This window comes from Streptomyces sp. NRRL S-244 (genome assembly GCF_000717915.1).
Classification (GTDB): domain Bacteria; phylum Actinomycetota; class Actinomycetes; order Streptomycetales; family Streptomycetaceae; genus Streptomyces.
Map to the genome: position 1 here is coordinate 1 of NZ_JOCX01000013.1, position 56852 is coordinate 56852.

Annotated in this window: 49 protein-coding genes; 20 read left to right on the forward strand and 29 right to left on the reverse strand. The window is 72.4% G+C overall.

The features are described from left to right. Window positions 1-133 precede the first annotated feature (133 nt). A complete protein-coding gene (locus tag IF02_RS0117795) occupies window positions 134-1270 on the forward strand; it encodes an FAD-dependent oxidoreductase (protein WP_078622153.1) in 1137 nt (378 codons plus the stop codon). Here IF02_RS0117795 and mltG read toward each other — a convergent pair. Both mltG and IF02_RS0117805 read right to left on the reverse strand, forming a co-directional pair. Then, a complete protein-coding gene (mltG, locus tag IF02_RS0117800; RefSeq protein ID WP_078622154.1) occupies window positions 1267-2175 on the reverse strand; it encodes an endolytic transglycosylase MltG in 909 nt (302 codons plus the stop codon). The two genes, IF02_RS0117795 and mltG, sit on opposite strands and share 4 nt — an antisense overlap. A 63-nt stretch (window positions 2176-2238) precedes the next feature. After that, window positions 2239-4095, reverse strand: coding sequence for an ABC transporter ATP-binding protein (locus IF02_RS0117805; RefSeq protein ID WP_030158046.1), 1857 nt, complete (start codon window positions 4093-4095; stop codon window positions 2239-2241). A 112-nt stretch (window positions 4096-4207) separates the two neighbouring features. Here IF02_RS0117805 and IF02_RS0117810 point away from each other — a divergent pair, with 112 nt between their 5' ends. The 4 genes from IF02_RS0117810 to IF02_RS0117825 all read left to right on the forward strand — a co-directional run bounded on the left by IF02_RS0117810 (window position 4208) and on the right by IF02_RS0117825 (window position 11438). Further along, window positions 4208-4669, forward strand: a complete 462-nt coding sequence (locus IF02_RS0117810) for a MarR family winged helix-turn-helix transcriptional regulator (protein WP_030158048.1) — start codon at window positions 4208-4210, stop codon at window positions 4667-4669. A 66-nt stretch (window positions 4670-4735) separates the two neighbouring features. Beyond that, window positions 4736-7672 carry an FAD-binding and (Fe-S)-binding domain-containing protein gene (locus IF02_RS0117815; protein WP_030158050.1) on the forward strand — a complete coding sequence of 979 codons (2937 nt, stop codon included), beginning with the start codon at window positions 4736-4738 and terminating at the stop codon, window positions 7670-7672. Between the two features lie 134 nt (window positions 7673-7806). Then, on the forward strand, window positions 7807-9660 hold the full coding sequence (locus IF02_RS0117820) for an ABC transporter ATP-binding protein (protein WP_030158052.1): 1854 nt from the start codon (window positions 7807-7809) through the stop codon (window positions 9658-9660). After that, window positions 9657-11438, forward strand: coding sequence for an ABC transporter ATP-binding protein (locus tag IF02_RS0117825; protein ID WP_030158054.1), 1782 nt, complete (start codon window positions 9657-9659; stop codon window positions 11436-11438). The genes IF02_RS0117820 and IF02_RS0117825 overlap by 4 nt, the downstream gene beginning before the upstream one ends. A 93-nt stretch (window positions 11439-11531) precedes the next feature. On the opposite strand, the gene IF02_RS0117830 is transcribed toward IF02_RS0117825, so the two are convergent. Then, on the reverse strand, window positions 11532-12323 hold the full coding sequence (locus tag IF02_RS0117830; RefSeq protein ID WP_030158056.1) for a metal-dependent hydrolase: 792 nt from the start codon (window positions 12321-12323) through the stop codon (window positions 11532-11534). 145 nt (window positions 12324-12468) lie between these two features. On the opposite strand from IF02_RS0117830, the gene IF02_RS0117835 reads away from it, so the two are divergent. From IF02_RS0117835 to IF02_RS0117845, 3 genes are all read left to right on the forward strand, one after another. Then, a complete protein-coding gene (locus IF02_RS0117835; RefSeq protein ID WP_030158058.1) occupies window positions 12469-14991 on the forward strand; it encodes a DEAD/DEAH box helicase in 2523 nt (840 codons plus the stop codon). 79 nt (window positions 14992-15070) lie between these two features. After that, window positions 15071-15973 carry an acyl-CoA thioesterase gene (locus IF02_RS0117840; RefSeq protein ID WP_030158060.1) on the forward strand — a complete coding sequence of 301 codons (903 nt, stop codon included), beginning with the start codon at window positions 15071-15073 and terminating at the stop codon, window positions 15971-15973. A gap of 76 nt (window positions 15974-16049) precedes the next feature. After that, window positions 16050-16451 (forward strand): YchJ family protein, encoded by a 402-nt coding sequence (locus IF02_RS0117845; protein ID WP_030158062.1) that lies wholly within the window; start codon window positions 16050-16052, stop codon window positions 16449-16451. Here the strand turns inward: IF02_RS0117845 and IF02_RS0117850 are convergent. Both IF02_RS0117850 and IF02_RS0117855 read right to left on the reverse strand, forming a co-directional pair. Then, window positions 16415-17278 carry a DUF6397 family protein gene (locus tag IF02_RS0117850; RefSeq protein ID WP_051696315.1) on the reverse strand — a complete coding sequence of 288 codons (864 nt, stop codon included), beginning with the start codon at window positions 17276-17278 and terminating at the stop codon, window positions 16415-16417. The two genes, IF02_RS0117845 and IF02_RS0117850, sit on opposite strands and share 37 nt — an antisense overlap. A 103-nt stretch (window positions 17279-17381) precedes the next feature. Then, complete coding sequence (locus tag IF02_RS0117855; RefSeq protein ID WP_030158066.1) at window positions 17382-17780, reverse strand: roadblock/LC7 domain-containing protein; 399 nt, start codon at window positions 17778-17780, stop codon at window positions 17382-17384. 107 nt (window positions 17781-17887) lie between these two features. Here IF02_RS0117855 and IF02_RS0117860 point away from each other — a divergent pair, with 107 nt between their 5' ends. Further along, window positions 17888-18316, forward strand: a complete 429-nt coding sequence (locus IF02_RS0117860; RefSeq protein WP_030158068.1) for a PPOX class F420-dependent oxidoreductase — start codon at window positions 17888-17890, stop codon at window positions 18314-18316. Window positions 18317-18357: 41 nt separating this feature from the next. On the opposite strand, the gene IF02_RS0117865 is transcribed toward IF02_RS0117860, so the two are convergent. The 5 genes from IF02_RS0117865 to IF02_RS0117885 form a co-directional block, all read right to left on the reverse strand. Beyond that, window positions 18358-19053, reverse strand: coding sequence for a GTP-binding protein (locus IF02_RS0117865; RefSeq protein WP_324603769.1), 696 nt, complete (start codon window positions 19051-19053; stop codon window positions 18358-18360). Next, the gene (locus IF02_RS0117870) at window positions 19053-19433 is read right to left on the reverse strand and encodes a DUF742 domain-containing protein (protein ID WP_030158072.1); all 381 of its coding nucleotides are present in this window, start codon (window positions 19431-19433) and stop codon (window positions 19053-19055) included. The genes IF02_RS0117865 and IF02_RS0117870 overlap by 1 nt, the downstream gene beginning before the upstream one ends. Before the next feature lie 17 nt (window positions 19434-19450). Next, complete coding sequence (locus tag IF02_RS0117875; RefSeq protein WP_030158074.1) at window positions 19451-19894, reverse strand: roadblock/LC7 domain-containing protein; 444 nt, start codon at window positions 19892-19894, stop codon at window positions 19451-19453. After that, window positions 19894-22530: an ATP-binding protein gene (locus tag IF02_RS0117880; protein WP_030158076.1), complete on the reverse strand. Its 2637-nt coding sequence runs from the start codon at window positions 22528-22530 to the stop codon at window positions 19894-19896. Before IF02_RS0117880 ends, IF02_RS0117875 begins: the two co-directional genes overlap by 1 nt. A 93-nt stretch (window positions 22531-22623) precedes the next feature. Next, complete coding sequence (locus tag IF02_RS0117885) at window positions 22624-23445, reverse strand: MHYT domain-containing protein (protein ID WP_051696316.1); 822 nt, start codon at window positions 23443-23445, stop codon at window positions 22624-22626. Between the two features lie 158 nt (window positions 23446-23603). Between IF02_RS0117885 and IF02_RS0117890 the strand changes: the two genes are divergently transcribed. Then, window positions 23604-24203 carry a class I SAM-dependent methyltransferase gene (locus IF02_RS0117890; protein WP_030158080.1) on the forward strand — a complete coding sequence of 200 codons (600 nt, stop codon included), beginning with the start codon at window positions 23604-23606 and terminating at the stop codon, window positions 24201-24203. Between the two features lie 66 nt (window positions 24204-24269). Here the strand turns inward: IF02_RS0117890 and IF02_RS0117895 are convergent, their stop codons facing one another. Then, the gene (locus IF02_RS0117895; RefSeq protein WP_030158081.1) at window positions 24270-25184 is read right to left on the reverse strand and encodes an oxygenase MpaB family protein; all 915 of its coding nucleotides are present in this window, start codon (window positions 25182-25184) and stop codon (window positions 24270-24272) included. A 135-nt stretch (window positions 25185-25319) separates the two neighbouring features. On the opposite strand from IF02_RS0117895, the gene IF02_RS0117900 reads away from it, so the two are divergent. Continuing rightward, complete coding sequence (locus tag IF02_RS0117900; protein WP_030158083.1) at window positions 25320-26114, forward strand: hypothetical protein; 795 nt, start codon at window positions 25320-25322, stop codon at window positions 26112-26114. A 21-nt stretch (window positions 26115-26135) separates the two neighbouring features. Continuing rightward, complete coding sequence (locus tag IF02_RS0117905; RefSeq protein WP_030158086.1) at window positions 26136-26591, forward strand: SAM-dependent methyltransferase; 456 nt, start codon at window positions 26136-26138, stop codon at window positions 26589-26591. 32 nt (window positions 26592-26623) lie between these two features. Here IF02_RS0117905 and IF02_RS0117910 read toward each other — a convergent pair whose 3' ends face one another. Next, window positions 26624-26806 (reverse strand): hypothetical protein, encoded by a 183-nt coding sequence (locus IF02_RS0117910; RefSeq protein ID WP_030158088.1) that lies wholly within the window; start codon window positions 26804-26806, stop codon window positions 26624-26626. Between the two features lie 242 nt (window positions 26807-27048). Here IF02_RS0117910 and IF02_RS0117915 point away from each other — a divergent pair, with 242 nt between their 5' ends. Continuing rightward, the gene (locus IF02_RS0117915) at window positions 27049-28428 is read left to right on the forward strand and encodes a GAF domain-containing protein (protein WP_078622155.1); all 1380 of its coding nucleotides are present in this window, start codon (window positions 27049-27051) and stop codon (window positions 28426-28428) included. A gap of 54 nt (window positions 28429-28482) precedes the next feature. Next, window positions 28483-30006: an aldehyde dehydrogenase family protein gene (locus tag IF02_RS0117920; protein WP_030158092.1), complete on the forward strand. Its 1524-nt coding sequence runs from the start codon at window positions 28483-28485 to the stop codon at window positions 30004-30006. A gap of 71 nt (window positions 30007-30077) precedes the next feature. On the opposite strand, the gene IF02_RS0117925 is transcribed toward IF02_RS0117920, so the two are convergent. From IF02_RS0117925 to IF02_RS0117955, 7 genes are all read right to left on the reverse strand, one after another. Continuing rightward, window positions 30078-31043, reverse strand: a complete 966-nt coding sequence (locus IF02_RS0117925) for a helix-turn-helix domain-containing protein (RefSeq protein ID WP_078622165.1) — start codon at window positions 31041-31043, stop codon at window positions 30078-30080. Between the two features lie 256 nt (window positions 31044-31299). Beyond that, on the reverse strand, window positions 31300-31896 hold the full coding sequence (locus IF02_RS0117930; protein ID WP_030158095.1) for an NADPH-dependent F420 reductase: 597 nt from the start codon (window positions 31894-31896) through the stop codon (window positions 31300-31302). Window positions 31897-31939: 43 nt separating this feature from the next. Continuing rightward, window positions 31940-32758 carry an inositol monophosphatase family protein gene (locus IF02_RS0117935; RefSeq protein ID WP_030158097.1) on the reverse strand — a complete coding sequence of 273 codons (819 nt, stop codon included), beginning with the start codon at window positions 32756-32758 and terminating at the stop codon, window positions 31940-31942. A gap of 107 nt (window positions 32759-32865) precedes the next feature. Continuing rightward, the gene (locus IF02_RS0117940) at window positions 32866-34086 is read right to left on the reverse strand and encodes a GMC family oxidoreductase (protein WP_234318247.1); all 1221 of its coding nucleotides are present in this window, start codon (window positions 34084-34086) and stop codon (window positions 32866-32868) included. Between the two features lie 305 nt (window positions 34087-34391). Next, window positions 34392-35075, reverse strand: coding sequence for a hypothetical protein (locus IF02_RS0117945; RefSeq protein WP_030158102.1), 684 nt, complete (start codon window positions 35073-35075; stop codon window positions 34392-34394). A gap of 197 nt (window positions 35076-35272) precedes the next feature. After that, complete coding sequence (locus IF02_RS0117950; protein ID WP_234318248.1) at window positions 35273-36787, reverse strand: DHA2 family efflux MFS transporter permease subunit; 1515 nt, start codon at window positions 36785-36787, stop codon at window positions 35273-35275. Between the two features lie 282 nt (window positions 36788-37069). Further along, window positions 37070-38047, reverse strand: a complete 978-nt coding sequence (locus tag IF02_RS0117955; RefSeq protein ID WP_030158106.1) for a GlxA family transcriptional regulator — start codon at window positions 38045-38047, stop codon at window positions 37070-37072. Window positions 38048-38188: 141 nt separating this feature from the next. Here IF02_RS0117955 and IF02_RS0117960 point away from each other — a divergent pair, with 141 nt between their 5' ends. From IF02_RS0117960 to IF02_RS0117970, 3 genes are all read left to right on the forward strand, one after another. Next, window positions 38189-38593, forward strand: a complete 405-nt coding sequence (locus IF02_RS0117960; protein WP_030158108.1) for a GlcG/HbpS family heme-binding protein — start codon at window positions 38189-38191, stop codon at window positions 38591-38593. Further along, a complete protein-coding gene (locus IF02_RS0117965; RefSeq protein ID WP_030158110.1) occupies window positions 38590-39384 on the forward strand; it encodes an SDR family oxidoreductase in 795 nt (264 codons plus the stop codon). The genes IF02_RS0117960 and IF02_RS0117965 overlap by 4 nt, the downstream gene beginning before the upstream one ends. Before the next feature lie 85 nt (window positions 39385-39469). After that, a complete protein-coding gene (locus IF02_RS0117970) occupies window positions 39470-40516 on the forward strand; it encodes an SgcJ/EcaC family oxidoreductase (protein ID WP_030158112.1) in 1047 nt (348 codons plus the stop codon). A 29-nt stretch (window positions 40517-40545) separates the two neighbouring features. On the opposite strand, the gene IF02_RS0117975 is transcribed toward IF02_RS0117970, so the two are convergent. After that, window positions 40546-42612 carry a transcriptional regulator gene (locus IF02_RS0117975; RefSeq protein WP_234318249.1) on the reverse strand — a complete coding sequence of 689 codons (2067 nt, stop codon included), beginning with the start codon at window positions 42610-42612 and terminating at the stop codon, window positions 40546-40548. A 90-nt stretch (window positions 42613-42702) separates the two neighbouring features. On the opposite strand from IF02_RS0117975, the gene IF02_RS0117980 reads away from it, so the two are divergent. Further along, a complete protein-coding gene (locus IF02_RS0117980) occupies window positions 42703-43521 on the forward strand; it encodes an alpha/beta fold hydrolase (RefSeq protein WP_030158116.1) in 819 nt (272 codons plus the stop codon). A 4-nt stretch (window positions 43522-43525) separates the two neighbouring features. Here the strand turns inward: IF02_RS0117980 and hisG are convergent, their stop codons facing one another. The 7 genes from hisG to IF02_RS0118015 form a co-directional block, all read right to left on the reverse strand. After that, window positions 43526-44368: an ATP phosphoribosyltransferase gene (hisG, locus tag IF02_RS0117985; protein ID WP_030158118.1), complete on the reverse strand. Its 843-nt coding sequence runs from the start codon at window positions 44366-44368 to the stop codon at window positions 43526-43528. 3 nt (window positions 44369-44371) lie between these two features. After that, entirely contained in the window at window positions 44372-45754 is a 1383-nt protein-coding gene (locus IF02_RS0117990) for a hypothetical protein (RefSeq protein ID WP_030158120.1), read from the reverse strand. Beyond that, on the reverse strand, window positions 45751-46758 hold the full coding sequence (locus tag IF02_RS0117995; protein ID WP_030158122.1) for an ATP-grasp domain-containing protein: 1008 nt from the start codon (window positions 46756-46758) through the stop codon (window positions 45751-45753). Before IF02_RS0117995 ends, IF02_RS0117990 begins: the two co-directional genes overlap by 4 nt. 65 nt (window positions 46759-46823) lie before the next feature. Further along, window positions 46824-48008, reverse strand: coding sequence for an ATP-grasp domain-containing protein (locus IF02_RS33180; RefSeq protein WP_051696318.1), 1185 nt, complete (start codon window positions 48006-48008; stop codon window positions 46824-46826). Continuing rightward, the gene (locus tag IF02_RS0118005; RefSeq protein ID WP_030158126.1) at window positions 48001-49242 is read right to left on the reverse strand and encodes an MFS transporter; all 1242 of its coding nucleotides are present in this window, start codon (window positions 49240-49242) and stop codon (window positions 48001-48003) included. Before IF02_RS0118005 ends, IF02_RS33180 begins: the two co-directional genes overlap by 8 nt. Next, on the reverse strand, window positions 49239-50438 hold the full coding sequence (locus IF02_RS0118010; RefSeq protein WP_051696319.1) for an ATP-grasp domain-containing protein: 1200 nt from the start codon (window positions 50436-50438) through the stop codon (window positions 49239-49241). The genes IF02_RS0118005 and IF02_RS0118010 overlap by 4 nt, the downstream gene beginning before the upstream one ends. A gap of 61 nt (window positions 50439-50499) precedes the next feature. After that, window positions 50500-51531: a pyridoxal-phosphate dependent enzyme gene (locus IF02_RS0118015; RefSeq protein WP_078622156.1), complete on the reverse strand. Its 1032-nt coding sequence runs from the start codon at window positions 51529-51531 to the stop codon at window positions 50500-50502. Window positions 51532-51780: 249 nt separating this feature from the next. Here IF02_RS0118015 and proB point away from each other — a divergent pair, with 249 nt between their 5' ends. Both proB and proC read left to right on the forward strand, forming a co-directional pair. Next, entirely contained in the window at window positions 51781-52938 is a 1158-nt protein-coding gene (proB, locus tag IF02_RS0118020) for a glutamate 5-kinase (protein ID WP_051696335.1), read from the forward strand. Window positions 52939-52994: 56 nt separating this feature from the next. Continuing rightward, the gene (gene proC, locus IF02_RS0118025; RefSeq protein WP_030158134.1) at window positions 52995-53804 is read left to right on the forward strand and encodes a pyrroline-5-carboxylate reductase; all 810 of its coding nucleotides are present in this window, start codon (window positions 52995-52997) and stop codon (window positions 53802-53804) included. A gap of 63 nt (window positions 53805-53867) precedes the next feature. Here proC and IF02_RS0118030 read toward each other — a convergent pair whose 3' ends face one another. Together IF02_RS0118030 and IF02_RS0118035 are read right to left on the reverse strand one after the other, a co-directional pair. After that, window positions 53868-54839, reverse strand: a complete 972-nt coding sequence (locus IF02_RS0118030) for an ABC transporter substrate-binding protein (RefSeq protein WP_030158136.1) — start codon at window positions 54837-54839, stop codon at window positions 53868-53870. Between the two features lies 1 nt (window position 54840). Beyond that, window positions 54841-56817, reverse strand: coding sequence for an ABC transporter permease (locus IF02_RS0118035; RefSeq protein WP_030158138.1), 1977 nt, complete (start codon window positions 56815-56817; stop codon window positions 54841-54843). Between the last annotated feature and the right edge of the window lie 35 nt (window positions 56818-56852).

The window sequence follows — 56852 nt, forward strand, 5'->3', positions numbered from 1 at the left end:
CGCCCCCCGCCGCTCGCCGCACCCGCCCCTGACGTCCCCCGACCTTAGCGAGCACTCCGCGCTCGCGCAGGGCCATCGGGCGGGTGGGAAGATCCCGCCGGGTCGCCGGGTTGGTAGAACCGTGAACGATTTCATGGAGGGTGCGGAGGCCGTCGACGTGGTGGTCGTCGGGGGCGGGCAGGCGGGGTTGTCCAGTGCCTACCACCTGGCCCGGGCCGGGATCGGGTACGTGCTGCTCGACCACGCACCGCGGCCCGGCGGTGCGTGGCAGTTCCGCTGGCCCTCGCTGACGTACGGCAAGGTGCACGGGATGCACGCCCTGCCCGGCATGGAGCTCACGGACGCCGACCCGCTGCGGCCGTCCGCGGCGGTGATCGGGGAGTACTTCGCGGCGTACGAGGAGCGGTTCGGGCTGCGCGTACGGCGGCCCGTGGATGTCACGGCCGTACGGGACGGGGGCGACGGGCGGCTGCGGGTGGAGTCCCCGGCCGGGATCTGGACCGCGCGGGCGCTGATCAACGCGACCGGGACCTGGGACCGGCCGTTCTGGCCGCGCTATCCGGGCCAGAAGAGCTTCCGGGGCCGCCAGCTGCACACCGCGGACTACCCGGGTCCCCAGGAGTTCGCCGGGGCCCGGGTCGTCGTGGTGGGCGGCGGCACCTCGGCGGTGCAGCACCTGCTGGAGATCTCCGAGGTGGCGGCGGAGACCACCTGGGTGACCCGTCGGCCGCCGGTGTTCCGCGACGGGAGCTTCGGTGAGGCCGAGGGCCGGGCCGCGGTGGCCCTGGTCGACGAGCGGGTGCGCCAGGGGCTGCCGCCGCAGAGCGTGGTCAGCGTGACCGGGCTCCCGCTGAACGAGGCCGTCCGGACCGGACTGGCCTCGGGGGTGCTGGAGCGACGGCCGGTGTTCGACCGGATCACGGCGACGGGGGTCGCCTGGGCGGACGGGCGGCAGGTGGAGGCCGATGTGATCCTGTGGGCCACCGGGTTCCGGGCCGCCATCGAGCACCTGGCCCCGCTGCACCTGCGCGAGCCCGGCGGCGGCATCCGGGTCGAGGGCACCCGCGCGGTCCGCGACGAGCGGATCCACCTGGTCGGCTACGGCCCGTCGGCGTCGACGATCGGTGCCAACCGCGCCGGCGGTGCCGCGGTCCGCGAGATACGCCGCCTGCTGGCCCGCGGCACGGGCGGCCCTGTCCGTACGGGCGGCCCTGTCCGTACGGGCGGCGCGGACGGCACCCTCGAACCGGCCGGCGTCCGCTTGGCCTAGCCGGCGCGGGAGCCCGTCCGGGCGGGCCCGGCGGCGGCCTCGCGGGTCCCCGACCCCGACCCCGTACTCGTGCCGGCACCGGCACCGGCCCGGATCCGGTTGAACTCCGCGACGTGCTTCTTGTGCTCCTCGTACGTCGCCGAGAAGCGGGTGTCCCCCGGCTTCACGGTGACGAAGAACAGCCAGTCGCCGGGCGTCGGCGCGACGGCCGCGGCCATGGCCTCGAGGCCCGGGCTGTCGATCGGCGTCGGCGGGAGCCCTTGGCGCTCATAGGTGTTGAAGGGGCTGTCGATCCGCGTCTCGCTCAGCTTGGTGTCCACCGTGCTGCGGCCCAGCGCGTAGTTGATGGTGGAGTCCATCTGGAGCGGCATCGACCGCGCCAGCCGGTTGTGCACCACCCGGGCGACCTTGCCCCGGTCGCCGCGGGATTCGGCTTCCGCCTCGATGATGCTGGCGAGCGTGGCCGTCTGATACGGGGTCATCCCGTGCGCCTTGGCGCCGTCCACGACGGCCCTGGTCGCAAGCTTCCGGTTGGCCGTGTCCACCATGTACGCGAGCAGGGCGGCCGGCGTGGACTCGGAGGTCACCGGGTAGGTCGCCGGGAACAGGAAGCCCTCCGGATTGCCCTTCGCCTCCGCGGGCAGGGCCAGTCCGGCCGTGGGGACCGCCGCCTTGGTGGAGCCGGCCGGGAGCTTCAGCTCGCGGTCGATCGCCGCGTACACCTGGGGTGCCCGCCAGCCCTCCGGGATGGTCAACTGGCGCGGCTTCTCGGGGGCTCCCCCGCTCCGCAGCAGCGGAAGCAGAGCGGCCGCACCGATGGCGAGCAGCATGCCGAGGAAGAGCGCCAGACGGCCCCGGCGAGTGAGCCGGGAGCGACGCCGTGGCGGCTGGTACTCATGGCGCATGCGGGCACGCTAACCCGCAAACCTCCACATTCCCGGCATCACGCCCACATGCCGGTCATACGATCACACGTTTACCGGTGCCGGTTGCGCGACCTTTTCCGGCACGAGCACGGCTTCCCGGTCCCGGCGGACCAGGGCCGCGTACCGGCCGTCCGCCTCCAGCAGTTCCTCGTGCGTACCGCGCTCGGCGATGCGGCCCTTGTCCAGGACGACGATCTGGTCGGCGTCGCGGACGGTGGAGAGCCGGTGCGCGATGGTGATGGTGGTGCGGCCTTGGGACAGGTTGTCGATGGCCCGCTGCACGGCATGCTCGGTGCGGGTGTCGAGCGCGCTGGTGGCCTCGTCGAGGATGAGCACCGGCGGGTCGCGCAGGATGGTGCGGGCGATGGCGAGGCGCTGCTTCTCGCCTCCGGAGAAGCGGTAGCCGCGCTCGCCGACCAGGGTGTCGTACCCGTCGGGCAGGGACTCGATGTGCTCGTGGATCTGGGCCGCGCGGGCCGCCTCGGCTATCTCCTCGTCGGTGGCGTCCGGCTTGGCGAAGCGGAGGTTGTCGGCGACCGAGGCGTGGAAGAGGTAGGTCTCCTGGGAGACCACACCGATGGAGCGGGCCAGCGAGTCGAAGTCGAGGTCGCGGACGTCGACCCCGTCGAGGGCGACCCGCCCGCCGGTCACGTCGTAGAGCCGGGGCACGAGGTAGCTCAGCGTGCTCTTGCCGGAGCCGGTCGGGCCGACCACGGCGAGCGAGCCGCCGGCCGGGACGGTGATGTCGATCCCCGTCAGCGTGGGCCCGTGCTTGCCGTCGTACGCGAAGTGCACGTCCTCCAGCCGGACCTCGCCCCGGGCCCGGTCCAGGCGTACCGCGTCCGCGCGCTCGGTGATGTCCACCGGCAGGTCGAGGTACTCGAAAATGCGGCCGAACAGGGCGAGCGAGGTCTGGATCTGCACGCCGGTCGACAGCAGGCTCACGGCGGGCCGGAACAGGCCCTGCTGGAGCGTGACGAAGGCGACGAGGGTGCCGACCGACAGCGAGGGGGCGCCCGACTGGAGGGCCATGCCGGCGGCCCAGTAGATGAGCGCGGGCATGGCGGCCATGACGATGCCGATGGTCGACATCCGCCAGCGCCCGGCCATGCTGGAGCGCACCTCGAGGTCGACGAGCTTCTCGGACTCGTCGGAGAAGGACCGCGTCAGCGAGTCGGCGCGGCCCATGGTGCGGCCGAGCAGGATGCCGCTCACCGACAGCGACTCGGTGACCGTCGCGGCCATGGCGGCCATCTGCTTCTGCCGCTTCAGGGTGATCTTCTTGCGCTCTCGGCCCACACGCCGGCTGATCCACACGAACACGGGCAGCAGGAGCAGCGAGACGAGGGTGAGCCGCCAGTCGAGCGCGAGCATCGCGACGATGGAGGCGATCACGGCCGTCAGGTTGGAGACGAGCGAGGTCGCGGTGGAGGTGACGGTCGCCTGCATGCCGCCGATGTCGTTGGCTATGCGGGACTGCACCTCGCCGGTCCGGGTGCGGGTGAAGAAGGCCAGCGGCATGCGCTGGAGCTGGGCGTACACGGCGGTGCGCAGGTCGTGCATGACGCGCTGGCCGACGGTGGTGGAGATCAGGGTCTGGAGCACGCCGAAGACGCTGGTGACGACGGCGGTGAGGATCATGCCGAGAGCGAGCAGGCTCAGCAGCCCGGTGCGGCCCTGCGGGATGGCGACGTCCAGGATCTCCTTCAGCAGGAAGGGCGAGGCCACCGCGACCAGGGAGGAGGCGCAGACGAGCAGCCCCACGACGGCGAGGCGGCCGCGGTAGGGGCGGAACAGGCCCACGATCCGGCGCAGCTCACGCGGCTGCTCCGCGGGGGCGGGGCGGGTGGGATCGAGGGCTTCTTTCGATGGGATCCATTTCGGCTCTTCGGGGCGCATGGGCCTCCTTCTGGCGAGACCTGACTGAGTACGAGACCTACGAGACTCGAATGAGCATAGCTCATTGTTACCTATGCTCACAATGAATGTGGTCCTGGTACTGTTTCCCAGTATGAGGACCGCTTCCGAAACCGACAGCACGGACGGCGTGCTCGCCGAGCAGCTGCTGCGGCTGACCCGCCGGCTCCACCGGATCCAGAAGCGCCATCTGGAACCGCTCGGCATCACCCCCGCCCAGAGCCGGCTGCTGCGCCTCGTCTCGCACTACGACGGCGACCAGCCGCCCCGGATGGCCGACCTCGCCGCCCGCCTGGAAGTCGTGCCCCGCGCCGTGACCACGCTGGTGGACGGCCTGGAGGCCGCCGAATGCGTGCGCCGCGCGCCCGATCCGGCGAACCGGCGGGTCATAAGGATCGAGCTCACCGACACGGGCCGCGCCACGCTGCGCCGGCTGCGCAACGCGCGAACCGACGCGGCAGAGGAGATCCTGGCTCCGTTGACCGCCGAGCAGCGCGAGGTGCTCGGCGGTCTGCTGAACGCCCTGACGGACGCCCCGATGGAGCACGGCTGCTGAGAGGCCGCCCCGGGAGCCGGACAGGATCCCTCGGACTGGGCCGAACGAGTAGGCAAGGGGTCGCGCATGCCGCTGCTGGAACCGAAGCCCGGAGCCCTGCGGCCGCACGGCGTCGGCGCCCCCGCCCCCGACCGGGTCCCCGACCACCGCGCCGCCGGCACCCCTGAGCCGCTGCGCACCGAGCTGGCGGAGCTGCTGGGCGCCGAGAAGGTGCTGTGGAAGGTCTCCGACCTGGTCCGCTACGCCTCCGACGCCTCGCCGTACCGGTTCGTGCCGCAGGTGGTGGTGGTCGCCGAGGACATCGACGACGTCTCCGCCGTCCTCTCGTACGCGCACGGCCGCGGGCGCGAGGTCGTCTTCCGCGCCGCGGGCACCTCGCTGAACGGCCAGGCCCAGGGCGAGGACATCCTGGTCGACGTACGCCGCCACTGGGCCGGCATCGAGGTGCTGGACGAGGGCCGCCGCGCCAGGATCCGGCCCGGCACCACCGTGGCGCGGGCCAATGCCGCCCTCGCCCGGCACGGCCGCGTCCTCGGCCCCGACCCGGCGAGCGCCATCGCCTGCACGCTCGGCGGGGTCGTCGCCAACAACGCGTCCGGCATGACGGCGGGGACCACGAGGAACTCGTACCGCACCCTCTCCTCGCTCACCTTCGTGCTGCCCGGCGGGACCGTCGTGGACACCGCCGATCCACTCGCGGACGAGGAGCTGGCGCACGCGGAACCGGCGCTGTGCCGCGGGCTGATGGAGATCAAGCGCGAGATCGAGGCCGACCCGGAGCTCGCCGCGCGGATCCGGGCCAAGTACGAGATCAAGAACACCACCGGCTACCGCCTCGACGCGTACCTGGACGGCGCCACCCCCGTCGAGATCCTGCGCGGTCTGATGGTCGGCTCGGAGGGCACGCTCGGCTTCATCGCCGAGCTCGTCTTCGACACCGTGCCGCTGGACCGCGAGCTCACCAGCGCGCTGCTCTTCTTCCCCTCCTTGCCCGCCGCGGCGGCTGCGGTACCGCTGTTCAACGAGGCGGGCGCCCTCGCCGTGGAGGTGATGGACGGCAACACCCTGCGCGCCTCGGTCAGCGTCGAGGGCGTCCCCGCCGACTGGGCCGGGCTGCCGAAGGACACCACCGCCCTGCTGGTGGAGTTCCGGGCCCCGGACGAGGCGGGCCGCGCCGGGTACGAGCGCCGCGCCGCCGAGGTCCTCGCCGGGCTGGACCTGGTCGCTCCGGCGGCCTCGATCACCAATGCGTTCACCCGCGACGCGAGGACGATCAACGGGTACTGGCGGGCCCGCAAGGCCTTCGTCACCGCCGTCGGCGGAGCCCGGGCCCCCGGCACCACCCTGATCACCGAGGACTTCGCGGTGCCGCCCTCCCGGCTGGCCGAGGCCTGCGAGGCGCTCCTCTCGCTCCAGGCCGAGCACGGCTTCGACGCGGCCGTCGCCGGCCACGCGGCCCACGGCAACCTGCACTTCCTGCTCGCCTTCGACGCGGCGAAGCCCGCCGACGTGGCGCGGTACGGGGCCTTCATGGAAGCCTTCTGCCGGCTGACGGTGGAGCGGTTCGACGGCTCGCTGAAGGCCGAGCACTCCACCGGCCGCAACATGGCCCCCTTCCTGGAACTGGAGTGGGGGCCCCGGGCCACCGAGCTGATGTGGCGCACGAAGCGGGTCGTCGACCCGGACGGGCTGCTCGCCCCGCGCATCCTCCTCGACCGCGACCCGGCCGCCCATCTGCGCGGGCTGAAGACGATCCCGCGGGTGGAGGCGGTGGCCGACCCGTGCATCGAGTGCGGCTTCTGCGAACCGACCTGCCCCAGCCAGGACCTGACGACCACGCCGCGCCAACGGATCGTGCTGCGCCGGGAGATGATGCGCCAGCAGCCGGGCTCCCGGGTGCTGGACGGACTCCTCGACGCCTACGGCTACGACGCCGTGGACACCTGCGCGGGTGACTCCACCTGCAAGCTGGCCTGCCCCGTCGGCATCGACACGGGCGCGCTGATGCGGGACTTCCGCCACCGCCGGCACGGCCCGCGCGAGGAGCGCGCCGCCGCGATCGCCGCGCAGCGGTTCAAGGCCGTGGAGGGCTCCGCCCGGCTGGCCGTGGCCGCCGCCGACAAGATCACTGCCCGGGTCGGCGACCGGCTGCTGGAGGCCGTCACCGCGGTCGCGCGCAAGGCCGTACGCCCCGACCTGGTTCCGGAGTGGCTGCCGCAGCTGCCCGGCGCCGCCGCCGGGAAGCTGCCCCGGACCGGGCGGGTGGGCGCGGCGGCCGTGTACTACCCGGCCTGTGTGAACCGGATCTTCGGCGGCCCGCCGGGCCGGCCCGGCCCCTCCCTGCCCGAGGCCGTGGTGGCGGTGTCGGAGCGGGCCGGGAAGCCGGTCTGGATCCCCGGCGACGTCGCGGGCACCTGCTGCGCGACGATCTGGCACTCGAAGGGCTACGACGCCGGCAACCGGCTGATGGCCAACCGGATCGTGGAGGCCGCCTGGGGCTGGACGGCGGGCGGGCGGCTGCCGCTGGTGGTCGACGCCTCCTCGTGCACGCTGGGCATCGCGCACGAGGTGGTCCCGTACCTGACGGACGACAACCGGGCGCTGCACGCGGAGCTGACGGTCGTCGACTCCGTGGTGTGGGCGGCGGACGAGCTGCTCCCGCACCTGGAGATCCGGCGCACGGCGGGCTCGGCCGTGCTCCATCCGACCTGCTCGATGCACCACTTGGGCGACGTGGCGCAGCTGCGGGCGGTGGCCGAGGCCTGTGCGTCGGAGGTGGTGGTCCCGGACGATGCGGGCTGCTGTGCCTTCGCGGGCGACCGGGGCATGCTGCATCCGGAGCTGACGGCTTCGGCGACGGAGCGCGAGGCGGCGGAGGTGACCTCGCGCCCGTTCGACGCGCATCTGTCGGCGAACCGGATGTGCGAGGTGGGCATGGACCGGGCCACCGGCCGCAGTTACCACTCGGTGCTGCTGGAGCTGGAGTGGGCGACTCGTCCGTGACCTGGCGGTCCGCGGCCGGACGCGCCGCACACCCCGCTGCGTAGGGCCTTGGCCAACGCAAAATCGATTGCCCGGGACCGGTCCGGAAGGCGAACCTTGCACGGTTTGGACCACTCGACCAGTCATGGGGCGTCATGCAGATCAGCGATCTTCCGTATCCGGATCCCGGGGTACCCGACGCCCGCTCAGGCCCGCGATTCCTGGTGTGGCTGGGACGCGGCCAACTCGGCGGACAGGCCAGGAGCCTGTGCTGGGGACTGGTGCACTTCTGCGGCATCGCCGGGCTGCCGTACGCGGTGGGCCTGGGCGTCGACGCGGTCGTCCGGCGCGACGGCACCCGGCTGCTGCTGGTCGGCGCGCTGCTGGCACTGATCGGCGTCGCCATCTCGGTCGGCGACGCGATGCTCCACCGGACCGCCGTCACCAACTGGATCACCGCCGCCGCACGGGTGCAGCAGCTGCTCGCCCGCAAGACCGCCGAACTGGGCTCGGCCCTGACCCGGCGGGTCGCGGCGGGCGAGGTGGTCGCGGTCTCCACGGGCGACGTGGAGAAGATCGGCTGGTTCGTCGAGGCGGTCTCCCGTTTCCTCGCCGCCGCCTTCTCCGTCGTCGCCATCTGCGTCGGCCTGCTGTTCTACGCGCCCGCGATCGGCGTGGTCGTCGCGATCGGCGTCCCCGTGCTGGCCCTGTCCGTACTGCCGCTGCTGCCGCGCGCCACCCGGCGCGCCGACGTCCAGCGCGAGAAGGCCGGCAAGGCCACAGAACTCGCCTCCGACACCGTCGCCGGCCTGCGGGTGCTGCGCGGCATCGGCGGCGAGGAGCTGTTCCTGGGCCGCTACCGCGAGGCCTCGCAGGAGGTCCGCAAGGCGGCCGTGCGCAGCGCCCGGATGTGGGCGCTGATCTCCGCGATCCAGGTGCTGCTCCCGGGCGCCCTGCTGATCACCGTGGTCTGGTACGGCTCCGTGCTCGTGCTGGACGGCCGGCTCGAGGTCGGTGAACTCGTCGCCGCCTTCAGCGCGGTGGCCACGATGCTCTACCCGCTGCGGCACTTCGAGGAGATCGCCATGGCGTACTCCTTCTCCCGGCCCTCCGCCGCGCGGGCGGCGCGGGTGCTGTCGCTGACGCGTACGGACGCCCCCCAGCCGCAGGCGCCGGACGCCGGGATCCCGCAGGCCCCGGCCCCGGGCGGGGACCTGTACGACCCCGCGACGGGACTGCTGGCCCCGGCGGGCCGGTTCACCGCCGTGGTGTGCGGGGATCCGGACCTGGCGGGCCGGCTCGCCGAGCGCCTCGGCGGGCATCCGGCGGACGAGGGCCCGGCTGCCGAGCGGGGCTCGGTGCTGCTGGGCGGGGTCGCGCTGGACGAGCTCGCGCTGGACACCGCGCGCACGCTGGTCCTCGTACAGGACAAGGACCCGGTGCTGCTGTCCGGGACGCTGCGCGAGCTGTTCGCCGTACCGGCGTCCGGAGCGGTCGAACCCGGGGCGGCGCTGGCCGCCGCCCAGTGCGCGGACGTCCTGGACGCGCTGCTGCAGTCGGCGCCGGACGGGGTGGAGGACCCGATGGACGCGCGGATCACCGAGCGCGGCCGGTCCCTCTCCGGCGGGCAGCGCCAGCGGCTCGCGCTGGCCCGGTCCCTGGCCACCGACCCGGAGGTGCTGGTCCTGGACGAGCCGACCTCGGCGGTCGACTCGCACACCGAGGCACGGATCGCGGACGGGATCACCGCCCTGCGCGCCGGGCGCACGACGGTGGTACTGGCCTCCTCGCCGCTGCTCCTGGACCGCGCCGACCGGGTGGTCCTGATCCACGAGGGCGCGGTGGCCGCGACCGGCACGCACCGCGAACTGCTGCACGGCGACCCGCTCTACCGGGCGGTCGTCACCCGCGAGACCGACGAGGAACAGCGGGTGGCCCGGATGGAGCTGACCCGGCTGGAAGAAGCCCGGCTGGAAAAGGCACTCACAGAGATCGAGGAATCCGCATGATCGGCGTGGCGCCGCCGCAATACGATCCGGCGGCCCCCGCATCGGCCGCCACCCTGCCCGTGGGCACGACGGCGACCGTACGGGGCTATGTGCGCGGCCTGTTCCGCCGCCACCGGCGTGCCTTCGTGGTGCTGGTGACGGTCAACGCGGCGGCGGTGACCGCCTCCATGGTCGGCCCGTACCTGCTGGGCCGGGTCGTGGACCAGCTGGCGGCGGGGGCCCGCGAGCTCCATCTGGGGAGCGTGGCCCTGCTGTTCGCGCTGGCCCTCGTGGTCCAGACGTTCTTCGTGCGGCTGGTCCGGCTGCGCGGCGCGATGCTCGGCGAGGAGATGCTGGCCGATCTGCGCGAGGACTTCCTGGTGCGGTCCGTGGGCCTGCCCCCGGGCGTACTGGAGCGGGCCGGCACCGGTGACCTGCTGTCGCGGATCACCACCGACATCGACCGGCTGGCCAACGCGATGCGCGAGGCCGTGCCGCAGCTGGCCATCGGCGTGGTCTGGGTCGGGCTGCTCTTCGGGGCGCTCACGGTGACCGCGCCGCCGCTGGCCCTGGCCGCGCTGGTGGCGCTGCCGGTGCTGGTGACCGGCTGCCGCTGGTACTTCCGGCGGGCGCCGTCGGCGTACCGCTCGGAGGCGGCCGGGTACGCGGCGGTCGCGGCCGCGCTCACCGAGACGGTGGACGCCGGGCGCACGGTCGAGGCGCACCGCCTCGGGCCGGGCCGGATCGCGCTGTCGGAGCGGCGGATCAAGGAGTGGACGGCGTGGGAGCGGTACACGCTGTTCCTGCGGACGGTCCTCTTCCCCGTCGTCAACGTCACCTTCGTGACGATCCTCGGCTCCGTGCTGATGATCGGCGGCTACTGCGTGCTCCAGGGCTGGATGTCCGTGGGACAGCTGACCACCGGCGCGCTGCTGGCGCAGATGATGGTCGATCCGATCGGCCTGATCCTGCGCTGGTACGACGAGCTGCAGGTCGCCCAGGTGTCGCTCGCCCGCCTGGTGGGCGTACGGGAGATCGAGCCGGACGCGGGTGACGCGGGCGTCTCCCCGGCGGGGCGGGACGTCCGGGCCGACGAGGTGCGCTTCGGCTACCGGGAGGGCGTGGACGTGCTGCACCAGGTGTCCATGTCCGTGCCGCCGGGCACCCGGATGGCGCTGGTCGGCCCCTCGGGGGCGGGCAAGTCCACGCTGGGCCGGCTGCTGGCGGGCATCTACGCGCCGCGGACCGGCGAGGTCACCCTCGGCGGGGCGCAGCTGTCGCGGATGCCCGCGGAGCGGGTGCGCGAGCAGGTGGCGCTGGTCAACCAGGAGCACCACGTGTTCGTGGGCTCGCTGCGGGACAACCTGCGGCTGGCGCGCACCGGGGCCGGTGACGCCGAGCTGTGGGCGGCGCTGGGCGCGGTGGACGCGGACGGCTGGGCCCGGGCGCTGGAGAGCGGCCTGGACACCGAGGTGGGCTCGGGCGGTACGGCGCTGACCCCCGCGCAGGCGCAGCAGATCGCGCTGGCCCGGCTGGTGCTGGCGGATCCGCACACGCTGGTGCTGGACGAGGCCACCTCGCTGCTGGACCCGCGGGCCGCGCGGCATTTGGAGCGTTCGCTGGCCCGGGTGCTGGACGGCCGTACGGTGATCGCGATCGCGCACCGGCTGCACACCGCGCACGACGCGGACGTGATCGCGGTGGTCGAGGCCGGCCGGATCAGCGAACTGGGCTCGCACGACGAGCTGGTCGCGGCGGACGGTGCCTACGCGGCGCTGTGGCGCTCCTGGCACGGCTGACCGGCCCGCACCGCCTGCCGTACGAGGCCCCGGCCCCCGCTGACCTGCGGGGGCCGGGGCCTTCGCCGTGCCGGACGGACTCCGTGACGGGTCCTAGATGAAGCCGAGGGCGGAGGCTCCGCCTATGCCGCCGAGCAGCATGAACACGGGCATCAGCACCTTGAGCTCGACCCAGCTGCCGGCCCGGAAGCGCATGCCCTTGGGCGGGCCGATGGGGTACCAGCGCTTCCCGGCGATCGGGAGGGGCCACAAGATGGGGCAGCCGGAGACGGTCAGGGCGTCGCCGATGTCGTGGACCAGGGCGCCGAGCAGGATCGGCAGGCCGAGCCAGAGGTATTCCTGGCCCGGATCGGTGAACAGCCATCCGGCCCCGTTGCCGGGCTGGTCCAGGACGCCGGCCAGGATCCAGGCGCTGGTGGCGCCCAGCAGCCAGACGAGCACATCGCTGGACATCCGGGCCGCCCGCCACAGCAGGCCCTCGACGGCCAGGACCAGGTGGACGAAGAGCAGGACCAGCACGCCCCAGCGGTCGGTGGTGGCCGCGAGGGCGGAGGAGCCGCCGCCGATCAGGACGGCCCACAGCCAGGTGTGCGTCAGGGTGCGGTGGCCGCCGGTCCGGCGGGCGTCCTTGGGGGCGCGGGTGGCCTTGTAGACCGCGTAGGAGATCTTGTCGACCACCTCGCACAGGCCCTTGGAGAGCGGGCCGAAGGCGCGCGAGATCGTCGCCGACTTGTGGTCCAGGTCGGGGGCGAGGGCTGCGCCGGCGCAGATGAGCGCTCCGACGACGAGGACCGGCCAGGGCATCGGGTGCCCGGCGGCCGCGGCCGCCGCTCCCACCCCCAGCCAGGCTGCCGCCCCGGACAGTGAGTGCGCCGGACCCATCATGGTCGTTCCCCGCCCCAGTCGTGTGGTGGTCGGGCCCTGTTGACGGTTTCGTTCGGGCCCGGTCAACGGCACAGCGTACCGTCGGCGATCTTCGATCCGTCCTCCGGTTCCCGCTTCCGGCGGGAAGCCAGGCAAGATGGGGGGTGTGACCCTCATTGATCAGCTCCCGCCGAACGCCGACCCCGACGCCCTCTTCGAGGCTTTCTCCTCGTGGGCGGAGGATCAGGGCATCACCCTGTACCCGGCTCAGGAGGAGGCACTGATCGAGGTCGTCTCCGGGGCGAACGTGATCTTGTCCACCCCGACCGGCTCCGGCAAGAGCCTCGTCGCGGCGGGCGCGCACTTCACCGCCCTCGCCCAGGACAAGGTGACCTTCTACACCGCCCCGATCAAGGCGCTGGTGTCGGAGAAGTTCTTCGACCTGTGCAAGCTCTTCGGCACCGAGAACGTCGGCATGCTGACCGGCGACGCCTCCGTGAACGCGGACGCCCCGGTGATCTGCTGCACCGCCGAGGTGCTGGCCTCCATCGCCCTGCGCGACGGCAAGTACGCCGACATCGGCCAGGTCGTCATGGACGAGTTCCACTTCTATGCCGAGCCGGACCGCGGCTGGGCGTGGCAGATCCCCCTGCTGGAGCTCCCGCAGGCACAGTTCGTCCTGATGTCGGCGACGCTCGGCGACGTGAAGCGGTTCGAGGAGGACCTGACCCGGCGCACCGGCCGGCCGACCTCGGTGGTCCGCTCCGCGACCCGGCCCGTGCCGCTGTCGTACGAGTACGTCACGACGCCGATCACCGACACGATCACCGAGCTGCTGGAGACCCGGCAGGCCCCGGTGTACATCGTGCACTTCACGCAGGCCCAGGCGGTCGAGCGGGCACAGTCGCTGATGAGCATCAACATGTGCACCCGCGAGGAGAAGGACAAGATCGCCGATCTGATCGGCAACTTCCGCTTCACCACCAAGTTCGGCCAGAACCTCTCCCGCTACGTCCGGCACGGGATCGGCGTCCACCACGCAGGCATGCTGCCCAAGTACCGGCGCCTGGTCGAGAAGCTGGCCCAGGCCGGCCTGCTGAAGGTGATCTGCGGTACCGACACCCTCGGCGTCGGTGTCAACGTCCCCATCCGCACGGTGCTGTTCACCGCGCTCACCAAGTACGACGGCAACCGGGTCCGCACGCTGCGCGCCCGCGAGTTCCACCAGATCGCCGGCCGCGCGGGCCGGGCCGGCTTCGACACGGCGGGCTATGTGGTCGCCCAGGCGCCCGAGCACGTCATCGAGAACGAGAAGGCCCTCGCGAAGGCCGGCGACGACCCGAAGAAGCGCCGCAAGGTGGTGCGCAAGAAGGCTCCCGAGGGCTTCGTCGCCTGGTCGGACACCACCTTCGAGAAGCTCATCGCCGCCGACCCGGAGCCGCTCACCTCCCGGTTCAAGGTCACCAACATCATGCTGCTGTCGGTCATCGCCCGTCCGGGCGACGCCTTCCAGGCGATGCGCCACCTCCTGGAGGACAACCACGAGCCGCGCAAGGCGCAGCTGCGGCACATCCGCCGGGCCATCGCGATCTACCGCTCGCTGCTGGACGGAGGCGTCGTCGAGAAGCTCGACACCCCGGACGCGGAGGGCCGCACCATCCGGCTCACCGTCGACCTCCAGCAGGACTTCGCGCTCAACCAGCCGCTGTCCACCTTCGCGCTGGCCTCCTTCGAGCTGCTGGACCCCGACTCCCCCTCCTACGCGCTGGACATGGTCTCCGTGGTCGAGTCCACCCTGGACGACCCGCGCCAGATCCTGGCCGCGCAGCAGAACAAGGAGCGCGGCATCGCCGTGGGCGCGATGAAGGCCGACGGGATCGAGTACGAGGAGCGGATGGAGCGCCTCCAGGACGTCACGTATCCCAAGCCGCTCGAAGAGCTCCTCTTCCACGCCTACGACGTGTACCGCAAGAGCCACCCGTGGGTCGGGGACCACCCGGTCTCCCCGAAGTCGATCATCCGCGACATGTACGAGCGCGCGATGACCTTCACCGAGTTCACCTCCTTCTACGAACTCGCCCGCACCGAGGGCATCGTGCTGCGCTACCTGGCGAGCGCGTACAAGGCGCTGGACCACACCATCCCCGACGACCTCAAGTCCGAGGATCTCCAGGACCTCATCGCCTGGCTGGGCGAGCTCGTCCGCCAGGTCGACTCCAGCCTGCTCGACGAGTGGGAGCAGCTGGCGAACCCGGAGGTGGAGACGGCGGAGCAGGCCCAGGAGAAGGCCGACCAGGTCAAGCCGGTCACGGCGAACGCCCGCGCCTTCCGCGTCCTGGTCCGCAACGCCATGTTCCGCCGGGTGGAGCTCGCCGCGCTGGACCACGTCGACCAGCTGGGCGAGCTGGACGGCGAGTCCGGCTGGGACGCCGACGCCTGGGGCGAGGCCATGGACGCGTACTGGGACGAGTACGACGACCTGGGCACCGGCCCCGACGCCCGCGGCCCGAAGCTGCTCCAGATCGAGGAGGACCCGGCGCACGGCCTGTGGCGCGTCCGCCAGACCTTCGCGGACCCGAACGGGGACCATGGCTGGGGCATCAGCGCCGAGGTCGACCTCGCGGCCTCCGACGAGGAAGGCCGTGCGATCATCCGACTGACCTCGGTCGGTGAGCTCGGTGCGCTCTGACCCACCCCCGCAAGCGACCGGCCCCGCCGACGCCGGTTTCCCGCCGGCTCCGCCCGGACCCAACAGTGGAGAACCTCTGATGACGAATCCCGCCGAGAGACTCGTCGATCTGCTCGACCTGGAGCAGATCGAGGTCAACATCTTCCGCGGCGCCAGCCCGCAGGAATCCCTCCAGCGGGTCTTCGGCGGGCAGGTCGCCGGCCAGGCCCTGGTGGCCGCCGGCCGCACCACCGAGAGCGACCGCCCGGTCCACTCTCTGCACGCGTACTTCCTGCGCCCCGGCATCCCCGGGGTGCCGATCGTGTACCAGGTGGAGCGGGTGCGCGACGGGCGGTCCTTCACCACGCGCCGCGTCACCGCGGTCCAGCAGGGCAAGACGATCTTCAATCTCACCGCCTCCTTCCACCATCCGGAGGAGGGCAGCATCGAGCACCAGCTGCCTCCCCGACTCGACTTCCCCCACCCGGACACGCTCCCGAAGGTCGCGGACGAGATCCGCGAGCACTTGGGCGCGCTGCCCGAGGCGCTGGAGCGGATGGCCCGCCGCCAGCCGTTCGACATCCGGTACACGGACCGGCTCCGCTGGACTCCGGAGGAGCTCAAGGACGCCGATCCGCGCAGCGCGGTGTGGATGCGCGCGGTCGGCCCGCTGGGCGACGACCCGCTGGTGCACACCTGCGCCCTCACCTACGCCAGTGACATGACCCTCCTCGACGCCGTGCGCATCCCCGTGGAGCCCCTGTGGGGCATGCGCGGTTTCGACATGGCCTCCCTGGACCACGCCATGTGGTTCCACCGGCCGTTCCGCGCCGACGAGTGGTTCCTGTACGACCAGGAGTCGCCCATCGCGCACGGCGGCCGGGGCCTGGCCCGTGGCCGCATCTACGACCTGGAGGGCAGGCTGCTGGTCTCCGTGGTCCAGGAAGGCCTCTTCCGCCCGTACGCCGAGAACGCGGCCAAGCCGCCCGTGTCACCCCAGTAGCCCATCCCCTTCCGGCAGTCCGCGGAACTCCGCCGGTCCGGCAATCCGTCCCGTCCACGAAGAGCTGAGCGCACCCATGCCCACCCCGGCCCTCCCCTGCCCCTGCGGGCTGCCCGCCGCCTACCCGGAGTGCTGCGGCCGCTTCCACTCCGGTGCCCAGCAGGCGCCCACCGCCGAGCTCCTGATGCGCTCCCGGTTCAGCGCGTTCGCCGTCGGCGACACCGCCTACCTGCTGCGCTCCTGGCACCCGAGCACCCGGCCCGGCCGGCTCGACCTGGACCCCGGCCAGCGCTGGGAGCGCCTGGAGATCCTCGCCACCGAGCGCGGCGGGATGTTCGAGACGGAGGGTTCGGTGGAGTTCCGGGCGCACTACCGCGAGGGCCGGCACACCGGTTCCCTGCACGAGCACAGCGCCTTCACCCGGGAGGCCGGGGCCTGGGTCTACGTCGGCCCCCTCTCCCCCGTCGACTTCGACTGACCTCGGGCCCCGGTCAGCGCGAAGTCCAGGCTGGTGCGGTACCAGTGGACCTCGTCCGGCGGCTCCGCCCGCAGCAGCCGGAGCGCCACGGCCGCCGCGGCCGGGATCTGCGGGTGCCCGTACGGCGGGGGCGGGGCGAGCGCGGCCAGCACGATCCGCTCCGCCGGATCGGGCACGGCCTCCCGCAGTTCCCCCTCCGGGAGGACGGAGGCGAGCACGGCGGCCCGCTCCCACGGGTCGGCGGTTCGTCTCAGCAACAGCCCCACATGCCGCCCGCGCCACTTCCGCGGCCGCAGATCCACCTTGGCGGCCAGCAGCTCCCGGTCGGCCGGGGGCGCGCTCCCGCGCAGCATCCCCGGCTCCCGATCGGCGAACCCCCTTAGCTCCGCGGCCAGATAGAGCCACACCACCACCCGGTAGCGGTTGATCCGGTAGCCGACCGGCGTGACGTGTCCGCAGCGCGCGAGCCGGGTGAACCGGCCCGGACTGATGCCCAGCACCGCGCCGGCGGCCTCGGCTCCGGCCACCGTCTCGACACGCCCGCGCAGCGCGTCCGGGAACCCCTCGGCCGACCGGATCCGCTCCAGCTCGGCCCTCGCGTAGCGCGCGGCCCCTCCCGGCGCCGGCGCCCCGGCCCGTACGATGCCCAGCTGCACGGCCCGGGCGAACTCGGTCCGGGTCAGCCTCAGTTCCTCGGCTGCCCGGGCTCCGCCCACGGCCGCATCCGGCAGCAGGTCCGCCCGCACCACCCCCGACGGCCCGGCCGGCCGCACCACCGGCAGGACCTGCCCCCGCACATCCGACAAGACCTGCGTCGCGACCTCCATGACGGTCCTCCCCCACACGAGACGATTACTCTGTGTGAAGACCGTAACTCAGCGCCACGACACCCCGCGAGGCCTGTGGATAACTCCGGAAACCCGGAAGGCCTCAGCCCCCGGTGATCCGCCGCTCCGCCACTCCCAGGTGCTCCCCCACCCGGTTGACCAGCAGCGTCATCTCGTACGCGACCTGGCCGATGTCGGCCTCGGCAGCGCTCAGCACGCACAGCGAACTCCCCGCGCCCGCCGCCATCACGAACAGGGCGCCGTCGTCGTACTCGACCATCGTCTGGCGCACCTCGCCCGCCCGGAAATGCCGCCCCGACCCCTTCGCCAGACTCTGCAACCCCGCCGCCACCGCCGCCAGATGCTCCGCGTCCTCCCGGGCCAGCCCCGCGCTCGCGCCCGTCACCAGGCCGTCGTTGGAGAGCACCACCGCATGCCTGACCTGCTGGACCCTGCGCGTCAGATCGTCGAGCAGCCAGTCGAGTTGCTTGTCCAGTGCCATTTCGAGCCCCTCCCCGTTGACGCCGCCGGCGTGGCCGCGCCCCACCCCTCGTAGTAAGTGCCGCCAGCCTTCCCCACCAGCGCCTTTCGGGCAAGGAGGATGTCCCCATGGCGAAGAAGATGACTCAAGAGGAATGGCGGGCATTCGTCTCGTACGGGACCCGCACCGGCAAGCTGTCCACCGTCCGCGAGGACGGCAGCCCGCACATCGCACCCGTCTGGTTCGTTCTCGACGGCGACTCCTTCGTGTTCAACACCGGCAAGGAGACGGTGAAGGGGCGCAACCTGCTGCGCGACGGCCGGGTCGCGCTCTGCGTGGACGACGACCGTCCGCCGTTCTCCTACGTCGTCCTCCAGGGGCGCGCCGAGATCGGCGAGGACCAGGAGGAGATGCTCCCCTGGGCGACGCGCATCGCCGCCCGCTACATGGGTGAGGAGCGCGCCGAGGCGTTCGGCCGCCGCAACGCCGTCCCCGGCGAACTCCTCGTCCGCGTCCCCATCGACAAGGTGATCTCCGTCGACGGCGTGAGCCACTGACGCGGGCGCCGCCCCCTCCCCTGCCCCAGGCGCTCCGCCCCTCACACGGAATCGGCCTGCGGCTCCACCGAGTCCAGCAGCCGGGCGGTGTGCACCCGCCCGGCGTACTCGACCAGCCTGATCAGCACTTCCTTCCCCGAGTCCTTGTCCCGCGCATCACACAGCACCACCGGAGTTCCCGGCTCCAGGTCCAGTGCCCGCGCCACCTCGTGCGCCCCGTAGCTCCGCGCGTCCGTGAAGCAGTTGACGGCCACCACGAACGGGATGCGCCGGTGCTCGAAGTAGTCCACCGCCGGGAAGCAGTCCTCCAGCCGGCGCGTGTCCGCGAGCACCACCGCGCCGAGGGCGCCCTGCGACAGCTCGTCCCACAGGAACCAGAACCGGTCCTGCCCCGGCGTCCCGAACAGGTAGAGCGACAGCCCGGACCGGATGGTGATCCGCCCGAAGTCCATGGCCACGGTCGTGGTCGTCTTCTGGGCGACCCCGCCCGTGTCGTCGACCAGTTCGCCCGCCTCGCTGAGGAGTTCCTCCGTCCGCAGCGGCCGGATCTCGCTGACCGCGCCGACCAGCGTCGTCTTGCCGACCCCGAACCCGCCCGCCACGAGTATCTTCAGCGCGAGCGCGGCCAGTTCCCCGTCGTCCTCGGGATCCGCACCCGGATCGAGATCCGTCTCCGGATCCGTCTCCGAGTCGGGCACCGAGGCCCGTCCGCCGGTTCCGTCGTGGTGTTGTCCCATCACAGCGCTCGCAATCCCTCGATGACTTCACGCAGAATCCGCTCGTCCGGCAGCCGGGCGGGCGGCACCGGCCGGCTCACCTTGACGTGCCCGCCCTCCAGCAGGTCCCCGAGCAGCACCCGCACCACGCCCACCGGCAGGTCCGCGTCCGCGGCGAGCTCGGCCACCGACTGCGTCTCGGACCGGCAGAGCCCGAGCAGTGCCCGGTGTTCGGGGCCGAGCAGCGACTCGGCCGCCGCGTCCCCGCCCTCGCCGTCCACGACGACCAGCGCGATCAGGTCGAACCGGACCCCGTGGGGTCCCGGCTTCGTCCGCCCTCCCGTCATGGCGTACGGGCGGACGAGCGGTCCCGCGTCGGCGTCGTACCACTGGCCGTTCATGTACCGGACCGCCGCTCTCAGCCCGCGGCCGGCGGCCGCGCCGCGAACCGGGGCGGGGTGTACAGGTGCTCCCCGACCCGCTTCACGAGCCGGGCCATCTCGTAGGCGATCAGCCCGATGTCGGCGCTCGCCGCGCTCAGCACGGCCAGGCAGGAGCCGTCCCCGGCGGCCGCGACGAAGAGGAACCCCTCGTCCATCTCCACCATCGTCTGGCGCACGCCCCCGGCGTGGAAGTGCCGGCCCGCGCCCTTCGCGAGGCTGTGGAAGCCGGAGGCGACGGCGGCCAGGTGTTCGGCGTCCTCCCGGCTGAGCGCGCTGGACGCGCCCACCGCCAGGCCGTCGTTGGACAGGACCACGGCGTGCCGGACCTCGCGGACCCGGACCACCAGATCGTCCAGCAGCCAGTCCAGTTCGCCGGACCTGCGGATTCCGTCGGGATTGAATCTCTGGTGCTCGATCATCACACTTCTCCTTCGCTGCCTGCGTGGGCGCCGGTCTCCTGGGCGCCGGTCTCCTGCGCGCCCCGGACCCAGCCGGCCCGGTAGGACGCCATCCGGTCCCGGACCTCTTCCGGGCTGCGCCCGGGCGGGTCCGCGGGCAGGCGCACCCCGGCCGGGGCCTTCGGGGCGGGGGCCTCGCGCAGCTGCGGGACCAGGCTGGCCTGGCGTACGCGGCGCGGCAGTTCGGTGACCGCCGCGCCTGCGGGACCCCGTGGCCGCAGGGGGGCCACCGGGGCCGGGCGCGGTTCCTCCTCCCGTACGGGGCTCCGCTCCGGCGCCGGGATGCCGCGCGCTTCCTCCCGTACCGCCGAACGGCGCGCGTCCTCCCGTACGACGGTCATCGCGGGCGGCGCCGGCGCCGGCTCCCGCGGCTGCGCCATGGGCTCGAAGAGCTCTTCCGGGGCCGCGGCGGGGGCCGGGCCCGGGGCCTTCGCCGGCGCGGAGCCGGTCTCGATCGCGCCCTGGAGCAGGGAGTTCGGCAGGAGCACCACGGCGGTCGTGCCCCCGTAAGGCGACGTGCGCAGGTGCACCCGCACACCGTGCCGGGCCGAGAGCCGGCTGACCACGAAGAGCCCGAGCCGGTCGCTGTCGAAGAGGTCGAGGGCCTCGGACTGCTCGATGCGCCGGTTGGCCTCGTGGAGGGACTCGCGGCCCATGCCGAGCCCGCGGTCCTCGACCTCCAGGACGTATCCGGCGCCGACGGGTTCGCCGCTGACGCGGACCTTGGTGTGCGGCGGGGAGAACTGGGTGGCGTTCTCGATGAGTTCGGCGAGCAGGTGCGTGAGGTCGGCGACCGCGCCGCCGAGTACGGCGGCCTCGGCCAGCTGGCGGACCTCGACGCGCGGATAGTCCTCGATCTCGGAGACGGCGGCCCGTACGACGTTCGTCAGCGGGACCGGCATCCGCCAGGCCCGCCCGGGGGCGGCACCGGACAGGATGATCAGGCTCTCGGCATGCCGGCGCATCCGCGTCGTGAGGTGGTCGAGGCGGAAGAGGTCGCCGAGTTCGCCGGGGTCGTCGGCGCGCCGCTCCATCGAGTCGAGCAGGGTGAGCTGCTTGTGCACCAGGACCTGGCTGCGGCGGGCGAGGTTGACGAAGACGCCGCTCACGCCGCTGGCGAGCTCGGCACGCTCGACGGCGGCGCCGAGGGCCGCCCGGTGGACGGTGGCGAGGGCCTCGCCGACCTGGGTGATCTCGTCGTCGGCGGGCGGTGGGGGCGGGGTCTCGGCCTCGACGTCGATGTCCTGGCCGGCCCGCAGCCGGTCCATGGCGTACGGGAGCTTGCGGTGGGCGATCTCCAGGGCGGTGTTGCGCAGCGAGACGAGCTCCACGACGAGGCCGCGGCCGATGCGCACCGAGATGACGAGGGAGGCCACGACCGCGGCGAGGCCCAGCAGTACGGCGGCTCCGGCGGGGCTGAGGCCGCCCCGGGCGAGGGGGTCGGTGCGGTCGACGGCTCCGGCGTGCGCGGCGGCGCCGATCTCGCGCATCGAGGTGCCGATGCCCGTGTACGCGGCGTCCCAGCCGGGGGGCGCGCCGCGGGCCGTGTCCTTGGCCGGTCCAGCGGCGGTGCCGGATCCGGCGGCGGATCCGGTGGCGGTACCGGAGCCGCCGGTCGCTCCCGCGGCCGCCCCGGCCGTGAGCACCCGGTCCTCGGCGGCGGTCAGTTCGGCGTAGGCGGCGCTCTTCACGACGGACTGCCAGGCGGCCTGCTGAGCGGCGGGCAGGTCGTCGGCGCTGCCCGCGGTGAGGGCGCGGCGGGTCTCGATGACGCCGGTGAGGCGCCGAAGCGTTTCGGCGGTGCGCGGCCCGGGCGCGGCGATCAGCGCGTCCTCGCGGGAGAGGAGCTCCCCGGCGCGGGCGAATTCGAGCAGGACGCGTGCATCGGGGCCGAGTTCGGCCTCCCCGCCGCCGGTGAGGGAGCCGTCGACGGCGAGGGCGCTGTCGACCACGCGCGTGTAGGTCTCGTACGCCGCGTCCTGGGTCGCCCGCCGGTCCGTGACGTCCTTGCGGGTGGCACCGAGTCCCTCCGCCGCGGCCACGAAGGCGCCGACGCGGACCACGACGTCGGTGCGGTGGTCGCCGGACTCGGCCACGGTGTGCCGGTCGCCGAGCCGGAGCCGCCGGACGGCGGCGTCGGTGCGCCGGGTCTGCTGTTCGAGTGCGGCGCCCTGGTCGGAAGCGGGGTCGGCCAGGTAGCGGACGGCGGCGCGCCGCTCGGCCTGGAGCTCGGTGACGGCGGCCGCGACGGGGGTGCGTATCTGCTCGTCGACCCGCTGGGCGCGGGTGAGCCGGGCGATGTCCTGGGCGGTGCTGACGGTCGCGAAGCCCCAGAGGGCGAGGAGCGAGACGACCGGGACCATCAGGAGCGACACGATCTTCGCGCGGACGGAGGCGGGGCGCAGCCTGAGCCGCAGCGCCGGCCGGCGGGGCCCGCCGTCGGGGGCGGCCGCCGTCGCCGGGCCCCGATCGCCGGGCAGCCCGTCCTCCGGAGCCGCCGGTTCCTCGGCGGGCGGTCCGGCGTGCGCCCGGCGGCCGCGCGCCGGGGGCGCGGGCAGCTGCGGCGCCGCTGCCGGTGGTCTGCGGGGTGTGCGCATGGGCTCCTCGTTCCGGGTGCGGTCCAGCGGGGTGGTTCGGGACAGGTCGACAGGTCGGCAGATCAGCGGGCCGGCAAGTCAGCGGGCGGCAGATCAGCGGGCCGCCGCGGGCGGCACCGCGGACGCCCCCGCTGCCGGGACGGGTGCCCGCCCGCCCAGGTGCCGGGCGGCCGACACGGAGGCGGCGCGCTCGTCGGCGGTCGGGGAGAGCGCGACGAACGCGGAGGTGATGAACAGGTACGAGCCGAGTCCGACGGCGAGCGGGAAGATGAACTGCATCGCGGTGGCGCCGGGCAGGGCCTGGTCCGAGGGGACGACGCGGACGGCGACCGCCAGCATCCCGGTGTAGTGCATGCTGCTGACGGCGGCGCCCATGACGAGCGAGGCGGCGGCCACGGCGACCGGTGCCTTGATGTTCAGCGCGGCCCACAGCGCGGCGGTGGCCGCGACGACGGCGATGGCGACCGAGAGCCCGACCGTGAGCGGGTCGTAGGAGATGCTGCCGTGCAGGCGCAGGGCGGCCATCCCGAGGTAGTGCATGCTGGCGACGCCGAGGCCGGTGGTGAGCCCCCCGAGGACCAGGGCGCGGCCGCGGGCCCTGCCGTAGCCGACGGCGAACACCCCGGCGCCGACGACGAGCACGGCGACGAGGAGGCTGAGGATGGTCAGCGGCACGTTGTAGTGGATCTCGGTGCCGGTGACGTTGAAGCCGAGCATCGCGACGAAGTGCATGGTCCAGATGCCGGTGCCGATGGCGGACGCGGCGGTGAGGAGCCAGTTGCGGCGGGAGGATCCGGTCGTCGCGGCGAGCGCGCGGACGGTACAGCGCAGCCCGAGGGCGGCGCCGATGGATGCCATCACATATGACAGTACGGGTGTCAGCCAGCCATAGGCCGCGTGGTCGAGGTGTCCCATGGCCCCGGGACGCTAGTCCGGGTGAGGGCGCGAACAAGGGGCGCATTTCAAAAGCAGCTGGAACTGCTGGAATATGACAAAGCTACGTTCATCTTCGATCACGCCGCGTGCCACCTTGCACACGCACCGCGCGGAGCCCCATGGGGGATCATGTCCACATGAGCGAAGACCACACGCACGTGCAGGAGTTCTTCGGGACGCGCGCCGCCGACTGGGACCGGAAGTTCCCGGCGGACGGGCCCGCGTTCACCGCGGCCGTGGCCGAATCCGGCCTGCGCCCCGGGGACCGCGTCCTCGACGCGGGCTGCGGGACCGGACGGGCGCTGACGGCCCTGCGCGCCGCCGTCGGCCCGGCCGGCACGGTGCTCGGCGCGGACCTCACCCCGCAGATGCTCGCCGCCGCACGGCGGGCCGGGCGGGACGCCGACGGCACGCTGCTGCTCGCGGACGTGGCCCGGCTGCCGCTGCGCGACGGCGTGCTCGACGCCGTGTTCGCCGCCGGGCTCATCGCGCACCTGCCCGATCCGGAGGCGAACCTGCGCGAGCTCGCCCGCGTCGTGCGCCCCGGCGGCCGGCTCGCCCTGTTCCACCCCATCGGGCGGGCGGCGCTGGCGGCGCGGCAGGGCCGCGAGCTGACGCCGGACGACATGCGGGCCGAGCACAACCTGGGCCCGTTGCTGGCCGGTTCGGGGTGGGACATGACCTCGTACGCCGACGAGGACGCCCGCTTCCTGGCCCTCGCGCTGCGCCGCGCCTGACCGGTCCCTCCCCACCCACACGTCGTACGTCGGCACCTGCCCCGGGGTCCGAGGAGGTGCCCGGGGTCACGCCGGAGGCTGGGCCTCGGCCCCGGCCGGTCGGCGGGGATGCGGTACGGGGCATCCCCCCGAGCCGGGCACCGGGAACGTGCCGAGCTCGCCCACGTCGAAGCCGCGGGGGTAGCCCTTGATCTCCGGGTTCTGCCGGGCGTAGTGCGGGGCCTTGCGCGGCGGCAGCAGCCGGACGGCGCGCCCGCGCAGCTTGAGGGCGCCCCGGAACAGCCGCTTGACCTGCGGGCGGGGGCTCTCGTAGCGGAAGGCGGACAGCAGCGGCTCGTCGAGGAGGGAGAGCGCCAGTGCGCGCGCCGCGGGGGCGAGCGGCGCGGGGTACCAGGAGGCCATCAGGCCGATGGTGGAGTCGGCGACCTCGCGGCCGCCCTGGTCCCAGCCGAAGTGGGCTTCCTCGTACGCGTTCATGGACTCCTCGAACTCCTCGTAGGAGCCCGGGATGTCCTTGATGCCCATGTGCCGGCCGAGCTCGGCGTAGTAGTTCGCGCTGGCGCGGCGCTCGTGGTGGGTCAGCGGGCGCCAGCCGTAGGCGTCCAGCCAGCGCGCCGGAATCACCACGAAGGTGGACAGGACGTAGCGCATGTCCTCGTTGCCGATGTCGTAGGCGCGGTGCATCTGGTTGACGCGGCGGATCGCGGTGCGTCCGGTCTCGCTCTCGAACCCGTGCTCCACGACGGCGTCGAGGAGCAGCGAGGTGTCGTCGTAGCGCTTCTGCGGGCGGTCGGTGAACTCGGCGGTCTCGGCGAGCAGGCGGCCGATGCTGGGGACGGCGTACGTCCGGAGGAGGGCGAGCTCCAGGGCGCGGGTGAAGTCCCAGGGGAACTCGTAGGTGGTGGTGAGCCGGTAGATGGCGAGGAAGTCCTTGTCGGGGTCAAGACGGAGGATCTCCCTCAGCCGGTCGTAACGCTGCACCGGGTGTCCCTTTCTGTGGCGGGTGGCCAACTCTACGTGCAGGTGGCGGGCTTGGAAATCGACGGCCGCAGGCTCTCGACGCGGGGGTTACCCGCTGGTTAGGGTGCGCCGACGAGAGAGCGACCGGGAGGCCACGTGACGGACGAGGAGGGGGGCGGTTCGCTCTATGTGCTGACCGCCGTGCTGCTGACCCCCGCGCAGTTTCCGAGCATCCTGGGCGACGATTTCCCGGAGGCCTGCTCGCTGCTGGGTGTGAAGCCGGCGACGCAGGGATACGGGCTCGTGCTCGGCCAGGACGAGGAGGGCGCGCGCTGGACGGTCGTCGTGGACGACGTCTCGCTCGTGGCCATGGCGATCGCCTCCTGGGACTGCGGCATGGAGTACGACCTGTCGCCCGACGAGCGGTCGATCGTGGTCTCGCTGGCGGGCTGGCCGCTGGCCCTGTCGGTGGCGGCGCCGGGCATCCCGGAGCCGCACGACCCGGAGCAGGGCGCCGACGGCACGGGGCGGGTGCCGCTGGCACCGCCGTCCGCCGAGGTGTGGGGATCGGTGCAGCGGCGGATGGGCGCGGACCAGATCGCCCGGGAGTGGACCGACTGGCACGAGCGGGTCGCGACGGACGGCGGCGCGGCCGCCGCGGCGCACCCCGGGCTCGCGCGGGCGCTCCAGGAGGCCCTGGAGTACACGCAGAGCCCGCCGCCGCCCGGCCGGGTCCGGTCCTCGTTCGCGGGCGAGGGGGTGCGGACGCTGCGGGTGGACGGCCCCGGGTGGTCGCTGGTGGCGCGGACCGGCGACACGGCCTTCGTACTGCTGGACGAGGAGCCGAGCGAGGTCCTCACGGTCCCGCTCGACGGGGATCCCGACCTCGGCCTGCCGAAACTGCCGGAGCTGCTCGCGGCCCTGGACCGCGTCGCCGTGCGCCCGGCCTGAACCGAGGGAGATGCCGTGCTGGTGGAATCGGAGCCGGTGGCCGTGGTCGTGGGCGGCCGCGCGGAGGCGGTCGACGACGACTGGGGGCGGGAGACGGCAGTGATCCGCCTGGACGCCGGGCGGTTCGGCCCGGAGGCCCTGTACGGGCTGGCGGCGTTCTCTCACCTGGAGGTCGTCTACCACTTCGACCGGGTCCCGGTGGAGAAGATCGAGACGGGCGCGCGTCACCCCCGGGGCAACCCCGACTGGCCGCTGGTCGGCATCTTCGCCCAGCGCGGCAAGAACAGGCCCAACCGGCTGGGTGTCTCCCGGTGCCGGATCCTGAAGGTGGACGGCCTGGACGTGCACGTGGAGGGCCTGGACGCGGTGGACGGCACCCCGGTCCTGGACCTGAAGCCGTACATGGCCGAGTTCGGCCCGCGCGGCGAACTGCGCCAGCCCGAGTGGGCCACGACCCTGATGCGCGACTACTACTAGTACCCGCGACCACTACCCGTGCCGGCGGCGCCTCAGCGGCCCAGCTGCTTCCTGGATATACCCCGCAGGCGACGCCGCTGGGAGGAGTCCAGCAGCAGGTAGGCGGCCGCCGGCACACCGATCAGGACCAGCAGTCCCGCCCAGAACCCGACCGTCCAGAACAACACGATGGCTGCCGCGACTCCGGCAACCGCGACCTTGCCGCGCTTGGACATCTACGGACACCTCCAGCTGTCGTCGTCCACTACCCCCCTCAACGTGCCGCCGCGACGGCGCGTTCCCGGTCTCGCGTTCCCGACCGCCCGCTCCCGGCCCGCGCGGCGGCCACCGTGCGCGACCGCCCCGCCACGCACGGGCGGCGTTTCGGGCGCCGTGTGGCCGACGCGGCGCTTGTCGGGACCCGGTACCGGCACGACGATGGGGGCGCTCCGGGTACCGCGGCACCACGGGAGGGTGAATGGACGATCCGTCGGTGGCACTGCCGGGCGGGACCGATCCCGCCGAGCGCACGCGCGTACTGCGCCGGGCTCACACCGCGTTCACGCGGGACGGGCGGGTCGAGGCCCCGGTCCGGGCGGTGATCGCGAATTCCTGGCGGCGGTGCGCCCGGGCCCGGGTCAGCCCGGAGTGCACGCCCCGGGTGGAGCTGGCGGAAGCGGAACTCCGGTCGTACCGGGCGCAGCACCCCCTGGCCCGGGTGATGCCGGTGTTCCGGGATCTCGTGGGGGCGTTCGCGGCGCACGGGGCCCACCTGCTGGCGGTGTGCGACGCGCGGGGCAGCCTGCTCTGGGTGGAGGGCGAGTCGGCCACGCTGCGGCGGGCGGAGGGGCTCGGCTTCGTGCCGGGCGCCCGCTGGGCGGAGACGGCGATGGGCACCAACGCCCCCGGCACGGCGGTCGCCGTCGGGGAGCCGGTCCAGGTCTTCGGCGCCGAGCACTTCAGCCGCCGGGTCCACCCCTGGACGTGCGCGGCGGCCCCGGTGCGCGATCCCCGGACCGGCCGGCTGCTGGGCGCAGTGGACATCACCGGCGGGGACGGCCTGGCCCATCCGCACTCCCTCGCCTTCGTGCAGGCGGTGGCCCGAGCCGCGGAGGCCCAACTGGCGCTTCTGGACCCTCTCCCGCCGCCGGCCGGGGACACCCTCGGCGCCCTCGGCCGGGACGAGGCGCTGCTGGTCGGCGGGGGTGCCGGGATCCGCCTGGGGAGGCGGCACAGCGAGATCATGGCGCTCCTCGCGCACCACCCGGCGGGCCTGTCGGGCGAGGAGCTGGCGATCGCCCTGTACGAGGACGAGTCGGTGTCACCGGTGACCCTGCGCGCCGAAATGTCACGGCTGCGCGGGCTGCTGGGGGACCGCGCCCCGCTCTCGCGCCCGTACCGTACGGCGGCGCCGCTGGAGGCGGACTTCACCGTCGTGACCCGCCACCTGGCGGCCGGCGCCGTTTCCGCGGCCCTCCACCACTACGCGGGCCCGCTGCTCCCCGGCTCGACCGCGCCGGGCATCGTCCGGCTGCGGCGCCGGATCGAGGACCAGGCGCGGGCCGCGGTGATCGCCCGGGCGGACGCGGGGCTGCTGACCGACTGGGTGTGCACCGCGTGGGGCGCGGACGACGCGGCGGTGTGGCGGGCGCTGGCCGCGGCGCTGCCGCCGGAGGACCGCCCGGCCGCGCTGGCCCGCGTACGGGACCTCGACGAGGAACTCGGCGCCGATCCCGCCCTCGTACGCCAGGAGCCGACTCCGGCTCCGCCCCCGCGCCCCCGCTCGACCCCGAGCCCGAGCTCGACCCCGAGCCCGGGCCCGCGGCGTGCAACGTATCCGCAACCTGCCCGCTCCTAGCCTCCTCCCGAGCGCTGTCCGACGGCGGCCGGCGCCCGGCAAGGGGAGGACACCATGGCCCGTTACGCTGCGCCCGGTACCGAAGGCGCGCTCATGTCGTACGCGTCCCGGTACGGCCACTTCATCGGCGGCGAGTACGTCGAGCCCGCCCTCGGCGCCTACTTCGCCAACCCCTCCCCCGTCAACGGCCAGACCTTCACCGAGGTCGCGCGCGGCACGGCCGAGGACGTGGAGCGGGCGCTCGACGCGGCGCACGCGGCCGCACCCGCCTGGGGCCGTACCTCGGTCGCCGAGCGGTCCACGATCCTGCTGCGCATCGCGGACCGGATGGAGCAGAACCTGGAGGCCCTGGCGGTCGCGGAGACCTGGGAGAACGGCAAGCCGGTCCGGGAGACCCTCGCCGCCGACATGCCGCTGGCCATCGACCAGTTCCGCTACTTCGCGGGTGCGCTGCGCGCCCAGGAGGGGGCGCTGAGCCAGCTCGACGACGACACCGTCGCCTACCACTTCCACGAGCCGCTGGGCGTGGTCGGGCAGATCATTCCGTGGAACTTCCCGATCCTGATGGCGGTGTGGAAGCTGGCTCCGGCGCTGGCGGCCGGGAACACGGTGGTGCTGAAGCCGGCCGAGCAGACCCCGGCCTCGGTGCACTACTGGCTGAGCCTGGTGGCGGACCTGCTGCCGCCGGGCGTGGTGAACATCGTCAACGGCTTCGGCGAGGAGGCGGGCAAGCCGCTGGCGTCCAGCCCGCGCGTGGCGAAGATCGCGTTCACCGGGGAGACCTCCACCGGGCGGCTGATCATGCAGTACGCGGCGGAGCACCTCAAGCCCGTCACCCTCGAGCTCGGCGGCAAGAGCCCCAACCTCTTCTTCGACGACATCTGGACCACCGACGACGACCTGCGCGACAAGGCGCTGGAGGGGTTCACCATGTTCGCCCTGAACCAGGGCGAGGTGTGCACGAGCCCCTCGCGCGCCCTGATCGAGCGGGGCCGGTACGGGGACTTCCTCGACGCGGCCGTGGCCCGTACCGAACTGATCGTGCCGGGGCACCCGCTGGACACGGACACGATGATCGGCGCGCAGGCGTCCGAGGAGCAGTTGCGGAAGGTCCTGTCGTACGTGGAGATCGGCCAGAAGGAGGGCGCGAAGATCCTGACGGGCGGCCGGCGCATCGAGCAGGACGGTGAACTCGCGGGCGGCTTCTACGTAGAGCCGACCATCTTCGAGGGGGACAACCGGATGCGGATCTTCCAGGAGGAGATCTTCGGCCCGGTGGTGTCCGTGACCTCGTTCCAGGACTTCGACGACGCCGTCCGGATCGCCAACGACACGGCGTACGGGCTCGGCGCGGGCGTCTGGACCCGCGACATCAACACCGCGTACCGCGCGGGCCGCGCGATCCAGGCGGGCCGCGTCTGGACGAACTGCTACCACGCCTACCCGGCCCACGCCGCCTTCGGCGGCTACAAGCAGTCGGGCATCGGCCGCGAGACCCACAAGATGATGCTGGAGCACTACCAGCAGACGAAGAACCTCCTGGTCAGCTACTCCCCCAAGAAGCTCGGCTTCTTCTAAGAAGTTGAGCACGGTGCCTGACCTGCATATACGCCACGGTCGGGCACCGTCCCCTGGCCTCGGGGAAGCGATCAAAACCTCTGAAGCGGGTTCGGCGAGAGCGAGGCTGGTCCGGTCGAGCGGGCGTACTCGGTGGGAGTCTGACCGTAGTGCTTCTTGAAGGCTCGGGTGAAGTGACTGCCGTCCGCGAACTGCCAGTGTGCGGCGAGTTCCGAAATGCTCAGGCGCCCTGACGGCGCGACAAGGGCGAGCCGGGCCTCATGCAGTCGCCGGTGGCGGATGTAGGTGCTCACCTGCTCACCCACCGCGGCGAATGCCCGGTGCAGCGTACGGACGGAGACGTTGAGTTCACGCGCGAGCATCGCCGGAGAAAGTTCGGGATCAGCGAGCCGACGGTCCGCGAGGTCCTTGGCTGCCTGGGTGAGCGCGGGAGCCAACCGGGGTTCCACGTCGTCGAACCGGCCCTTCACCACCGCCTTGGTCAGCTCGATCAGGGTACCTTGGGCAGCTGCCACACCGGCCGGGCCGAGGTCGGCCACGGTCATGTGAATCATGTCTGCAAGGGCCGTCAGCAAGCGCATCTCGGCCGAGTCCGCCGGCCCGGTGATGACCCGGTTCCCGAGCAGAGGTCTGAGCTCGCCGGGGGGCAGGACGAGGAACTTCGCCGTGAGGTGCGCCGTCGTCTCGAAGGCCGTCAGGCGCCCGAGGTGCCGGACGAGGAACTGCCCGGCAGACACGGTCTGGTCGCCGTAACCGGACGGGCCTCCCAGAGTCCATGCGCCGCTCCGCACGACGTACATGGCGACCAGATCCTGATCGCCGCCCGGGACGTCCGCGGTCCGGGTCGCCGACGCGGCGTGGAGATCGGCGATCGCCGCGCCGTGCACCTTGGCAACGTTGCCCTTGACCCGGAAGTCACCGATCGTGTCCGGGCTGAAGGCCGGCAGTTGGAAGACATCGTCGCCGACCTGCGTCTGCCACCCGCGCCGGAAAACGTCGAGTCCCCGCGGTGCGGAGTCCGGGGCGGTCGAGTCCACTGCGAACGCCCCGCGAGCGCCGTAGACCTCCGCTCCAGTACCGTGCATCCCTCTGCGATCCTCTCGTCTTCATTGCTTCAACGTCATCCTGTGGTGATCGTGTTCCGCCGGACGCCGCCATGACCCATGTGGACACCGTGCCAATCTTCCTATGGGCGGCTCGCATTGCAGCGGCCGGGAGGCAGAGCTGACGTGGTCGGTTCGCCCACGGTCCGTGGCCGGCGCGCAGTTCGCCGCGTGGGCCGCGGCTCGACGGTCAGCGGGCGATCGAGATCGCGAAGGGGGTGAATCCGCTGGACCGGATCACGTGGGGCACGAAGAGGATGGCGGCCTCTGTGGCGCGGGCGGTCCGGATCCCGCCGAGGTCGGTGATCCACTCCTTGTGCCAGCCGAGGTCGGTGAGCAGTTCGCCGACCGTCTGCTTGGCCAGCGGGTCCTCGCCGGAGAGGAACACGGTCGGCGCCTGGGTGAGCGTGGCCGGTGCGGTCATCACCGGGAAGAGCATGGTGTTGAGGGTTTTCACGACCTGTGTCTCGGGGAGCGCTGCCTGGAGTTGCTCGGCGAGGCTGGAGCCGGGGTACATGAGGTCGGCGGGCAGTCCGTCGGGTCCGTCGACGGTGGCGTTGGAGACGTCCACGAGGATCTTGCCGTGCAGCTCTTCGCGCAGGGCGGCGAGGCGTTCCAGGGAGCCGGCGCCCGGGGTGGCGTTGATGACGATCCGGGCCGCCCGGGCGGCGTCGGCGGCGGCCCCCGGCGCGCGGTCCGCGACGGTCGCCTCGTGCCCTGCCCGGATGAGGGCTGTGGCCAGGCTGCCGCCGACGCGGCCGTTTCCGAGAACTGCGATCGTGGTCATGATGTTCTGGTCCTTGCGTGGGTGCGGGTTGTGGTGTGCGGGGTCAGCGGGAGAGCGTGGTGACGGCTTCGGCGTGGACGCCGGGCGCGGCGGCCAGGAAGCTCTCGCTCTGCGGGGTCCAGGGGCGGCCCTCGGCGTCGGAGATCCGTCCGCCGGCCTCGGTGACGAGCAGCGCCCCGGGCAGCAGGTCCGCCCGGGCACCGGCGAACTGCCAGAAGGCGTCGATCCGGCCGGCGGCCACGTTCGTGAGGTGCAGGGTCGCGGGTACGGCGGTGCGGACGACGAGCGCGTCGAAGAGCATCGCGGTGATCGAGGAGCCGACGCGCCGTACGACCGTCTCGTCCTCGTCCGGCCGGGCCTGGCTGGTGGCCACGATGCTCAGGGCGAGGTCCGCGGTCGGGGAGACGTGCAGCGGCCGGCCGTCGAGGTGGGCGCCCGCGCCGGTGAGGGCGGTGTAGGTCTCGCCGGTCAACGGCAGGTGGACCACACTGAGCACCGGCCGGTTCTCCCGCACGAGGGTGGCCGTCACCGCCCAGTCCGGCAGGGCGTGCAGGTGGTTGACGTTGCCTTCGGCAGGGTCCACGACCCACCATTCGCCGCTCGGCAGCGCCCCGCCGTCCAGCTCGTCCTCCACCCAGCCGGCCTCCGGGCGCAGGCTCGTGAGGCGGGGGCGCAGGATGTCCAGGGCCGTGTCGTCGTTGACGGCGAGCGCACGCATCAGCTCGTCACGGGTCTCGTAGCGGACCACATCGCCGAAACGCTCACGCAGCGCCGCACCGGCGGCGCGCACGGCGGTCGCGGTGCGGTCGAGCAGGTCGGCGTCGGAGGTGACGACGTCGGTGGCCCGAAGCGTTTCGGACATGGTGGTGCTCCTGTCTGAGGAGGGGTGATGAGGCCGGTCGGGGCCGCGGTCGACGCACGACGGGGGATGAAGCGCGTTGTGGAAGCGCCGTGGGCGCGGAAGAAGGCTCAGTCGAGCAGTTCGGCAGCCCGTTCGGCGATGGCGTAGACGGTCGCGTTGGTGTTGGCCGAGGGGATGGACGGCATCACCGAGGCGTCGGCGACCCGCAGCCCGGCGATCCCGTGTACGCGAAGGTTGGCGGGGTCGACGACGGCATCGGCGTCGGTTCCCATGCGACAGGTACCGGTGAAGTGGAAGTAGGGGCCGGAAGCCTTGCGGATGAACTCTTCCACGGATTCGCCGCTCGTCTCGGAGCCCGGCACCGCCTCCTGCTTGCGCCAGTCGGCGAACGCGTCGGCCTCGCCGATCCGGCGTGCCGTTGCCAGGCCCTTGCGCATGACCGCCAGGCCACGGTCGTCGCTCAGGTAACCCGGGTCGACGACGGGAGCACTGGCGGGATGGTCGTCCGCCAGGCGCACGGTGCCGGTGCAGCGGCCCGCGGTGATGCGCAGCCGCTGTACGGTCGCGTCCGTGACGACGTCCAGGTTCGGCCGCTCGAGGAACGGACGGATGTAGGCGTCTGCCGCGCTCTGGCGGGCGCCGCCGGGCAGATTCACGTCACTCCACCCGAACCCGGTCTCCAGCCCGCCGCCGATGTCATCGGCGCGTGTGAACCCGGCCTGCACCGCGGCGTCGACGCCCGCCGTGGCCAGGGGATGGGGTTGCGGAACCGGGGCGACCACGACCGGCCCGTCCGTGCCCCGCACGGAGGCATCACGACCGCGAGTGCTCTCGCTGCGGCGGAAATAGGGCAGCAGATCGCCGAAACCCCAGCCCGGAGCGCCGAGTCCGGGCCATTCGTCGTCAGCGGAACGGTGCCCCCGCAGGTGGTAGAGGCCGTTGATGCTCGACGATCCGCCGAGCGCCTTGCCGCGCAGCACGTCAGCGGCCCTGCCTGTACCGGCCTGCACGGTCGAGGCGCCCATCCGGAGGGATGACGGGTCGAACCCCAGGACCCCCCAAGGAGATGCCATCGCCTCGGTCGTGTCCCGGGCTCCCGCCTCCAGCAACAGCACCCGCACGCCCGGGCGTTCCGAAAGCCGGGAGGCGATCACGCACCCCGCTGTCCCCGCTCCCACAACGACATGGTCATAAGGACTCTGGCCCATCATGTCTCCGCTTCCCACGGCAGCACTGCTGGTGCTGCCGGACACCGAGGTGGCCCGGTGGCAAACGATCACCTTGATCCGACGGGCCTGGGCGCGCCCGGTCCGGCCGTTGCCGATCACCCCGTTGGGGATGTCCAGGCGCGGCGCCGGTGCCGGGTTTCCCTTCTGCCGTCGAATCCTAGGAAAACCGACACGGCGCGTACTTGAACCTCCGCGACGTTCGTTCGGAACCTCAGCGCCATACGAGTGGCGAGACAGTCGGCGTCACACAGCACTGGGTCAGGACGGTAGGTGGACCCCAAAGGCGTCCACCGGTGACAGATCGGGGAAGCGAGCCCCGCGCGGTGGCCGCTGCCCGATGCCCTCACCGTCGCGGACCAGCTCCGGACCAGCCCAGACCAAGGGGGCGCACCGAAGTCCGCCCCCTAGTTCCGCTGTGCGGGGCCGAAGGAGGGGGGTCTCTGGTCGTCCCCGGCAGGGCCGAGGTCGCCGTTCTTCCACTCCGGGTCGTAGGCGCAGGGCATGCTGGCACCGCCGGTGAAGTACTCCCGGTCCGGGTACCAGGTGAAGGACATCCGCTCGTCGCCGTCGTCCCGCTGGACGAACAACTCCCAGTCCCTGCCCTGCTCGCCCTCGCCGTAGGACGTGACCTTCCAGCCGTTTTCCTTGAAGAACCGGTGCAGTCGGCGCAGGCCGGGGACCGCCTGGCTCGCCGGCACGTGGTCCAGTGCCCAGCGGTGGCTCATCGAGTAGGCGCCGTCGACGGTCTTGTCCTCCAGCCCCAGCAGGCCCCCGTCGTAGCAGAAGCCGGAGCCGAACGTGTTCTCCGTGCTGACGCCGATGGCCTCTACTCCGGGTTCTATGGTGCGCGTGAACCCCATGACCTCGTAGGCCTTCTGGGAACGCTGGAGGGCGCGGTTCGCCATCTCTTCGGGTGCGACGCGTGCGAAGTCCGTCGACCCCCATGAGCCCCATGCGAGCGTGACGACCAGAACGAGTACGCCGACGAGCGCCGCGCCGCCGCATCCCAGGGCGCCGAGGAGGCAAGAGGAGGCCCTGGACCGGCTCGAGTCAGGGGTGGCGGCGCTTGGCACGGTCTCGTCGGGCATACGAGGACGCTATGCGAGCGGGATGCGCGGCGGATGGGTGCGGATACCGGTCTCGGAGTGAGTACGCGTACTCACATGACCTGCTGCCCACCCCACCCCACCCCCAGCCAGGACAGCTGCGCGTCGAGGCGTACGTCATCGGGCGGCAGTCGAACCGTGCCCCCTCGCCGCGAGCACCGGGCCGGTCATCCAGGGCATCAGGTGGGTGTGTGGGCGGTTTTGTTCGTCGTGGTGCCGTCTTCGTCCTGGGCCTCCGACGCAGCAGGCTGTTGCGGAGCGGGCGGAGTGCGGATCAGCAATGCGACCAGCACGGCCAGGGCGCCCAGCACGGCGCCGATGCCGAATCCCCACCGGATGCCCGTGGCGAGGGCGCTGGTGGTGCCGGCACCATCGGCTGCTGCCGTGGCGGCGCGTCCCGACATGACGCTGATGACCAAGGCGGTGCCGGCGGCGGCCGCGACCTGTTGGAGCGAGCCCAGGATGGCGGAGCCGTGGGGGTAGAGGTGCGGCGGCAGTACGGACAGGCCGGAGGTGAAGACGGGGGTGAAGACGAACGCCATGCCCGCGCTCAGGGCCACGTGAAGGGCGAGCACCAGCCACGGCGAGGTCTGTTCGCCCGTGAGGGCGAACAGCGCGAGGCAAAGCGCTGTGAGCACGGCTCCGGGTACGACCAGGCGTGGTGCGCCGATTCGGTCGTAGAGCTTGCCGACCTGTGGGCCGAGCAGGCCCATGGTCAGGCCGCCGGGGATCAGGAGCAGCCCGGTCTGCAGTGAGGTCAGGCCACACACTTCCTGCAGATAGATCGGCAGCAGGATGAACGCACCCATGAGGGCCATGAAGGAGAGGCACATCAGGCCGAGCGCCACGGAGAAGTGACGAAACGTCAGGGCGCGAAGGTCCAGCAGCGGTGCGGACGAGCGCTGCAGTGCCAGCTGTCGCCATACGAACAGGCCCACCAGCACGGCGCCGACCAGGGTCGTGGCCTCCGGAGGCACGGGGGCCTGGGCCGCGTTCCCGGCACCGAGCCCGCTCAGTCCGTAGACCAGGGCGCCGAAGCCCGCTGCCGCCAGGGGGACGGACAACCAGTCGATCGGGCCGGCCTGCGGCTCGCCGATGTTGACCAGTTCGCGCAGGCCGAATACGGCCATGGCTCCGGCGATGGGAAGCACGGCCAAGAACAGCAGGCGCCACGGCCCCAGCTGCAACAGCACGCCGGAGACGGCGGGGCCGAGGGCGGGTGCGACGGAGATGACGAGGGTGATGTTGCCCATGACACGGCCACGGTCGTGCGGGGGCACGAGGGTCATCAGCGTCGTCATGAGCAGCGGCACCATGACGGCGGTGCCGCTGGCCTGGATGACACGGGCGGCCAGCAGTACGGGGAAGGAGGGCGCGGCCGCGGCCAGAGCCGTGCCGGCGAGGAACAGTGCCATGGCGAGGCCGAAGGCGGTCCGAGTCGTCACGCGCTGGAGGAACCACCCCGTCACCGGGATGACGACGGCCATGGTGAGCATGAAGGCCGTGGACAGCCACCCTGCGGCTGCCGCGGTGACCTCGAAATCGCGCATGAGCCGTGGGATCGCGTTGACCATGATCGTCTCGTTGAGGAGGACGACGAACGTGGACAGCACGAGAATCCGCAGCACGGCGGTGACGCGGGCGGGCGAGAGGCTGGGCGTTGCGAGTGGTGCGGGCATGGTGCCTTCCGTCATGTGAGTGTCCTCCGCACGTGGGCGGGTCACACTGGCAGACCGCGGCGCCGGGAAGAACTCATCGGTGTTCCCCGATCCTGTCGGTGCAGCCACCCAAGCTCAAACCATTTTGCCGACCCGGAACGGCCAGGACATGGCTTCTGGACCAGGCCGGCGCCGAGCTCGAGGACGACTGACAGCAAGCGCACCCTTCCTTCCGGGCGCCTGGACCGGGGTCTTCCGCCGCACTGCCGCCCGGCACGCGGCGCCCTGTACGCGTCGACGCCTCCCCCACGAGCCGACTTACCCTGAGTCACGCCGATGTGCGGCGGAGTTGAAGGTCTCGCGGTAGGTGCGGGGCGGTACCCCGACGTGTGCCTTGAACAGGGTTCGGAAGTTGGCCGGCGTGCCCAGGCCGCAGCGGCGGGCCACGGCTTCGACCGTCAGGTCGCTCGCTTCCAGGAGTTCCCGCGCGAGGCCGAGCCTCGCGTCGAGCAGCCACCGCATGGGTGGCCGGCCGGTGTCGGTGTGGAAGCGGCGGATGAGCGTGCGGCGGGACATGCCGGCCTGGCGCGCCAACTGGTCGACGGTGAGCGGCTGGTGCAGGTGGTCAAGTGCCCACTCGTACACCGTCGTCGGCCCGTCGGAGGCGGACGGGGTCACCGGCAGGTCGGCGAACTGGGCCTGACCGCCGGTGCGGTGCGGGGCGGCGACCAGCAGGCGGGCCCGCTGGTTCGCCAGGCGGGCGCCGTGATCGCGGCGGATGAGGTGCAGGGACAGGTCGAGGCCGGCGGTGACGCCGCCCGAGGTCAGCACCTGGCCTTCATCGATGTACAGCTCCGCCGGCTCCACCGTCACCTGCGGGTACTGCCCGGCCAGCGCTGCGGCGTACTGCCAGTGCGTGGTGGCGCGGCGGCCGTCCAGCAGACCGGCCGCGGCGAGGGCGAACGCGCCCAGGCAGATGGACACGATCCGGCTGCCCCGGGCCGCCGCCTCCGCGAGCGCGGCGGTGACCGCGGCGGAGGGCGGTACGGGCTCCAGGTACCCCGGGACGATCACGGTGTCCGCGGTCTCCAGGGCGTCCAGCCCGTCGGCGACGGACAGCACCGGGCCGCCGTGCATCGGGACGAGCCCGGGCCGTTCCGTGCACACCGTCAGCGAGTAGGGCCCGCCCGGCCAGCTTCCGAAGACCTGCAACGGAATCCCGATGTCGAGGGCGAGGACGTTCTCGAGCGCCACCACGACCACGTGGTGGTTGCCGCCGGTGGTTTGCACTCCCATGGCACGATCCTATCGCTGTATGGCATGCATGCCACTGACGCCCTCGCTTCGGTCGCGTTTACGGTCATTTCATGACCGATGGAGGTCCGGGCACGGCGGACCTCAAGACGAGCGCGTACCGCTACCGACAGGGGCAACGCCATGAGCGTCACGCTGGACGCGGCCCAGGCCGCGATCGAAAGGGCTCGCGCCCACGCCGTGGCGATCGGCGTCCCGATGAACATCGCCGTCGTCGACGGCGGCGGACACCTGGTCGCGTTCGCCCGCATGGACGGGGCGGTCCTCGGTTCGATCGAGATCGCGCTGGCCAAGGCGAAGACCTCGGTCCTGTTCGACGGCCCGAGCGAGAACCTGTGGGAGTTCTGCAAGCCCGGCGGCCCGGCTCCCGCGACCGAGCACACCAACGGCGGCCTGATCCCCTACGCGGGCGGCCTCCCCGTGCGCGACGCCGACGGCACTCTGACCGGCGCCGTCGGCGTCTCGGGCGGCATGCCCGTGCAGGACGGCGAGGTCGCCCGCATCGCGCTCGGAGAGGAAGCACGATGAAGAAGATCCTGATCACCGGCGCTGGCACCGGCCTGGGCCGGGGCACCGCCATCGGCCTGGCTCAGGCCGGGCACCAGGTCACCGCCACCACGGAGCTCTGGTCACAAGTGACCGAACTGCGCGGGCACATCGAGGAACTCGGCCTGCGGGAACGCGTCACGGTCGACAAGCTCGACGTCCGGGACGCCCGCGACATCGCGGCCGTCTCCGGCCGGGACTTCGACACCTTCGTCAGCAACGCCGCGATCGGCGAATGCGGGCCGCTGGCGGAGATCCCCGTCGAGCTGGTCCGGCGCACGTTCGAGACGAACGTCTTCGGGAACCTGGAACTCGTCCAGCGGGTGATCCGTACCTGGGTGGACGCCGGCACGGCGGGCCGCGTCGTCATCGTGAGCTCGATGGGCGGCATGCTGACCGCCTTCGGCCTGGGCCCGTACTGCGCGACCAAGCACGCGCTCGAAGCGATCGCGGCGACCCTGCGCGACGAGCTCGCGCAGACGGGGATCACCGTTCAGACCATCAACCCGGGGGCGTACCTGACCGGGTTCAACGACCGCATCGCGGACACGGCCTTCCGGTGGCTGGACGACGCCGTCAACTTCAACCGGACCGAGGACGTGAAGGCCCGCTTCGCGGAGATCCTCGCCGACCAGTTCGACCCGCAGGACATGATCGACAAGATGGTCGAGATCATCGGCGCCGAGCACGGGAAGTACCGGAACGTCTGGCCCCCGGCGACCGAAGAGCTCATCAAGCAGGTCCAGGAAGCAGCCTGGACCCGCACGGTGTGATCCGCAGCCGCAATACCGACCACCCGAGGCCCGCCATCCCGCCGTCCCGCCCCGGCCGGGCACACGCGAACGAAAGAGAGATGCCGTGACCACCGACGCACCCCTGCCCGTCTTCGAGCGGCTCGGCCTCCCGGACACGGGCCTCGCCCGGGACACCTACGCCTACGCGGCGAAGGCCACGCCCGCCTTCGTCTTCCACCACAGCGTCCGCAGCTACGTCTTCGCCCGCGCCCACGCCCGGCACCAGGATCTGCGCGCCGGTTCCGACTACGACGACGAACTGCTGTTCATCAGCTGCGTCCTGCACGACATCGGGCTGAGCGAGGAGGGCAACGGCGACCAGCGTTTCGAGGTCGACGGCGCCGACACCGCAGCGGCGTTCCTCCGCGAACGCGGTGTCGAGGAACGCCGTATCGCCATCGCCTGGGACGCCATCGCGCTGCACACCTCGGACGGCATCGCCGCGCGCAAGGGCGCGGAGGTGGCGCTGGCCCAGGCCGGGATCGGCACCGACATCCTCGGAGTCCGGCGCGAGAGCCTCCCGGCCGGCCTCGCCGACGAGGTGCACGCCCTGCTCCCCCGCATGGACCTGGCCTACGCGCTGAGCGACGCGATCGTCACCCAGGCCAGGTCCAAGCCGCAGAAGGCGTCTCCGCTGACCTTCCCCGGAACCCTGCTGCGCCACCACCTGCCCTACGGCGCTCTCCCCGACTGGTACGACCTGCTGGCCGCGGCAGGCTGGGGCGACCAGCCCGTCGGTGCCGTCGCCCGGCGCCGTGCGCAGACGCCCGAGCAGGTCGGGGCCCTGTTCACGGAGTACCTGGAGGCGGGTGACATCGAGGGTCTGGTGTCGCTGTACGCGCCGGACGCGCACTTCGTCCCCACCCCCGGAACCCACGTGGTGGGCGCCGAGGCCATCCGGCAGGTCCTGCAAGAGCTGATCGACCAAGGCGCCCGCCTCACGCTGGAGCTGCGCGACATCCGGCAGGTGGGCGACGTGGCCCTGGTGTCGAACACCGCCACCCTGACGGGCGTCGGCCCCGAGCCCGTGGTCTCCACGACCACGGAGGTCCTCCGGCGCCGGCCGGACGGCGGCTGGGTCCACGCCGTGGACGACCCGTTCTTCGGCTGACCGCACCGGGCGGCGTCCGCGTTCACGCGTCAGACGGACCACGGGGAGGAAAGGCGCGGATCGGGGACGTAGGCACAGTAGGTCCCCGTGCGGATCGTGCGGTCGAGGTGGTCACCGAGCGCCGGAGAGGCGTCGCGCAGGCGGCCGATGGCCTTGCGCACGGCCTGGGTGACGGCGGCGCGGGCCCGTTCGGAGGCGGCGCCGGCGTGCCGGTCGCGCCCGCCGAGCCCGACGGCCCGGGCGAGTTCGTCGATCAGGAATCCACGTTCGAGTTCGGCCTGTTCCCGTCTGGCGATGTCGTTGCCGGCGCGCGCCTCCTCCATGTCGTCCTCGATCTCGGCGAGCCGTCGGCGGTACATCCGCTTGGCGCGGTCGTCCAGGAGGGGGCCTGCGTCACCGGCGCGCGCGAGCCTGGCGGCGGCGACGGGGTCAGCCGTGTCGGCGGCGGCGAGGTCGAGGACGTGGAACTCGCGGCCCGGCGCGGCGAGCAGGCGGGCGAGGTGGTGCATGCCCTTGCTGTCGCGGACGCTCACGCGCCGATCGTCGAAGACGACCCTCCAGTACTCACCCTCCCGGACGAACGTGTCCGGCTCGGCCGTGTCCAGCCCGGCCGTGCGCGACTCGGCCGTACGCAACTCGGCCGTGTCCGGCTGCGGCTCGCCGGCCACAGGCGCGCGGGCGATCCGTTCGAGCTCGGTACGTGCCGCCTCCCGCTCGAGGGTCTCGGCCTGGAGATTGCCCAGGACGCGCTGCGCGTCCGCGAACCGAAGCCGGCACTCGGCCGTCTCGTAGGGGGCGCCGACCTCGCTCCAGCCGCGGACGGCCTCGGCGAAGAACGCCGACGCGCCGGCCGCATCGCCCTCGGCGAGCAGGACCTCCCCACGGGCGCGCAGTGCCGATGCGGCGAGCGCGTTGCTTTCGAAGCGGACGGCCACCTCCTCGAGCTCGCGGGCCGCGACCCGCGCCGTCTCCAGATCGGCGCGGGCAACGGCGATCCTGACCTGCGCGTCCAGCAGCGGCGCGCGCCGCAGCTCGGAGGTGGGGGGCAGCTCCTTCGACGGCACCGGCAGTGGCCGGGCCAGTGCCTCCCGGATCGCGTCGCCCGCGGTGTCGACGTCGCCGCCGGCGAGCCGGACGAGCGACAGACCGGGTTCGGGATCCCACCCGAGGCGATGTGCGGCGCGCAATGCCTCTTCGGCACCGGTCAGGTTGCCGCGCCGCAGCCGGATCCGGCCCAGTTCCGTCAGCGGCCAGCCCAGCTCGCGCCGCACGTAGGGGCGTAGCTCTTCACAGGCCAGCAGCACCTGCTGCTCGGCGCTCGCGCACTGACCCCGCAGGCGCAGGATCTCGGCCCGGTGCACCCGGCACCGGCCGTGCAGGCTGCCGATCGCGTTCGTGCGCGCCCACCGCTCCATCGCCTCGGTCCACTGTTCGGCCAGGTCGTACTGGGCCAGGCCCTGCAGTGCGCAGACCACCTCGCAGTAGACGACTCCGGTCGACAGGGGGTCGAGGTCGCCGGACATCGCCGCTGTGCCGGCGTCGCCGAGGAGCTCCAGACCCCGTTCGACCTCCCCGTCGAGAATCACCAGCCGGGCCTGGGCCACGCGCCCGATCGCCGCTGCCGCCGGATCGGTCTGCGAGCCGGTCTCGATCGCCCGCTCGGCCCAGTCGCGTGCCGCTTCGAGGTCACCGCTGAGGCAGCGCTCGAAGGCGCGCACCGCCGCGAACCAAGCGTGCGCTCCGGTCACCGGCGTGGGATCGAGGAGGCCCTCGGCACGGCGCAGCCACCCTCGTACGGGTGCCATGAGCGCGGTGTCGAACAGCAGGTGCATGGCGACCCGTACGGCCGCCCCGGCCGCGGCGGCGTCCTCGCCGAGCCGGGACAGTTCGCCGTGGAGCTGCTCCCAGGTCTCGATCGTGACGTCGAGGCGTCCGGCGGCGTACGCGACGTCGGCGAATTCGGCGAGCTCCGCCGGACCGAGGTCACCCGCTTCGCGGGCCGCCAGATACCCGGCGTAGGCGTCCGCCCACGCTCCGCGGGCCGAAGCGTTCCGCGCCCGCTCCAGGGCGTTCGCGTCCCCGGTGGCATCGACCACGCGCAGTCCTCGATCCCAGGTTGGCCGGTTACGGCGGTAATCGTCCTGCTTACGCCTCCATGGTGAGCCACAACCTCGCTGGAGGACATCATGGACACCGTCACGGTGAACGGCATTCAGCTGGAACACGAGATCCGCGGAACCGGAGAGCCGGTGCTGCTCATCAGCCCGGTCCTCGCCGACGGGTTCGTCCCGCTCATCGCCGAACCGGCACTCGCCGAGCGCCACCAGCTCATCCGCTACCACAAGCGGGGCTGGGGCGGCAGCACCCACCCCCTAGGGGCGGTCGCCATCGCCGACCACGTCGCGGACGCCATCGCGCTGCTCGACCACCTCGGCATCGGTCAAACTCATGTGGCCGGGCACTCCAGCGGCGCGGCAGTCGCTGCCCAGATGGCCCAGGACCACCCCGACCGCATCGCCACGGTCTCCCTGCTGGAGCTCTCCCTGCTGTCGGTGCCGTCGGGCGAGGCGTTCTTCGCGCAGGCGGCGCCGGCGTTCCAGGCGTACGCCGACGGGGAGCCGGAACGCGCCATCAGGCTGTTCCTGTCCCTCGTCAGCGGAACGGACTGGGACCACTGCCGGACCCTGCTCGACGAGCGCCTGCCGGGCAGCATCGAGCAGGCGGTCAAGGACGCCGACACGTTCTTCGGGGTCGAGCTCCCCGCCCTGGCCGAATGGCGGTTCGCCCCGGACGACGCCGCGCAGATCCGCCAACCCGTGCTTTCCGTGCTGGGGAGCGACACCCGGCCGCTGTGGGTCGAGGTCGCCGCGTTCCTCAGCGCGAACGTGCCCGATGTCGAGGAGTGCGTCATCGACGGAGTGGGCCACCTGCTCCACATCGAACGGTCCCGGCCGGTCGCCGAGGCCCTGGCCGGATTCCTGGCCCGCCACCCGCTCACATGCTGACTCCTCAGAGTCGGCAGGCGTGGATCGCCGTGGTGAGGATCGCGCGGGCGCCCAGTGCGTAGAGGCCGTCCATGATCTGCTGCGCCTCCTTGGCCGGGACCATGGCCCGGACGGCGACCCACCCCTCGTTGTGCAGCGGGGAGACGGTGGGTGCTTCGAGCCCCGGGGTCAGGGCGACCGCCTCCTCCAGGTGTTCGGCGCGGCAGTCGTAGTCCATCATCACGTAGGCACCGGCCACCAGGACGCCCTGGAGGCGCCGCAGGAACTGCCGGGCCTTCGGATCGTCCGTGCCGGGGCGGCGGACGAGGATGGCCTCCGATTCCATGATGGGCTCGCCGATCACTTCGAGACCGGCGTTGCGCAGCGAGGTCCCGGTCTCCACCACGTCCGCGACCACCTGGGCCACGCCCAGCTCGACGGCGGTCTCCACGGCGCCGTCGAGGTGGACGACCGTGGCCTGGATACCGCTGTTCGCCAGGTGCTTGGCCACGATGTTCTCGTACGAGGTGGCGATCGTCAGGCCGTCGAAGTCGGCCGTGCCGCGCGCCGAGCCGGGCTTGACCGCGTAGCGGAACGTCGAGCGGGCGAAGCCGAGCGCCAGGACCTCCTCGGCGTTGACGCCCGACTCCAGCAGCAGGTCGCGGCCGGTGATGCCGAGGTCGAGCCGCCCCGTGCCGACGTACACGGCGATGTCACGGGGGCGGAGGTAGAAGAACTCGACCTGGTTTCCGGGATCGACCGTGACGAGCTCCTTGGCCTCCTTGCGCTGCCGGTAGCCGGCCTCCTTCAGCATGGCCGAGGCCCGCTCGGACAAGGAGCCCTTGTTGGGAACCGCGATCCGTAACATCCGTCATAGCTCCTTGTACGAGGGCGGCGGGGGTGGGGTGTGCGGGGGCTCGGGGTAGGGCTCGAAGGTCAGGACCCCCGCCGCCTCCGCGCCGCTGGAGGCGTTGATCGTCGAGGCGGACCTCGGCGGGGCCTGGCGCAGGAACGTCCCGGCGAAGCGGCCGCCGAAGACCAGGGGTGCGAGGACGACCTCGCGCCCGGCCGGGTCGGCTCCGGGCACGTCGACGACGGCGGGTCGCAGTCGGCGCTGGAGGACGTAGGTCTCGCGCGGGTCGGCGAGGCGTTCCTCCAGCAGGGCGCGCCACTGACCGTCGTCCTGGGTGAATCCGAAGGCCAGGCCCTTGCCCCCGTAGGCCGAGGCGGGTTTGCAGATGAGTTCCTCGCGCTCCGCGAGGGCGCGGTCGAGGGTGTCCGCCCGCAGCCGGAAGGTCACCGGGACGTGCGCCCGCGCCAGGGCCCGCTCCTCGTCGCTCAGCAGGTGGTCGAACTCGGGCTCGGTGAGCAGGGCCAGGTTGGCCTTGTTGTCGTGCAGGGCGGTCGCCGGTGCGCCGATGAAGTCGATCTTCTCGGCGATGTCGAGTTCCATCAGCCTGCGGGTGAGGCCGGGCGGGACGTACGTCTTGGTCTCGTGCCAGGTGTACATGGTGACGACCACGTCGATCCGCTTGCCCTCGAAGGAGGCACCCTCCTCGTCGAGTTCCAGATCGGTGACGAGGCCGCAGCTGATCTCGTACCCGCCCGAGCGGATCATGTCGACGAAGAAGCGCCGGCCCGAGTCGGAGTCCGCGGGGTTCGCGATCGCCTCGAACACGTGGAGCGGTCGTTCCGTGTCGTGCTCCCGCAGGAGGCCGACGAACATGTCCAGCCAGACGTGCGAGGTGGCGGCGGCGCCCGGGGTGAGACCGCGCGCCGCGAGGAAGCGGGCGTAGTCGGAGTCCAGGGCGGCCTCGGTGTAGGGGGCGATCGTGCTCATGCCGCCCATCGGGGTGGACACGTTCAGTTCGACGAGCTGGAGTCCGTCGTCGGTCACCACCAGGTCCGGCCGCATGATCGCCGTGGCCGTGCGGCCCGTCCGCGGGTGGCGCAGCGCGCTGATCATCAGCTCCGCGTCCTCGGCGGGGAGGCCGAGGTAGGCGGCCCAGGCCTCCAGGTCGTCGCCGAAGACTCGGCGCGGGAACTCGGAGACCAGCTCGGCGAGGCGCAGGCCGAGGTCGGTGACCTCGTCCGCGGCGGCCCCGTGGAAGACCACGGGCGGGTACGCGTGCACCCAGCCGGGGCGGTGCAGCCGCTTCTGGAACCGCTCGTTGTCCGCGTCGGCCGCGCCGGTGGCGGCGAACTCCGTCCAGGCGGCGGTGGCCCGCGGGTCGAGCGAGGACCAGGCGGTCACGAGATCTTCCCGGCGGTGCGCAGCGCGGCGAGCACGGCGTTGACGGTCTCGGAGGACTGGTCGACGCCGGTGGCCCGGAAGGAGTAGTTGAGGCCGCCCGGGTTCACCAGGTTGAACTCCATGATGTACGGGTACGCCATGTCGATGCCGGAGTAGAAGATGCCCAGGTCCATCATGCGCTTGCCGAGGGCCCGGACGAACTCGTCCTCCTCCGGGGTCAGGGTGAGGCCCTCGAACTTGGTGCCGAGCGTGACGTTGGCGCGGTCGTCGTTCTCGAAGTGGAAGCGGCGGAAACCGCAGACCGGGACGTCGCCGGCGATGATCACGCGCTTCTCGTTGCTGCGGACGTTGGGGATGTACTCCTGCACGGCCGTGTAGCGCTTGGAGAGCCCGATGATGTTGCGGCTGTACATCTCGTAGCGCGGAACGGCGTTGCCGGTGGCGGCCTGGAGCAGTGCGGGGCGGTTGCGCTCGTTCTTGTTGACGAAGTACACGCCGGCGCCGCAGCCCTCGTTGGTCGGCTTGAGCACCCAGGTGCGGTTCTCGTCGGACTCGACCAGCTCGGTGAGGTACTCGAAGTCGTTCGACACGTAGGAGGCGGGCAGGTGCTCCGCGGGGACCGCCGCACCGAGGGTGATCTTGGAGTTGAGGTAGAAGAGGGCGGAGGCGTCGTTGACGAAGGGGACGCGCTGGTTGAGCAGCCACAGCAGCTGGAAGGAGTCGGCGAGCGCCTCGGGGTGGGTGCCGGTGAGGACCCAGACCAGGTCGAAGTCCTCGGCGGAGGCGTAGGACTCGCTCAGCGCCGGGAAGTCGTGGCCGGTCAGGTACTCCTCGCTGAGCTGCACCCGGTCGACGACCACGGTGTTGTCGTGCAGGCAGAGGGTGTCGATGTCGCCGATGTGGACGTCGTGCCCCTCGCGGTGGAGCGCGCTGGGAATGATCGAGTGGTTGTCGAGCCGGAATTTCGCTGCCTCGGAGACGAGGACCAGGATCTTGTACGACATGGGAAGTGCCTTTCGCGCGCTGTCGTGTTGGTGTGTTGGGGGGGTGGCGGAGCGGGCGGGGAGGCTCAGCGGCCGGCGGTGAGGGTGCGTACGGCGAGGTCGAGACGGCTCTCCAGCTCCTCGCGGTCCGCGCCGAAGGCGACCACGAAGCCGTGCCGGTCCCCGGACCGGTGCACCTCCGGGGGGAATTGGCCCGCGGGCACGGCGATGCTGACCTCCGTGACCCCGGGCAGTGCGGCCACCTTCGCGGTCTCCGCGTCCGTGACCGTGACCGGCGCCGCGCGGTCGAAGGTGACGTAACGGATCCCGGCGACGCGGTCGCGGGAGGGGGCGCCCGGGACGGGCAGGCCGAGGGCGTCGGCCATGGCCTGTTCGAAGAGGTCCTCGCCGAGGGCCAGGTCCAGCATGTCGCTGATGCGGTCCCCTCCGGGGCGGCCGTGCGACTCGATGAGGCGGGGCCCCTCGGCCGTGAGCATGACCTCGGTGTGCGAGGGGCCGGTACGGTAGCCCGCCGCGTCCAGGGTCGCGGCGACCAGGGCGGCGACGGCCTCCTCGTCCTGCGGGGCGAGCCGTACGGGCAGGGTGTGGCCGGTCTCGACGAATCCGGGGGCGCCGGTGGTCGCCTTCTCCGTGATCGCGAGGATCCGGTGGCCCGCGGACGAGCTCATCGCCTCCACGCTGTACTCGGTCCCCACGAGGAACTCCTCGACGAGGTGCGGGGTCTTGAAATCCAGTGCGGCCAGGTAGCTGTCGAGCTCCTGCGCTCCCGTGAGCTGCCGCACCCCGGCGCTGCCGGTGCCGTCGGCCGGCTTCACGATGCAGGGGTAGCCGATGTGCTCGACGGCCGGGCGGATCTGGCCCTTCTCCGTGCACAGCCGGTACGCGACGGGCGCGCCGGCCCGGTCTGCGACCGCGGAGCGCAGCTTCGCCTTGTCCTTGAACGCCTCCAAGGCTTCGGGCGGGTTGCCGGGCCAGCCGAGGCGCTGGTTGACCAGCGCGGCCACGGCGCAGCCGAGTTCCCCGAAACCGAAGCAGCTGACCGGGGCGGGCAGGTCCAGGGCGCGGAGCCGGTCGATGAGGTCTTCGGGGTCGGTCGTCCACGGGGAGTGGAAGGCCAGCCCCGGCTCGTCCGCGGGCAGTGGCCTGCCGGGTTCGGGGACGGTCACGGTGGCGGCGCCCAGCTTCCGGGCCGCGGCCAGGACATGGCTGCGGGGATTGAGCAGCACGGCGGTCGGCTGTGTGTCAGACATGGCGCGTACGCACTTTCGGTAGGAGGAGACAGATCGCCGCGGCCGCGAGGGAGGACCCGACGAGCAGCAGCCACACCTCGCTGCCGCCCTGCGCGCTCTGCAGCAGGTAGCCGCCCGCGCTGGAGCCGAAGAGGCTGCCCAGGGCCCCGGCCGCGCTCATCGCGCCGAGTGCGAGTCCGGTGCGGCGGGTGGCGGCGGCGTTGACCGCCTGCTCGTCGAGGCTGGGGCCGATCAGCATCTCCGCCAGCGTGACCGGCACCACGAAGGCGAGCAGGGAGTACCAACCGGCGAGCGGTATCAGCGTGGCGTAGGCGCAGGCGAAGGCGAGGAAGCCGAGGACCAGCAGGGTGCGGGCGGTGGCCCGGCGGAACACGTGGCGCAGCAGGGTGTACTGGAACAGCACGACGAGCAGGCCGTTGGCCGTGAAGACCACCGAGATCGCCGCGGTGCTGCCGGTCATCTCGTTCGCGGTGATCGGGAGCAGCACGTTGAGCTGGCTGTAGATCGCCCAGTACGCGACCCCCAGCCCGCACAGGGGCAGCCACTGGCGCAGTGTCCACGCCGTGGTGGGCGCCCCGGCCCCGTCCCCCGCCCGGGCGGCGGGGGCGGTGGCCCGTCCCTCGGTGGCCCGTCCCTCGGTGGCCCGTCCCTCGGTGGCCCGTGACCGGGAGGCCGTCACGGACCGTCGAAGGAGCAGGCAGGTGCCGAGGACGAGGTGCGAGAGCACGCAGGCCGCCAGGATCCAGCCGAACCCGAGCGGGTACACCGCGGCGCCCAGCGCGGGCCCGGCCACGACGCCGACGTTCACGAACGTCGAGCGCAGCGCGAGCATCGTGCGCGCATCGGTGCCCTCCTGCGAGACGAGCAGCGTCTTCGTCGACAGGCCCAGCAGCGAACCGCCGACCCCGACGGCCACGATCCCCGCGACGAGCGGCGCCGGAGCGCCGCCGCCGCCGAGCCCGAGGAGTACGTAGCCGAGGACGCGCAGGAGGAAGCCGGCGGACATCACCCGGTGGGCGCCGAACCGGTCGACCAGCAGCCCGGTCAGGAGCGAGAACGCCTGGCCGGAGAAGGCGAGCAGACCGACCAGGAAGCCGGTGCGGCCCGCCGGGATGCCCCGCGCCGTCAGTTCGATGGCCAGCAGGGGCAGGAACATGAAGGTGGTCAGGCCGGTGAAGAGCACCGCCACCAGCAGGAGGCGCGCGGTGGGCGACGCCTCTCGCCAGGCGTTCACGACGCGGGGAGCCGGGCGGGTCCGTCGGCCTCGATCAGGTTGTTCAGGATCCACTCCTCGGCCTGGAGCAGGCGCTGCTCCACCTCGGCGGTGTCGGCTCCGCGGACCAGGGCGAAGCAGAGGTTGCTGGTGCTGTTCTGTGCCACGGCGCCGAGCGCGAGCTGCTCGTTGACCTGGTAGTGCTCGACCCAGTCGAACGGCAGGCTCTGCGGTGCGCGCACCGGGCGGCCCTGGGGGACGATGCCGATGGAGCCGCGGAGTTCGGCGGGCGGGGCGGTCGGCGCGGGGTCCACGGGCAGACCGCAGGACAGCCGCAGCCAGGTGGCGTGCAGGTCCAGGCCGTAGGTCAGGCGGGTGAGGGCGGGGATGCGGGAGCCGCCGACGCGCGAGGCGATCTCGCACAGCACGAACTCGTCCTCGGGCGTGCGGAACACCTCGAGGTGGTAGGCGCCGGTTTCCGGGGTGTCGAAGGCTTCGAGGACCCGGTCGAGGAACTCCTCCAGCCGCTGGGAGAGTTTGCCGCCCGGGTCGAGCTGGAGGGAGCCGTTGTTCTGGCCGGAGAGGACGCCGAGGCAGTCGCGCAGGTACCGGGAGGAGGCCACGAAGCGGTAGCCGGGCGCCAGGATCGCGTCGACGTGGTAGATCTCGCCGTCGACGAAGTCCTCGACCATGAGGTCCTCGCGCCAGTGGCGGCGGCTGAACTCCATCAGGTCGTCCTCGTCGCGCAGCACCACGATGTCGCGCGAACCGCCCTGGCTGACGGGCTTGACGACGACCGGGTAGTCGTTCTCGTCGATGAACCGGGTGAGGTCGACGATCGTCGCGAGCCGGGCGTAGCGCGGGGTGGCCACCGTGCGGCCCGCCGTCCGCTTCATGACGACCTTGTCGCGGAACTGCCGTGCGCTGCGCGCCGACTGGCCGGGAATGCCGAGGTCCTCGCGGATGCGCGCGACCCGTTCGAGGTCGTACTCGTTGTCGGTGATGATGTGGGAGAAGGACCGGGTGCGCGCCAGCTGCCGGATGCGCAGTTCGGCGTAGGGGACGAACTCGCAGTCCTCGACGTGTTCGTAGGAGCCGAGACCCGCGGTGTGCGCGAGCGGGTTGTGGCTGAAGACGTGGAGCCCGTCCGCCAGCTCGTGGAGCATGGCCGGATAGTCGTGCTGGGCGCCATAGTTGATGATGGCGACATCGGTCATGGGTGCGGCCTCTGATTCTTTACGGTGGAATTCGGCGATCCCGGGTCGGCCGTGCGGGAATTCAGCCCTGAAGGCCGTTCAGCCCTGCGAGGGCGAGCACCGGCAGGTCGTCCTGGACGCTGTATTGCCTTCGGCCCCAGTTCATCGTGCACCAGGGTCCGGTCATCTCCTCCAGTGCGGAAATGACGACGGGCCGGTATTCGGGGTCCTCGACGAGCGGGCCGTCGGGCGGGAAGACCTGCTTGATGTAGCGGTGTCCGGGGTCGGCGGCCATGAAGACGACGGGACCGCCGGAGGGCTCGGTCGAGCGGATGTACCGGGCGGCCTGCCAGCCGGCGCCGGCGGACAGCCCGGCGAAGACGCCGGTGGTGGAGAGCAGGTGGCGGCAGCCCGCGGCCGACACGTCGAAGTCGACCCAGTGGATGTCGTCGTAGGCGCTGTAGTCGATGTTGTCGAAGCGGATCCCGCTGCCGATGCCGGCGATGATGAACCCGTCGAGCGGGAAGTTCTCGGAGCCGAAGGAGCGGCTGCCGAACGGCTGGATGCCGGCCACCCGGACGTTGGGGCACGATTCGCGCAGGTAGCGGCTCATCGCGCTGGTCGACGCACCGGTGCCGACGCCGCCGATGAGGGTCATCTCGGCCCAGCCCAGCTCCTTGAGGAGCAGTTCCGCGACGTGTTCGTACCCGGCGTAGTGCACGTCGTCGTGGTACTGCTGCATCCAGTACGCGTCAGGGTTGCGCCGCAGGTAGTCGTGGACGAGCCGGACGCGGGCCTCCTGGTCGTGCTGGAGGTTGGCTCCGCCGCCGGAGACCTGGTCGTAGGTGGCACCGAGGTACTTGAGCTGCGTCTTGATCCCGTCGTCGACCGCGACGGACGCGAAGACGTGGCACTTCAGTCCCAGCTCGCGGCAGACCAGGGCGAGTGCGTGGCCGTAGATGCCGCTGGAGCTGTCGACGAGGGTCTGGCCGTGCCTGATCACCCCGCGCGCCAGGAGCTCCTTGACCGCCCGGTAGACCGACGTCACCTTCATGACCTCGAACCGGAGGACATATATTCCGTCGCCGAGATCTATCAGATCCGGTTGTGCCATTTTCTCAGTGAATGACGAGTACACCGTACTCCGTGCCCCCTTCTTCTCTCGCTGCGGGCCTGCTGATGCCCAGCAAAATGAGGCAGCCGGCTACCGAATCGGTCCCGGACCGTTCCCGGTGAACGGGAAGGAAAAGGTAATGGCGCATGAATGAATCGGAGCCCCGCAGCCGCCTCCCCCTTGCCCCCGAGGAGAGTTCCCGTGACACCCGAAGCCGCTCCGGACGGCCCGCGCATCGAGCGTGCGGACGTGGCCGAGGCCCACCGGATCGTGGTGAAGATCGGCTCGTCCTCGCTCACTTCGGACTCCGGACGGCTCGATCCGGGCCGCCTGGCGGCCCTGGTCGAGGTCCTGGCCGGGCTGTACCGGCAGGGCAGGAGCGTCGTGCTGGTCTCCTCCGGCGCCGTCGCGGCGGGACTCGCCCCGCTGGGCCTGACCGCGCGGCCGGCCGAACTGTCCGAGCAGCAGGCGGCCGCCAGTGTCGGCCAGGGGCTGCTGATGGGCACGTACGGCGCGGAGTTCGGCAGGTACGGCATCCAGGTGGGGCAGGTGCTGCTGACGGCCGGCGACATCACCCGCCGCGACCACTACCACAACGCCCGGCGCACCCTGAAGAAGCTCATGCTCATGGGGATCGTGCCGGTCGTCAACGAGAACGACGTCGTCGCCACCCACGAGGTCCGCTTCGGGGACAACGACCGACTCGCGGCGCTGGTGGCCGAGTTGATCGGCGCGGACCTGCTCGTCCTGCTCTCCGACGTGGAGGCGCTGTACGACGGCGACCCGCTGTCCGCCGGGACCAGCCCGATCGCCGAGATCCGCGGGCCCGCCGACCTCGCCGGGATCCGTACGGGCACCCCGGGACGCTCGGGGGTCGGAACGGGCGGCATGGGGGCCAAGGTCCAGGCGGCGATGACCGCGGCGAGCGCCGGGATCCCCGTGGTGCTGGCCGCGGCCTGGCACGCCGCCCGGGCGCTGGCGGGCGGGGACACGGGAACGTACTTCCACGCCGCCCGGCAGCGGCCCGCCGAGCAACTGTTCTGGCTCGCCCACGCCACGGCGCCACAGGGCCGGATCGTGCTCGACGCCGAGGCCGTGCGGGACGTGCGCGAGCACGGCGGGTCGGTGCTGTGGAGCGGAGTCACCGCCGTCGAGGGGCAGTTCACGGTGGGCGACCCGGTGGACCTCGCCGACGGCGCGGGCCGGCCCGTCGCCCGCGGCCTCGCCCGGCTGGCCTCCGATGATCTGGTCCGGCTGCTCGCCGGGTTCCCCGTACCGGAGGAGGGGCCGGGAGCCGTGGCGTACCCCGAGGTCGTCGGCGCGGAGGACGTGGCCCTGTTCGCACCGCACGCGTACGCGTACGCGGACGCTGACGCGGACACGTACGCGCAGACGGGTACGGCGTGACCCGGCCGGCCGACCCCTCCTCCTCTTCCGTCACTTCCACCACGAGGGAGCAAGTCATGACGTCCAAGGTCGCCGTGCTCGGCGCGGGCAAGATGGGTGAGGCGCTCCTCGGCGGCCTGCTGCGCTCCGGCTGGCCGGCGCGGGCGCTCGGGGTCACCTGCCGCCGCAAGAAGCGGGCCGCCGAGATCGAGGCGCGCCACGGGATCGCGGCGCTGGGCAACACGGAGGCCGCCGCGTGGGCCGATGTGCTGATCCTCGCGGTGAAGCCGCAGGACATGGGCGCGCTGCTGGCGGAGATCGCCCCCGCGGTCGCCCCCGGGACCCTGCTGATCAGCGTGGCGGCCGGGCTCACCACGGCCTTCTTCGAGGAACGGGTCCCGGCCGGCGTCGCGGTGGTCCGGGCGATGCCCAACACGGCGGTGCTGGTCGACGAGGGGATGACCGTCCTCTCCGGCGGCAGCCACGCCTCGCAGCAGCACGTGGAGCAGGCCGCGGAGCTGTTCCGCGGCGTCGGCCACACCCTCACCGTGCCGGAGGCCCAGCAGGACGCCGCGACCGCCCTCTCGGGGTCGGGACCCGCCTACTTCTACTTCCTCGTCGAGGCGATGACCGACGCGGGCGTCCTGCTGGGGCTTCCGAGGGACAAGGCCCACGAGCTCGTCGTCCGCAGCTCCGTGGGCGCCTCGGTCATGCTGCGCGACTCCGGTACTCACCCGGTCAAGCTCCGTGAGGCGGTCACCTCGCCGGCCGGTACCACCATCAGCGCGGTGCGGGAGCTGGAACGGCACGGCGTACGGGCCGCCTTGATGGCGGCCCTGGAAGCCGCTCGCGACCGCAGCAGCGAGCTGGCGGCCTCGTACGCGTGACCGTGGCGCGTGGCCGTTGCGCGTGACCGTGGCGCGTGACCGGACTCCCGGGCCGCTCCCGCGTCAGGACGGGATCCAGGTCCGCCAGGTGGCCTCGTTCTCCTTCACCCAGCGGGCCGCCGCCTCCTGGGGCGCCAGCTTCTCCTCCGCGATCATCAGGGCGACGTCGTTCTGCATCTCGGTCGTCCAGCGGAACTTCTTCAGGAAGGCGGCGGCGTCGCCCCCGCCGTCCGCGAAGCGGGCGTTGAGGAACTTCTGCAGCGGGGTGTGCGGGTACGCGCAGGCCACCTTCTCCGGGTCGGCGTCGCAGCCCTCCTCGTGGGCGGGCAGTTTCACCTCCGTCATCGGGACCCTCTCGAACAGCCACTGGGGCTTGTACCAGTAGCTCAGGAACGGCTTCTTCTCCTTGGCGAACTGCCTGATCTGCGTGATCTGCGCCGCCTCCGAGCCCGCGAACACGACCTGGTAGTCCAGGCCCAGGTTCTTCACGAGCGCCTTGTCGTTCGTCACGTACGACGGGGAGCCGTCCAGCAACTGGCCCTTGCCGCCGCTCTCCGCCGTACGGAAGTCGTTCGCGTACTTGTTGAGGTTCTTCCAGTCGGTGACGTCCGGGTGCTGCTCGGCGAAGTACGTCGGCACGAACCAGCCGATGTGGCCGGTCACCCCGAGATCGCCGCCCCGCTTGATCGTCGCCTTGTCGTCGACGTACCGCTTCTCCTGCTCCGGGTGGCCCCAGTCCTCCAGGATGGCGTCCACCCGGCCCTGGCTGAGCGCGTCCCAGGCGGGTACCTCGTCGATCTGGACCGTGTCCACCCGGTAGCCGAGCTCGTGCTCCAGCAGGTACTGGGCGACGGCGACGTTGGCCTGCGCGCCCACCCACGACTGCACGGACAGGGTCACCGTGCGGGAGCCCTTGGCGTCGGCGTACGGGGAAGCCTGGCGGGTCATGTCCGCGGCTCCGCAGCCGGTGAGGGCCGTCAGGGCGACGGTGGCGCTGACGGCGGCCGCGAGTGCGGCGAGGCGAGTGCGAGCCATCTCAGGCCCCCTTTCCGGCGAGATCGCGGCGTTGCGTGGGCTGGGTGACGCGGTCGAGCATCAGGCCGAGGCAGACGATCGCCGCACCGGCGACCAGACCGGTCGCCAGGTCGCCCTGGGCGAGACCGAAGACCGCGTCGTAGCCGAGCGCCCCGCCGCCCACGAGACCGCCGATCACGACCACGGCGAGGACCAGCACCACGCCCTGGTTGACGGCCAGCAGCAGCGCGGGCCGGGCCAGTGGCAGCTGGACCTGGAACAGCTGCTGCCGCCCGGTGGCACCCAGCGAGCGCGAGGACTCCAGCGCTGCGGGGTCCACGGCGCGCACTCCCTGGGCCGTGATCCGGACCACCGCGGGCAGCGCGTACACCACGGCGGCGGCGACCGCCGGGGCGCGGCCCACACCGAACAGGGCGACGACGGGGATCAGGTACACGAACTGGGGCATCGTCTGGAAGACGTCGAGGACCGGACGCAGGGCGCGTCCCAGTCGGGTGCTGCGGGCCGCGGCGACCCCGAGCGCGAAGCCGAGCAGCAGCGTCACGGCGACGGCGGCCAGCACCTGGGACAGCGTGTCGAGCGCCGGGTCCCAGACGCCCAGCACGCCGATCGCGGCCATGGCGAGGACGGCGGTCGCGGCGGTGCGCCAGGTGCCGATGAGCAGCGCGAGGGCGCCCACGGTCAGCAGGACCGCCCACCAGGGCAGCCATTGCAGGCCGTGGCGCAGCGGGTTGAGGACCCAAGTGGTGAAGTGCGCGGCCCAGTCGGCGGTGCCGCCGACGAGGGGCACGCCGGAGTAGAGGTGGCCGGTCATCCAGTCGACCGCCCGGTTGACGGGTTCGGCGACGTCCACCGTCCACCCGTCGGGCCAGGAGAGCCGGCCGGTCAGGCGCCCCCCGAGCGCGACGGCGGCGGTCACCGCGGCCGCGACGGCCCAGCCGAGCCGGGACGGGCCGGCCTCGGCCGCGCCGATCCGCTCCCCCGCCGCGGCGGTGACCCGGTCCAGGACGATGGCGAGCAGCACGATCGGCACACCGGCGGCGAGCGCGGCGCCGACGTCTACGGAGGCCAGCGCCTGGTAGACGCGGTCGCCGAGGCCGCCCGCGCCGATGACGGACGCGATCACGGCCATCCCCAGCGCCATCATGATCGACTGGTTGACGCCGAGCAGCAGTTCCTTGCGGGCCAGCGGCAGCCGGGCGGTCAGCAGCCGCTGCCTGCCGGTGGCGCCGAGGGACGTGGCGGCCTCCACGACCCCGGCGTCCGCGCCGCGCAGCCCGAGCGCGGTCAGGCGGGCCATGGGCGGGGCGGCGTAGACGACGGTGGCGAGGACGGCGGCGGGCACGCCGATGCCGAAGACCAGGACGACGGGCAGGAGGTACGCGAAGGCCGGCAGCACCTGCATGGTGTCCAGCACGGGCCGCAGGATGCGGTGCATGCGGCCCGACAGGCCTGCGGCGAGCCCGAGGAGGCCTCCGAGCAGTACGGACGCGGCGACGGCGACCACCATCAGGGCGAGCGTCTGGAGGGTGGGCACCCACATGCCGAGCAGTCCGCACACGGCAAAGGCGGCGACGGAGGTCAGCGCGAGGCGCACGCCCGCGACCCGCCAGGCCACCAGCCCGGCGGCGGCGGTGACGCCTGCCCAGCCGAGGGCGAGCAGCAGCAGGTACACCGCGCGGACGGACACGACCACGAGGTTGCTGACGTGCCCGAGGAAGTAGAGGAAGAGCGGGTGGCCGTCCCGGTTGTCGATGATCCAGTCGCTGGCGCGGTCGAGCGGCCCGGACAGGTCGACGGCGAGCGACGCCGGCCAGCTGCCGCCGCCCAGGAGCAGGCAGCCGAGGCCGAGTGCGAGGGCCGCGCCCGCGGCGATCAGCCGGCCGCGGTGGCGCGCGAGGGCGCGCAGCGCACCGGGCCCGGCGTGGGAGGCGGTGGTGGAGTCCGTGGTGGCAGGGGTGGTGGCGGTGGCGGTCATCGGCCCCACCGCCCGGCGTGGGAGCCGGTCGTGCC

What these genes read in the sequence shown, in the direction of transcription:
- IF02_RS0117945 (WP_030158102.1), bottom strand. Translation starts at nt 35,075, where the DNA reads ATGCCCGACGAGACCGTGCCAAGCGCCGCCACCCCTGACTCGAGCCGG.
- IF02_RS0117910 (WP_030158088.1), bottom strand. Translation starts at nt 26,806, where the DNA reads ATGTCCAAGCGCGGCAAGGTCGCGGTTGCCGGAGTCGCGGCAGCCATC.
- IF02_RS0117950 (WP_234318248.1), bottom strand. Translation starts at nt 36,787, where the DNA reads ATGACGGAAGGCACCATGCCCGCACCACTCGCAACGCCCAGCCTCTCG.
- IF02_RS0117915 (WP_078622155.1), top strand. Translation starts at nt 27,049, where the DNA reads ATGGACGATCCGTCGGTGGCACTGCCGGGCGGGACCGATCCCGCCGAG.
- IF02_RS0117825 (WP_030158054.1), top strand. Translation starts at nt 9,657, where the DNA reads ATGATCGGCGTGGCGCCGCCGCAATACGATCCGGCGGCCCCCGCATCG.
- IF02_RS0117820 (WP_030158052.1), top strand. Translation starts at nt 7,807, where the DNA reads ATGCAGATCAGCGATCTTCCGTATCCGGATCCCGGGGTACCCGACGCC.
- IF02_RS0117890 (WP_030158080.1), top strand. Translation starts at nt 23,604, where the DNA reads ATGAGCGAAGACCACACGCACGTGCAGGAGTTCTTCGGGACGCGCGCC.
- IF02_RS0117845 (WP_030158062.1), top strand. Translation starts at nt 16,050, where the DNA reads ATGCCCACCCCGGCCCTCCCCTGCCCCTGCGGGCTGCCCGCCGCCTAC.
- IF02_RS0118015 (WP_078622156.1), bottom strand. Translation starts at nt 51,531, where the DNA reads ATGGCACAACCGGATCTGATAGATCTCGGCGACGGAATATATGTCCTC.
- IF02_RS0117875 (WP_030158074.1), bottom strand. Translation starts at nt 19,894, where the DNA reads ATGATCGAGCACCAGAGATTCAATCCCGACGGAATCCGCAGGTCCGGC.
- IF02_RS0117885 (WP_051696316.1), bottom strand. Translation starts at nt 23,445, where the DNA reads ATGGGACACCTCGACCACGCGGCCTATGGCTGGCTGACACCCGTACTG.
- IF02_RS0117880 (WP_030158076.1), bottom strand. Translation starts at nt 22,530, where the DNA reads ATGCGCACACCCCGCAGACCACCGGCAGCGGCGCCGCAGCTGCCCGCG.
- IF02_RS0117965 (WP_030158110.1), top strand. Translation starts at nt 38,590, where the DNA reads ATGAAGAAGATCCTGATCACCGGCGCTGGCACCGGCCTGGGCCGGGGC.
- IF02_RS0117865 (WP_324603769.1), bottom strand. Translation starts at nt 19,053, where the DNA reads ATGGGACAACACCACGACGGAACCGGCGGACGGGCCTCGGTGCCCGAC.
- IF02_RS0117795 (WP_078622153.1), top strand. Translation starts at nt 134, where the DNA reads ATGGAGGGTGCGGAGGCCGTCGACGTGGTGGTCGTCGGGGGCGGGCAG.
- hisG (WP_030158118.1), bottom strand. Translation starts at nt 44,368, where the DNA reads ATGTTACGGATCGCGGTTCCCAACAAGGGCTCCTTGTCCGAGCGGGCC.
- IF02_RS0117955 (WP_030158106.1), bottom strand. Translation starts at nt 38,047, where the DNA reads ATGGGAGTGCAAACCACCGGCGGCAACCACCACGTGGTCGTGGTGGCG.
- IF02_RS0117920 (WP_030158092.1), top strand. Translation starts at nt 28,483, where the DNA reads ATGGCCCGTTACGCTGCGCCCGGTACCGAAGGCGCGCTCATGTCGTAC.
- IF02_RS0117980 (WP_030158116.1), top strand. Translation starts at nt 42,703, where the DNA reads ATGGACACCGTCACGGTGAACGGCATTCAGCTGGAACACGAGATCCGC.
- IF02_RS0118010 (WP_051696319.1), bottom strand. Translation starts at nt 50,438, where the DNA reads ATGACCGATGTCGCCATCATCAACTATGGCGCCCAGCACGACTATCCG.
- IF02_RS0117855 (WP_030158066.1), bottom strand. Translation starts at nt 17,780, where the DNA reads ATGGCACTGGACAAGCAACTCGACTGGCTGCTCGACGATCTGACGCGC.
- IF02_RS0117810 (WP_030158048.1), top strand. Translation starts at nt 4,208, where the DNA reads ATGAGGACCGCTTCCGAAACCGACAGCACGGACGGCGTGCTCGCCGAG.
- IF02_RS0118035 (WP_030158138.1), bottom strand. Translation starts at nt 56,817, where the DNA reads ATGACCGCCACCGCCACCACCCCTGCCACCACGGACTCCACCACCGCC.
- IF02_RS0117930 (WP_030158095.1), bottom strand. Translation starts at nt 31,896, where the DNA reads ATGACCACGATCGCAGTTCTCGGAAACGGCCGCGTCGGCGGCAGCCTG.
- IF02_RS0117870 (WP_030158072.1), bottom strand. Translation starts at nt 19,433, where the DNA reads ATGAACGGCCAGTGGTACGACGCCGACGCGGGACCGCTCGTCCGCCCG.
- IF02_RS0117935 (WP_030158097.1), bottom strand. Translation starts at nt 32,758, where the DNA reads ATGTCCGAAACGCTTCGGGCCACCGACGTCGTCACCTCCGACGCCGAC.
- IF02_RS0117960 (WP_030158108.1), top strand. Translation starts at nt 38,189, where the DNA reads ATGAGCGTCACGCTGGACGCGGCCCAGGCCGCGATCGAAAGGGCTCGC.
- IF02_RS33180 (WP_051696318.1), bottom strand. Translation starts at nt 48,008, where the DNA reads ATGTCTGACACACAGCCGACCGCCGTGCTGCTCAATCCCCGCAGCCAT.
- IF02_RS0117815 (WP_030158050.1), top strand. Translation starts at nt 4,736, where the DNA reads ATGCCGCTGCTGGAACCGAAGCCCGGAGCCCTGCGGCCGCACGGCGTC.
- mltG (WP_078622154.1), bottom strand. Translation starts at nt 2,175, where the DNA reads ATGCGCCATGAGTACCAGCCGCCACGGCGTCGCTCCCGGCTCACTCGC.
- IF02_RS0117860 (WP_030158068.1), top strand. Translation starts at nt 17,888, where the DNA reads ATGGCGAAGAAGATGACTCAAGAGGAATGGCGGGCATTCGTCTCGTAC.
- IF02_RS0117850 (WP_051696315.1), bottom strand. Translation starts at nt 17,278, where the DNA reads ATGGAGGTCGCGACGCAGGTCTTGTCGGATGTGCGGGGGCAGGTCCTG.
- IF02_RS0117805 (WP_030158046.1), bottom strand. Translation starts at nt 4,095, where the DNA reads ATGCGCCCCGAAGAGCCGAAATGGATCCCATCGAAAGAAGCCCTCGAT.
- IF02_RS0117840 (WP_030158060.1), top strand. Translation starts at nt 15,071, where the DNA reads ATGACGAATCCCGCCGAGAGACTCGTCGATCTGCTCGACCTGGAGCAG.
- IF02_RS0118030 (WP_030158136.1), bottom strand. Translation starts at nt 54,839, where the DNA reads ATGGCTCGCACTCGCCTCGCCGCACTCGCGGCCGCCGTCAGCGCCACC.
- IF02_RS0117995 (WP_030158122.1), bottom strand. Translation starts at nt 46,758, where the DNA reads ATGTCGTACAAGATCCTGGTCCTCGTCTCCGAGGCAGCGAAATTCCGG.
- IF02_RS0117830 (WP_030158056.1), bottom strand. Translation starts at nt 12,323, where the DNA reads ATGATGGGTCCGGCGCACTCACTGTCCGGGGCGGCAGCCTGGCTGGGG.
- proC (WP_030158134.1), top strand. Translation starts at nt 52,995, where the DNA reads ATGACGTCCAAGGTCGCCGTGCTCGGCGCGGGCAAGATGGGTGAGGCG.